At 71.1% G+C, this 57,318-nt stretch carries 51 protein-coding genes and 2 pseudogenes (1 of these 53 only partly in view); 32 read left to right on the forward strand and 21 right to left on the reverse strand.

Annotated features, from left to right (window positions below; all coding sequences use genetic code 11):
• Positions 1-555, forward strand: a pseudogene (locus ACIQM0_RS17430) (xylose isomerase); the annotation flags it as partial.
• A gap of 76 nt (positions 556-631) precedes the next feature.
• Here the strand turns inward: ACIQM0_RS17430 and ACIQM0_RS17435 are convergent.
• The 4 genes from ACIQM0_RS17435 to ACIQM0_RS17450 form a co-directional block, all read right to left on the reverse strand.
• Positions 632-1,879, reverse strand: a complete 1,248-nt coding sequence (locus ACIQM0_RS17435) for an ROK family protein (RefSeq protein ID WP_401287227.1) — start codon at positions 1,877-1,879, stop codon at positions 632-634.
• A 102-nt stretch (positions 1,880-1,981) separates the two neighbouring features.
• Positions 1,982-2,629, reverse strand: a complete 648-nt coding sequence (locus ACIQM0_RS17440) for a DUF305 domain-containing protein (RefSeq protein ID WP_401287230.1) — start codon at positions 2,627-2,629, stop codon at positions 1,982-1,984.
• Positions 2,626-3,276 (reverse strand): DUF3105 domain-containing protein, encoded by a 651-nt coding sequence (locus ACIQM0_RS17445; RefSeq protein WP_401287231.1) that lies wholly within the window; start codon positions 3,274-3,276, stop codon positions 2,626-2,628. The genes ACIQM0_RS17440 and ACIQM0_RS17445 overlap by 4 nt, the downstream gene beginning before the upstream one ends.
• A 91-nt stretch (positions 3,277-3,367) precedes the next feature.
• Positions 3,368-3,793: a hypothetical protein gene (locus ACIQM0_RS17450; RefSeq protein ID WP_401287234.1), complete on the reverse strand. Its 426-nt coding sequence runs from the start codon at positions 3,791-3,793 to the stop codon at positions 3,368-3,370.
• Between the two features lie 113 nt (positions 3,794-3,906).
• On the opposite strand from ACIQM0_RS17450, the gene ACIQM0_RS17455 reads away from it, so the two are divergent.
• Complete coding sequence (locus ACIQM0_RS17455) at positions 3,907-4,755, forward strand: phospholipid scramblase-related protein (RefSeq protein WP_401287236.1); 849 nt, start codon at positions 3,907-3,909, stop codon at positions 4,753-4,755.
• A 73-nt stretch (positions 4,756-4,828) separates the two neighbouring features.
• On the opposite strand, the gene ACIQM0_RS17460 is transcribed toward ACIQM0_RS17455, so the two are convergent.
• Both ACIQM0_RS17460 and ACIQM0_RS17465 read right to left on the reverse strand, forming a co-directional pair.
• Positions 4,829-6,172 carry a uracil-xanthine permease family protein gene (locus ACIQM0_RS17460; protein WP_401287238.1) on the reverse strand — a complete coding sequence of 448 codons (1,344 nt, stop codon included), beginning with the start codon at positions 6,170-6,172 and terminating at the stop codon, positions 4,829-4,831.
• A gap of 8 nt (positions 6,173-6,180) precedes the next feature.
• A complete protein-coding gene (locus ACIQM0_RS17465; protein WP_401287241.1) occupies positions 6,181-7,305 on the reverse strand; it encodes an aryl-sulfate sulfotransferase in 1,125 nt (374 codons plus the stop codon).
• 108 nt (positions 7,306-7,413) lie between these two features.
• Here ACIQM0_RS17465 and ACIQM0_RS17470 point away from each other — a divergent pair, with 108 nt between their 5' ends.
• Positions 7,414-8,001 carry a helix-turn-helix domain-containing protein gene (locus ACIQM0_RS17470; RefSeq protein ID WP_401287243.1) on the forward strand — a complete coding sequence of 196 codons (588 nt, stop codon included), beginning with the start codon at positions 7,414-7,416 and terminating at the stop codon, positions 7,999-8,001.
• Positions 8,002-8,078: 77 nt separating this feature from the next.
• Here the strand turns inward: ACIQM0_RS17470 and ACIQM0_RS17475 are convergent, their stop codons facing one another.
• Complete coding sequence (locus ACIQM0_RS17475; RefSeq protein WP_401287246.1) at positions 8,079-8,837, reverse strand: VOC family protein; 759 nt, start codon at positions 8,835-8,837, stop codon at positions 8,079-8,081.
• Positions 8,838-9,029: 192 nt separating this feature from the next.
• Between ACIQM0_RS17475 and ACIQM0_RS17480 the strand changes: the two genes are divergently transcribed.
• The 8 genes from ACIQM0_RS17480 (at position 9,030) to ACIQM0_RS17515 (ending at position 17,823) form a co-directional block, all read left to right on the forward strand.
• The gene (locus ACIQM0_RS17480) at positions 9,030-10,673 is read left to right on the forward strand and encodes an FUSC family protein (protein ID WP_401288005.1); all 1,644 of its coding nucleotides are present in this window, start codon (positions 9,030-9,032) and stop codon (positions 10,671-10,673) included.
• Positions 10,670-11,176, forward strand: coding sequence for a MarR family winged helix-turn-helix transcriptional regulator (locus ACIQM0_RS17485; protein ID WP_401287249.1), 507 nt, complete (start codon positions 10,670-10,672; stop codon positions 11,174-11,176). The genes ACIQM0_RS17480 and ACIQM0_RS17485 overlap by 4 nt, the downstream gene beginning before the upstream one ends.
• Before the next feature lie 536 nt (positions 11,177-11,712).
• Complete coding sequence (locus tag ACIQM0_RS17490) at positions 11,713-13,326, forward strand: sensor histidine kinase (RefSeq protein WP_401287252.1); 1,614 nt, start codon at positions 11,713-11,715, stop codon at positions 13,324-13,326.
• Positions 13,323-13,730 (forward strand): roadblock/LC7 domain-containing protein, encoded by a 408-nt coding sequence (locus ACIQM0_RS17495; RefSeq protein ID WP_024494673.1) that lies wholly within the window; start codon positions 13,323-13,325, stop codon positions 13,728-13,730. The genes ACIQM0_RS17490 and ACIQM0_RS17495 overlap by 4 nt, the downstream gene beginning before the upstream one ends.
• Positions 13,727-14,098, forward strand: coding sequence for a DUF742 domain-containing protein (locus tag ACIQM0_RS17500; protein WP_401287255.1), 372 nt, complete (start codon positions 13,727-13,729; stop codon positions 14,096-14,098). The genes ACIQM0_RS17495 and ACIQM0_RS17500 overlap by 4 nt, the downstream gene beginning before the upstream one ends.
• Positions 14,079-14,693, forward strand: a complete 615-nt coding sequence (locus ACIQM0_RS17505; protein WP_401287258.1) for a GTP-binding protein — start codon at positions 14,079-14,081, stop codon at positions 14,691-14,693. The genes ACIQM0_RS17500 and ACIQM0_RS17505 overlap by 20 nt, the downstream gene beginning before the upstream one ends.
• A 96-nt stretch (positions 14,694-14,789) precedes the next feature.
• Positions 14,790-16,346 carry a cytochrome P450 gene (locus ACIQM0_RS17510; protein WP_401287261.1) on the forward strand — a complete coding sequence of 519 codons (1,557 nt, stop codon included), beginning with the start codon at positions 14,790-14,792 and terminating at the stop codon, positions 16,344-16,346.
• Positions 16,347-16,482: 136 nt separating this feature from the next.
• Entirely contained in the window at positions 16,483-17,823 is a 1,341-nt protein-coding gene (locus tag ACIQM0_RS17515; protein WP_401287264.1) for a 6-phospho-beta-glucosidase, read from the forward strand.
• 110 nt (positions 17,824-17,933) lie between these two features.
• Here the strand turns inward: ACIQM0_RS17515 and ACIQM0_RS17520 are convergent, their stop codons facing one another.
• The 7 genes from ACIQM0_RS17520 to ACIQM0_RS17550 all read right to left on the reverse strand — a co-directional run bounded on the left by ACIQM0_RS17520 (position 17,934) and on the right by ACIQM0_RS17550 (position 29,752).
• Positions 17,934-20,060: a hypothetical protein gene (locus ACIQM0_RS17520; RefSeq protein WP_401287267.1), complete on the reverse strand. Its 2,127-nt coding sequence runs from the start codon at positions 20,058-20,060 to the stop codon at positions 17,934-17,936.
• Positions 20,057-21,286: a VWA domain-containing protein gene (locus tag ACIQM0_RS17525; RefSeq protein WP_401287270.1), complete on the reverse strand. Its 1,230-nt coding sequence runs from the start codon at positions 21,284-21,286 to the stop codon at positions 20,057-20,059. The genes ACIQM0_RS17520 and ACIQM0_RS17525 overlap by 4 nt, the downstream gene beginning before the upstream one ends.
• Positions 21,283-23,670 carry a DUF5682 family protein gene (locus ACIQM0_RS17530; protein WP_401287273.1) on the reverse strand — a complete coding sequence of 796 codons (2,388 nt, stop codon included), beginning with the start codon at positions 23,668-23,670 and terminating at the stop codon, positions 21,283-21,285. The genes ACIQM0_RS17525 and ACIQM0_RS17530 overlap by 4 nt, the downstream gene beginning before the upstream one ends.
• The gene (locus ACIQM0_RS17535) at positions 23,670-24,824 is read right to left on the reverse strand and encodes an AAA family ATPase (protein WP_401287275.1); all 1,155 of its coding nucleotides are present in this window, start codon (positions 24,822-24,824) and stop codon (positions 23,670-23,672) included. Before ACIQM0_RS17535 ends, ACIQM0_RS17530 begins: the two co-directional genes overlap by 1 nt.
• The gene (locus ACIQM0_RS17540; RefSeq protein ID WP_401287278.1) at positions 24,821-28,450 is read right to left on the reverse strand and encodes a DUF4132 domain-containing protein; all 3,630 of its coding nucleotides are present in this window, start codon (positions 28,448-28,450) and stop codon (positions 24,821-24,823) included. The genes ACIQM0_RS17535 and ACIQM0_RS17540 overlap by 4 nt, the downstream gene beginning before the upstream one ends.
• A gap of 409 nt (positions 28,451-28,859) precedes the next feature.
• Positions 28,860-29,300, reverse strand: a complete 441-nt coding sequence (locus tag ACIQM0_RS17545) for a hypothetical protein (protein ID WP_363029799.1) — start codon at positions 29,298-29,300, stop codon at positions 28,860-28,862.
• The gene (locus ACIQM0_RS17550) at positions 29,294-29,752 is read right to left on the reverse strand and encodes an ATP-binding protein (protein ID WP_401287281.1); all 459 of its coding nucleotides are present in this window, start codon (positions 29,750-29,752) and stop codon (positions 29,294-29,296) included. The genes ACIQM0_RS17545 and ACIQM0_RS17550 overlap by 7 nt, the downstream gene beginning before the upstream one ends.
• Positions 29,753-29,956: 204 nt before the next feature.
• Between ACIQM0_RS17550 and ACIQM0_RS17555 the strand changes: the two genes are divergently transcribed.
• From ACIQM0_RS17555 to ACIQM0_RS17570, 4 genes and pseudogenes are all read left to right on the forward strand, one after another.
• Positions 29,957-30,817 (forward strand): helix-turn-helix domain-containing protein, encoded by an 861-nt coding sequence (locus ACIQM0_RS17555; RefSeq protein ID WP_401287284.1) that lies wholly within the window; start codon positions 29,957-29,959, stop codon positions 30,815-30,817.
• A complete protein-coding gene (locus ACIQM0_RS17560) occupies positions 30,817-31,053 on the forward strand; it encodes a DUF397 domain-containing protein (RefSeq protein ID WP_363029803.1) in 237 nt (78 codons plus the stop codon). Before ACIQM0_RS17555 ends, ACIQM0_RS17560 begins: the two co-directional genes overlap by 1 nt.
• A 233-nt stretch (positions 31,054-31,286) precedes the next feature.
• Positions 31,287-31,427: pseudogene (locus tag ACIQM0_RS17565) on the forward strand (SigE family RNA polymerase sigma factor); the annotation flags it as partial.
• A 648-nt stretch (positions 31,428-32,075) separates the two neighbouring features.
• The gene (locus tag ACIQM0_RS17570; RefSeq protein WP_401287287.1) at positions 32,076-32,531 is read left to right on the forward strand and encodes a YchJ family protein; all 456 of its coding nucleotides are present in this window, start codon (positions 32,076-32,078) and stop codon (positions 32,529-32,531) included.
• Positions 32,532-32,561: 30 nt separating this feature from the next.
• Here ACIQM0_RS17570 and ACIQM0_RS17575 read toward each other — a convergent pair whose 3' ends face one another.
• Together ACIQM0_RS17575 and ACIQM0_RS17580 are read right to left on the reverse strand one after the other, a co-directional pair.
• Positions 32,562-34,634: an MDR family MFS transporter gene (locus ACIQM0_RS17575; protein WP_401287290.1), complete on the reverse strand. Its 2,073-nt coding sequence runs from the start codon at positions 34,632-34,634 to the stop codon at positions 32,562-32,564.
• 55 nt (positions 34,635-34,689) lie between these two features.
• A complete protein-coding gene (locus ACIQM0_RS17580) occupies positions 34,690-35,541 on the reverse strand; it encodes a hypothetical protein (RefSeq protein ID WP_401287293.1) in 852 nt (283 codons plus the stop codon).
• 80 nt (positions 35,542-35,621) lie between these two features.
• On the opposite strand from ACIQM0_RS17580, the gene ACIQM0_RS17585 reads away from it, so the two are divergent.
• On the forward strand, positions 35,622-36,875 hold the full coding sequence (locus tag ACIQM0_RS17585) for a cytochrome P450 (RefSeq protein WP_401287296.1): 1,254 nt from the start codon (positions 35,622-35,624) through the stop codon (positions 36,873-36,875).
• A 48-nt stretch (positions 36,876-36,923) separates the two neighbouring features.
• Here the strand turns inward: ACIQM0_RS17585 and ACIQM0_RS17590 are convergent, their stop codons facing one another.
• The 5 genes from ACIQM0_RS17590 to ACIQM0_RS17610 all read right to left on the reverse strand — a co-directional run bounded on the left by ACIQM0_RS17590 (position 36,924) and on the right by ACIQM0_RS17610 (position 41,096).
• On the reverse strand, positions 36,924-37,451 hold the full coding sequence (locus tag ACIQM0_RS17590; protein ID WP_401287299.1) for a hypothetical protein: 528 nt from the start codon (positions 37,449-37,451) through the stop codon (positions 36,924-36,926).
• 156 nt (positions 37,452-37,607) lie between these two features.
• Positions 37,608-38,822, reverse strand: a complete 1,215-nt coding sequence (locus ACIQM0_RS17595) for an acyl-CoA dehydrogenase family protein (RefSeq protein WP_401287301.1) — start codon at positions 38,820-38,822, stop codon at positions 37,608-37,610.
• A gap of 4 nt (positions 38,823-38,826) precedes the next feature.
• Positions 38,827-39,300: an SCP2 sterol-binding domain-containing protein gene (locus ACIQM0_RS17600; RefSeq protein ID WP_401287304.1), complete on the reverse strand. Its 474-nt coding sequence runs from the start codon at positions 39,298-39,300 to the stop codon at positions 38,827-38,829.
• 98 nt (positions 39,301-39,398) lie between these two features.
• Complete coding sequence (locus ACIQM0_RS17605) at positions 39,399-39,662, reverse strand: hypothetical protein (protein WP_401287306.1); 264 nt, start codon at positions 39,660-39,662, stop codon at positions 39,399-39,401.
• 219 nt (positions 39,663-39,881) lie between these two features.
• Positions 39,882-41,096, reverse strand: coding sequence for a helix-turn-helix domain-containing protein (locus ACIQM0_RS17610; RefSeq protein WP_401287309.1), 1,215 nt, complete (start codon positions 41,094-41,096; stop codon positions 39,882-39,884).
• A gap of 956 nt (positions 41,097-42,052) precedes the next feature.
• On the opposite strand from ACIQM0_RS17610, the gene ACIQM0_RS17615 reads away from it, so the two are divergent.
• From ACIQM0_RS17615 to ACIQM0_RS17690, 16 genes are all read left to right on the forward strand, one after another.
• On the forward strand, positions 42,053-42,670 hold the full coding sequence (locus ACIQM0_RS17615; RefSeq protein WP_385344364.1) for a hypothetical protein: 618 nt from the start codon (positions 42,053-42,055) through the stop codon (positions 42,668-42,670).
• 137 nt (positions 42,671-42,807) lie between these two features.
• On the forward strand, positions 42,808-44,274 hold the full coding sequence (locus ACIQM0_RS17620; protein WP_401287313.1) for a DUF6801 domain-containing protein: 1,467 nt from the start codon (positions 42,808-42,810) through the stop codon (positions 44,272-44,274).
• 76 nt (positions 44,275-44,350) lie between these two features.
• Positions 44,351-45,307, forward strand: a complete 957-nt coding sequence (locus tag ACIQM0_RS17625) for a hypothetical protein (protein WP_401287316.1) — start codon at positions 44,351-44,353, stop codon at positions 45,305-45,307.
• Positions 45,308-45,848: 541 nt separating this feature from the next.
• Positions 45,849-46,844: an ABC transporter ATP-binding protein gene (locus ACIQM0_RS17630; RefSeq protein WP_401287319.1), complete on the forward strand. Its 996-nt coding sequence runs from the start codon at positions 45,849-45,851 to the stop codon at positions 46,842-46,844.
• Positions 46,841-47,689 carry an MlaE family ABC transporter permease gene (locus ACIQM0_RS17635; protein ID WP_401287322.1) on the forward strand — a complete coding sequence of 283 codons (849 nt, stop codon included), beginning with the start codon at positions 46,841-46,843 and terminating at the stop codon, positions 47,687-47,689. Before ACIQM0_RS17630 ends, ACIQM0_RS17635 begins: the two co-directional genes overlap by 4 nt.
• A gap of 3 nt (positions 47,690-47,692) precedes the next feature.
• On the forward strand, positions 47,693-48,496 hold the full coding sequence (locus tag ACIQM0_RS17640) for an ABC transporter permease (protein WP_073734361.1): 804 nt from the start codon (positions 47,693-47,695) through the stop codon (positions 48,494-48,496).
• Entirely contained in the window at positions 48,496-49,809 is a 1,314-nt protein-coding gene (locus tag ACIQM0_RS17645) for an MCE family protein (protein WP_401287327.1), read from the forward strand. The genes ACIQM0_RS17640 and ACIQM0_RS17645 overlap by 1 nt, the downstream gene beginning before the upstream one ends.
• A complete protein-coding gene (locus ACIQM0_RS17650; RefSeq protein WP_401287330.1) occupies positions 49,806-50,837 on the forward strand; it encodes an MCE family protein in 1,032 nt (343 codons plus the stop codon). Before ACIQM0_RS17645 ends, ACIQM0_RS17650 begins: the two co-directional genes overlap by 4 nt.
• Complete coding sequence (locus ACIQM0_RS17655) at positions 50,834-51,853, forward strand: MCE family protein (protein ID WP_401287333.1); 1,020 nt, start codon at positions 50,834-50,836, stop codon at positions 51,851-51,853. Before ACIQM0_RS17650 ends, ACIQM0_RS17655 begins: the two co-directional genes overlap by 4 nt.
• 1 nt (position 51,854) lies before the next feature.
• Positions 51,855-52,970, forward strand: a complete 1,116-nt coding sequence (locus ACIQM0_RS17660) for an MCE family protein (RefSeq protein WP_401287336.1) — start codon at positions 51,855-51,857, stop codon at positions 52,968-52,970.
• Entirely contained in the window at positions 52,967-54,127 is a 1,161-nt protein-coding gene (locus ACIQM0_RS17665) for an MCE family protein (protein WP_401287339.1), read from the forward strand. Before ACIQM0_RS17660 ends, ACIQM0_RS17665 begins: the two co-directional genes overlap by 4 nt.
• Positions 54,124-55,389, forward strand: coding sequence for an MCE family protein (locus tag ACIQM0_RS17670; RefSeq protein ID WP_401287342.1), 1,266 nt, complete (start codon positions 54,124-54,126; stop codon positions 55,387-55,389). The genes ACIQM0_RS17665 and ACIQM0_RS17670 overlap by 4 nt, the downstream gene beginning before the upstream one ends.
• Complete coding sequence (locus ACIQM0_RS17675; protein ID WP_401287345.1) at positions 55,386-55,907, forward strand: hypothetical protein; 522 nt, start codon at positions 55,386-55,388, stop codon at positions 55,905-55,907. Before ACIQM0_RS17670 ends, ACIQM0_RS17675 begins: the two co-directional genes overlap by 4 nt.
• Positions 55,904-56,578, forward strand: a complete 675-nt coding sequence (locus ACIQM0_RS17680) for a hypothetical protein (RefSeq protein ID WP_401287348.1) — start codon at positions 55,904-55,906, stop codon at positions 56,576-56,578. The genes ACIQM0_RS17675 and ACIQM0_RS17680 overlap by 4 nt, the downstream gene beginning before the upstream one ends.
• Positions 56,579-56,644: 66 nt before the next feature.
• A complete protein-coding gene (locus tag ACIQM0_RS17685; protein ID WP_401287351.1) occupies positions 56,645-57,175 on the forward strand; it encodes a nuclear transport factor 2 family protein in 531 nt (176 codons plus the stop codon).
• 40 nt (positions 57,176-57,215) lie between these two features.
• Positions 57,216-57,318 carry the beginning of a hypothetical protein gene (locus ACIQM0_RS17690; protein ID WP_401287353.1) on the forward strand. 653 nt of this gene lie beyond the right edge of the window, so only the first 103 of its 756 coding nucleotides appear in the window; it begins with the start codon at positions 57,216-57,218; its stop codon lies beyond the right edge, outside the window.

Genomic DNA, 57,318 nt, shown 5'->3' on the forward strand with positions numbered 1-57,318 from the left:
GAGCGCCTGGAGCGCCCGGAGATGTACGGCGTGAACCCCGAGGTCGGCCACGAGCAGATGGCCGGGCTGAACTTCGCCCACGGCATCGCACAGGCGATCTGGTCGGGCAAGCTGTTCCACATCGACCTCAACGGCCAGTCGGGCATCAAGTACGACCAGGACCTCCGCTTCGGCGCCGGCGACCTGCGCCAGGCCTTCTGGCTCGTCGACCTGCTGGAGACGGCCGGCTACGAGGGCCCGCGCCACTTCGACTTCAAGCCGCCGCGGACCGAGGACTACGACGGGGTCTGGGCCTCGGCCGCGGGCTGCATGCGTAACTACCTGATCCTCAAGGACCGGGCCGCCGCTTTCCGCGCCGACCCGGTCGTGCAGGACGCGCTGCGCGCCTCCCGGCTGGACGAGCTGGCGCAGCCCACCGCCGCCGACGGCGTGGCCGGGCTGCTCGCCGACCGCTCCGCCTACGAGGACTTCGACGTGACGGCCGCGGCGGAGCGCGGCATGGCGTTCGAGGCCCTGGACCAGCTGGCGATGGACCACCTGCTCGGCGTCCGCTGACCCTGCCGCACGGGGTGAGGCAGTGACGGAGGGGACGGACGCGGCGCACGCGTCCGTCCCCTCCGTCCTCCTCGGCTCAACGCTCCGTGGTCCGGCCCGCGTACGCCACCGGGTCGGCGAGTACGTCCGTCATCACCAGGGCCGCCGCACCCCGTGCCGCGTCACCCGCGACGGACGAGGCACGCAGCCGGCCGCTGCCCGGCGACCACAGCCCGGACACCACCCGGTCCGTCAGCTCCTGGTCGACGGGCGGCGACAGCCACGGCATCAGATTCCGGTAGATCCCGCCGAGCACCACGGCGTCGGGGTCCAGCAGATTCACCGCCCCCGACAGCACCCGGCCCAGCATCCGGCCCGCCCCGGCGACCGCGGCCACCGCCCGTTCGTCACCCGCCCGGGTGTGCCGCTCCAGCTCGGCCACCCCGACGCCGCTGGCGGTCTCCTCGATACCGGCGGCCCGCAGGAGCGCCGCCTGCCCCGCGTACTGCTCCAGACAGCCGCGCGAACCGCACCGGCACTGCGGCCCCTCCGAGTCCACCACCACATGCCCGATCTCCCCGGCGAACCCGTGCGCCCCGCGCAGCAGCTCGCCGTTGATGACCAGGGCGCCGCCGACACCGATCTCGCCGGTCAGGTAGAGGAAGCTCCGGATCCGTTCCAGCCCGCCGAACCACAGCTCGGCCAGTGCCGCCAGATTGGCCTCGTTCTCCGAACTCACGGTCAGCGCCTCGTGGCCGGGGCGCTCGGCGGCCAGTGAGGCCGCGAACAGTTCCTGGGCCGGGACCTGGTTCCAGCCCAGGTTCGGGGCCTGGCGCACCGAGCCGCCCGAGACGAGACCGGGCAGCGCCAACGTGACACCGACCGGGAACAGCTCCTGCTCGCCCGCCGACTCCAGGGTCCGCGCGGCGATCCCGGCCGCCCGTGCCAGTACCTCCGCGGGTGGCGCGCCCCGGTTGTCGAGGTGCTCGGTGAGCCGGACCCGGCCGGTGCCGGCCAGATCGACGACGCACACCGACACATAGTCGATGTTGACCTCGACACCGAGCCCGGCCGGACCGGTCCGGGCCATCTTGAGCGCGGTGCCGGGCCGGCCCGCCTGCCCGCTGAACGTCTTGCCGGACTCGGTGAGGAACCCGCTGTCGAGCAGTTGCTCGACGAGCGAGGACACGGCGGCCCGCGTCAGCCCGACCCGCGCGGCGACCCCGGCCCGGGTCGCCTCGCCCTCGCCCTCGTCACGGACGGCCCGCAGCACGAGGCTGAGGTTGCTGCGCCGGACGGTGTCCTTGTCGGCCTTGGGCCCCAGCGGCGTGAGGTTGCTCTTCATATCGGGCCGAGCCTATGCGATCCCGTACGCCAGTACGGTCGGGATACGACGGACCCCGGCCCGGCCACGCCCTGCTCAAGGGGCGTGGCCGGGCGGGTGCGCTCAGGCCGGGGCCCCGCGCTCCTTGAGCATGTCCGCCATGAGCGTGATCTCCGACCGCTGGCCCAGCACCATGCCGGAGGCCAGGTTCCTGATCTCGTCGGTGCCCGCCGCCGCCGCGGCGGCCTGCGCCATGTCGGCACCGGCCCGGTGGTGCGCGGTCATCAGCCGCAGGAACAGCACCTCGGCGTCCCTGCCCTTCGCCGCCCGCAGCGCGTCGAGTTCGGTGTCGGTCGCCATGCCGGGCATCAGCGCCCCGTCGCCGCGCGGGGCGACGGTGTGACCCATCCACTCCATGGGCGGGCCGGGCGAACTCTTCGCGCGGCCCCACATCTCCAGCCAGCCCAGCATCATGCCGCGCTGGTTGGCCTGGGTGTTGATGATGTCGAACGCGAGCCGGCGCACCGCCGCGTCGGTGGTCCGGTCCCTGACGATGAACGACATCTCGACCGCCTGCTGGTGGTGGACCGCCATGTCCCGCGCGAACCCCACGTCCGCGGAGGCCTCGCCGGGAGCGGACGCCGCCGCCGTCGAGGCCGGGGCCGAGGCGGAGGGGCGCGCCAGCATGAGCGCGACCAAGGCCAGCGCCAGCAGCAACAGAGCGCCGCCGGCCAGCACCAGAGGGCGGGACGCACGTGCCGAGGAGGTCACTTGGAGATCCCTCCGCTGCACGCGGCACCCAGCTCGGGGGTCTGCGGGCCCTGGACGTACTTGGTGAAGAACTGTGCCACCCGGGCGTCGGTGGCGCTCTCCACGGTCAGCTGCTTCCCCCAGGCACTGAGCATCAAGGGGGCGGCCTGGTCCTCGACCGGGCTCATCAGGGAGTACGGGGTGGCCGAGACCCGTTCGCCGAGCTTCTTGACGTCGGCGGGCTTCGCCTCGCCGGTGTACGTGACCCAGACGGCGCCGTGCTCCAGCGAGTGGACCGCGTTCTCCTTCGGTATCGCCTCCGTGTAGACGTCGGCGTCGCAGTTCATCCACACCGGGTTGTGGTCGCCGCCGACCGGCGGGTTCATCGGGTAGTCGACCTTCTTGTCGACGTGCTCCTGCGAGAGCTTGTCCCAGCTCTTCTCACCCTGGACGGGTGAGGACTTGGCGGCCGTCTCGGCCTTGTCCTGCTTGTCGGAGGCGTTCATCAGATAGCCGCCGCCCGCGACGAGACCGGCCACGACGGCGACGGCGGCGGTGATCGTGATGATGCGGCTGCGGCGCTCTCGGGCCCGCTCCTTGCGGCGGGCCCCCTCCAGCTTGGCGCGGCGGGCGGTGGCAGGCGTGGGCTGCTTCTTGGCGGAGGCCATGACGGTTCCTCGGGTTCGTGAGCCGGACGGTTTCAGGCGTGCGGGTGTGTCCCCGGAGACAGGGGGACAGGCGCTGCTGCGGAAACACGGCCTAGATCCGTTGAACCTGGAGGCGCAGGCGGTCGACGTCGCCGACGGCGTCGTTGGAGGGGCCCCGGATGCCTTCGGCGCCGGTGAGGGAGCCCGCCGGGAGGATGGCCGGGGCGGAGGGGAGCGCGGCCGGTGCGGGCGCGGCGGGCAGGACGACCGCCGTCGAGTGCTCGGGCGCGATGTGGCAGGAACTCCCCAGACCCCGGTCCCCCGGGGCGTCGGCCACCACGATCCGCGCCGCGGCCGCGGGTACCGGAGTGAAGGACCGGGGAGCGGAGGCGAAGGCGGAACCGTGCCGTGCCTCGGCGGACCGCGCGGAGGTGAGCGAACAGCACGACACCATGGCGAGGAGGACGAACGCCCAGCCGAGCAGCACCGAGGCGCGGGCGTCGCGCACCCGGTCGGTTCGTTCGCTCGGCCTGTTCATCCGGGACATCGTACCGGTGTGTGAACTTTCAATGAGTGCGGATCGCGGTTCGGGAAGCTGTGGATGTGCGGGGAGGGGGTCCCGCCGGGGACGTGGCGGGATAGTGTGCCCCGGTGACAACGCACTCGAACGTATCTGCGGGCTGGTATCCGGATCCGCACGGCGCGCCCCAGCTGCTGCGCTACTGGGACGGCTCCCAGTGGACCGAGCACACCAACCCGGCGGGCGGGCAGCCGCAGGCGCCGGCCCAGGGTCAGGCCCCCGCTCAGGCGCAGGCGCCGCAGCAGGCGGCCGCGGTGCCGCAGCAGGGGGCTCACCCCCAGCAGGGCGGTCACCCGCAGCAGGGTGGCGCCCCGGGTGCGGGTTCGCTCTTCAACCAGCAGGTCCTGGTGGTGAACCAGAAGGCCAAGCTGATCGAGGTGACGAACGAGTACAGCGTCTTCGACCAGCACGGCAACACCGTCGGCTCGGTCGTCGAGGTGGGGCAGAACGCGCTGCGCAAGGTGCTGCGCTTCCTCACCAGCATCGACCAGTACCTGACCCACCGTCTCGAAATCCGCGACGCCTACGGTCAGCCGCAGCTCCTGCTCACCCGCCCGGCGAAGTTCATCAAGTCCCGGGTCATCGTGCAGCGGCCGGACGGCGCACAGGTCGGCGAGATCGTCCAGCAGAACGCCATCGGCAAGATCAACTTTGCGATCATGGTCGACGGGCAGCAGGTCGGTGCGATCAAGGCGGAGAACTGGCGCGCCTGGAACTTCGCGATCGTGGACCACAACGACGCCGAGATAGCCCGGATCACCAAGACCTGGGAAGGCCTCGCCAAGACGCTGTTCACCACGGCGGACAACTACGTGCTGCAGATCCACTACCAGCTGCCCGAGCCGCTGCTCAGCCTGGTGATCGCGACGGCGCTGACCGTGGACACCGCCCTCAAGCAGGACTCGCGCGGCCTCGGCTGAGTCCGGCCCCTGCGCAGGTAACCGCCGGCGCCCCGCACACCATGGTGTGCGGGGCGCCGGCGGTTACGTGTACTCAGCCCGCCGGGCCGTCCTTGTCGCTCCCGGGCCCACCGTCCGGCGGCCCCAGCCTCGCGAACACCGCCGCGAGGACCACAGCGGCCAGTGCCCCGGCGGCCACGCCGCTGCCGAAGACCGTCCGGGCCCACACCGGCAGCCCCGCGTACATCTCGGGGGCGAAGACCGGCAGCAGCCCGACGCAGAGCGCGAGCGCGACCACGATGCCGTTGGTGCCGTGGGTGAGGTTCTCCCTGCTGAGCATGCCGAACCCCATCGTCGCGATCACCGCGTAGATGATCAGCCCCGCGGCGCCGACCACCGGCTCCGGGATGGCGGCGAGCAGCCGGGTGAGCGGCGTGATGAGACCGCACAGGATCAGCAGCACCCCCGCGCCCGCGGTGACGAACCGGCTGCGCACCCTGGTCAGCTGGACAATGCCGATGTTCTCGGCACTGGTCACCATCAGCGACGTACCGAAGACCCCGGCGCCCAGCGAGGTCACGGCGTCCGCGCGGGAGATCCGCGGAACGTCCCGGGCCGGGTCCGGAGTACGTCCCACCGCCTCACTGTTCAGGACGGTCTGCCCGGTCGCCTCCGCCAGCGAGGCGAGCGCGAACACCAGCAGCGGCACGGCGGCCAGCAGGTCGAAGTGCGGCGTGCCGTACGGGAACGGGTCGGGCAGCGCGAACGTGCTGCCGTGCGCCATGTGGAACGCCGTACCGCTGAGCGCGGCGACGGCCGTGCCTCCCACGAGACCGAAGAGCACCGACATCTGCCGCCAGACACCGCGCATGAACAGGAAGAACAGGGCGATGATGCCGAGCGTGGCGAAGCCGAGCCCCGGCCCAGAGGCGATCATCGGCGCGGTGATCTTGATCATGTTGATCCCGATCAGGACCACCGTCGTGCCCATCACCAGCGGCGGGAAGAACCGCACCAGCCGCCCGTAGAGCGGCAGCACGGCGATCAGGAAGACCGCAGCGATCAGCACGGAGCCGGAGGCCGTGGCCGGCCCGTGCTCCTTGGCGACCTGGAGGAAGATCGCCACCGCCGCGCCGCCCGGCAGCATCAGGAACGGCAGCCGGGCGCCGATGCGCAGCGCCTTCACGCCCAGCGACTGGAGCAGCGCCCCGACCCCGCACAGCACGAGCGTGGCGCTGAGCAGCGACGCCGTCTGGGACGCGGTCAGCGACAGCGTCGTGCCGATCAGGATGACCGAGGAGACGGGGGCGGCGACCCCGGCGAGCAGATGCTGGAAGGCCAGCGGGACCAGCCGGGGGAGCGGGAGCCGCTCGTCGACCGGCGCGACGGACGGGACCGGGCCGGCGGGGACGGCCGTGTCGGGGACGGGGGAGGCCATGGTCCGGCTCAGCCCTTCGGGACGTCGAGCCAGGGGAGTTCCCCGGCCGAGTAGCGGTAGGAGCGGAACACGGCGTTGGGCTCGGACGGGAACAGCTTGCGCACTTCTTCTTCCCTGTAGCCGCCGAAGAACGGCACGATGTACTCCCAGCACAGATAGCCGTCCCGGGTGACCTCGAAGAGGCGTCCGGCCGGGGAGTCCGTCACCAGGGTGTTCCCGTTCGGCAGGCGCTGGGCGCTGCCCATGAACGGAGCGAAGAACGACTCGCGTGCCGGGTCGTGGTACTCCCAGACAATGGTGCCAGTCGACCGTTCGATCTCGATGACCCGGCTGAACGGCACGTCCCAGTGCGGGCGGAAGACGCCGTTGTCGAAGACCAGGAAGTTGCCGTTCTCCAGCTCGGTCGGGCAGTGCTGCTGCGAGACGACGCCGGGCTCGCTGCGCCAGATGATCTCGCCGGTCTCCCGGCTGATGACGATGACGGCGGAGGCGGAGCGCAGACTCGCCAGGATGTTGCCGTCGCTGGTCGGCAGCACGCTGTTGATCAGCGGGTAGTGCTCGCGCGAGTAGTCCGGGTGCAGCGGGAAGTCCTCGCGGTCGAGGTGCTCGGAGACCTTCCACTCCCAGACCGTGGTGCCCTCGGCGTCCACCTCGACGATGGTGTCCGCCCAGACCGTGCCGTCGGGCTCCGAGCCGGGGACCCCGCCCCGGACCGCGGCGGCGGCCTCGCCGGTCAGCGGCTCCAGGGCGGCGTACAGAAGCCGGCCGTCGCCGTAGTGGTACGCGTCGTGGTGCTGGTAGCGGTCGCGGTGCTCGCGCACGACGGTGCCGTCGGGGGTGATCTCCTGCATGATCCCGCCGCGGTACTTGTGCCACATCGGGAAGAGCGCCGGCTCGTCCGGGAGGACGCCGCTGTACGCGAGATTGCCGTTGGGCAGGATCCTGGCGTGCCGTCCCGGCCGGTGCGGGAGGTTCCACCGGTGGACGACCGCACCGCGCATGTCGATGAGATACACCTCGCCACCGCCGGTCAGCGGGGCGAAGAGGGTGTACCCGCCGTAGGAGGCTTCCTCGTCCAGGGCTATGAGCCCGGTGCCACGGCGCCGTCGCTGGTTCTGGTCCACGAGGGGCATGGATCGGTCCTCCCGGTTAACTTTATTAGGTGGGACTTAAAAGATTAACCGGCCCGGTAGGCTGCTCACTGCCCCGCCGGCTGTGGTGTGCGGCACGCGGGACACGGAATGAGTGAGATGAGCGAGGCGGACACCCCACTGGTCGGCCCGGGAATTCGCCGACGGCGCCGCGCCCTCGAACTGACCCTCGCGGAGGTCGCGCGACGGGCCGGTCTCTCCACCCCCTTCCTCAGCCAGATCGAGAACGGCCACTCCCGGCCGAGCATGGGATCGCTCCAGCGCATCGCGGACGCGCTCGACACGACCGCGGTCCAGCTCCTGGCCACGGCGGAGGCGCCCCGCCCCGTCGACGTGGTGCGCGGCACCTCCGCGTCCGTACGGGAGACCGGCCCGGAGGGCGGCGACGGCCTGATGCGTCCGCTGGTACGCGGCCACCAGCGCCTGCACGCCCTGGAGTTCACCGGGGACCACGACTGGGGCCGGGAGTTCAGGCACCGTAACGACGAGATCCTCTACGTCGCCGACGGCGCGGCGGAGGTCGAGGCGGACGGCCACTTCTACCGCCTGGAGCGCGGCGACACCCTCTACTGCGCGGGCGGCCTCCTCCACCGCTGGCGCCCGATCGAACAGGGCACCCGCGTCCTGGTGGTCGGCATCGCGGACCACGTCCAGGCGACGGACGAGCAGAGCGGCTGACCGGGCCGCCCGGCCGGGCGGCCCTCCGAGGTGGCTGCCCCGGTTGGCGCGCACCGGCCACGCGCGGGGAAGCGCCCCTACCCGTCCGTCCGGTGAATACCGAACGCGGCGCCCTGCGGGTCCCGGATCACGGCGATCCGCGGGCCCTGCGGAATGCTCGTGGGCGGCATCAGCAGCTCGCCGCCGGCCCGCTGCGCGGAGCCGGCCGCCGCGTCGACGTCCGTGACCACGAAGTAAGGCAGCCAGTGCGGCCGCATCCGAGGCGGGAACTTCTCGTCCATCGTCAGCACGCCGCCGAAGTCCGCGCCGTCGACACCCCACTGCGGATACGTCTCCGAGGCGCTGACCGTCCAGCCGAGGACGGCGGGGTAGAAGGCGAGCGCCGGTCCGGACTCACGGGTGACGAGCTCGGCCCAGCCCAGCGTGCCCGGGGCGTTGAACAGGTCGGCGCCCGCGAACGCGCGGCCCTGCCACAGCGAGAACACCGCGCCGGACGGGTCCGCGGCCACGGCATACCTGCCCTGGTCGAAGATGTCCATCGGGCCGACCAGCAGCGAACCGCCCGCCGCCGTGACCTTCTCGGCCGAGGCGTCCGCGTCCCCGGTGGCGAACGAGACCGTCCAGGCCGGCGGCTGCCCCGGCTGGTAGACCGGGCTGAGCGCGGCGACGCGGGCATCGCCGAGGTGCGCCATGGTGTAGCCGCCCGCCTCCTCGCGCGGATCGGTCTCGCACCGCCAGCCGAAGAGCGCCGCGTAGAACGATGCGGCTGCCGGGACGTCGGAGGTGCTCAGCTCGATCCAGCAGGGACCACCGGGCACCGGTGCGGTGAGCTTCATTCGCTTTCTCCGTGTCTGTGTCGGTCTGTGTGACTCCTTCGCCAACGTGAACGCTAGGGCCGTACGCGGCGGCGGGCCATCGGTGCGGAGATACCGGTCAAAGTATTTTATGTGTGTAATACCTGCTAACGTATTTGGGTGAGCGATACACCTGTACGGTCCCGTCGGCAGCCCTCCGTCCGCAGACTCCCCATGGCGGCGCCGCTGCGCCTGGTCCAGCCCTCGGACATGTGGCTCAAACCGGCGTCCAGCGTGGTCGTGGCCACGGCGATACCCAACCTGGTGCTGTTCTCCGTCGACCGCCTCGACCTCGTGATGTACACGATGGCCGGCTCGCTCTGTGCGCTCTACGGCCACAGCCTGCCGTACGCGCGACGCGCCCGGACCGTCGTCGGCGTCGTCCTCGGGATGCTCGCCGGCCTGGCGGTATCCCTGGTCACGGCGTCGCTGACCGATTCGACCGCCGTCCTGATCGCCGTCGGCGCCCTCCTGGCGGCCGGGCAGAAGCTCCTCTGCGACGCCACCCGGATCGGGCCCCCCGGACCGCTCATCTTCACCTTCGTCAGCTCCGCCGCCCTGTTCGCCCCGCAGCACCTGGGTCAGGTGCCCGGCCATCTCGCCCTGACCCTCGGCGCGGGCGCGGTCTCCTGGCTGGTCACCGTCGCCGGTCCCGCCCTCATCCGCCGCGAGGGACCCGAGCGCCACGCGACGGCCCGCGCCCTGAACGCCGCCGCGGCTTACGCCGCCGAGCCCGGTCACCGCACCCGGCGCGCCGCGGTCGCCGCCGTGCACGCGGCGTGGCAGACCCTCCTCGCCACCGGCCGCCCCACCCCCGTACGCCGCGCCCTGGAACGCCTCGTCGTCCACGCGGAGGCCGCGCTCTCCGCGGGCGGCGGAACTCCCGGCGCCGACCCGGCCCTGCTGCGCGACTGGGCCGCGCGGACCCGGGCCCGCGGACCGGTGCCCACCCCGCCGGCCGCCCCCGGAACGGCCGCCGAACTCTTCGGTATCGAAGCAGAACGCGCCGTCCTGCGCCCCACCGCCCCCGGAGAGGCGCGCCGCGCACTGCTCCGCCGCCTCGGCCCCGGGTCCCCGCTGCTGCCCATCGCGGCCCGCGCCCTCATCGGCTGCGCCCTGGCCGGCTACGTCTCTTCGGCCGCCGGTGTCGGCCGCCCCTACTGGGCGATCGTCACCGCGGCCTCCCTCTACCAGGCCAACGTCACGCTCTCCTGGAACCGGACGCTCCAGCGCACCCTCGGCAACCTCCTCGGCGTCCTCGTCTTCGCCGCCGTCCTCCCGGTGACGCGGACCGGCCCCCTGGCCCTGATCGGCTTCTGCCTCTTCTTCAGCTTCGCCGCCGAGGCGCTGATCACCCGCAACTACTGGCTCGGCTCCGTCGCCGTGACCCCGATGGCCCTCCTGGTCCTGGAGTACGCCGGCAGCCACCCGGCCGGTGAACTCATCGGCGACCGGGTCCTGGACACCGTCATCGGCGCCGCCGTCGGATTCCTCGCCGCGCTGCTCGTCACCAACCGTCGCGCCGCCGGCCGGGTGGAAACGGCACTGGCGGCCGCCGAACTGGCCCGCGCCCACGCCGTGCGGACCCTCGCGGCCCCCGGCCCCGGACCCGCCGCCCTCGAAGCCGCCCGCCGCAGGCTCACCGGGTCACTGGTCGAACTGCGCGAGGCCGACGACACGGCGGCCGGCGAGTGGTGGCAGCGCGACCTGCCCCAGGAGGAGGTGCTGGCCGCCGAGCAGGCCGGACACCGTACGCTCGCGGCGACAGCGAAACGGCAGGGGCTGATCGCCCCGGCCCCGGAGAACGGAGCGGTGTGACCGACGACATCGTCGCCTCGGTGGTACGGCAGTGGCGGGCAGTGAACCCGGACCTCGACACCGGACCCATGGAGCTCATCGGCCGGATCAACCGCTGTGCCGCCCTGCTCCAGCAGGCGGAGGACGCCCCGCTGCGGGCGGCCGGACTGACCCGTGCCGAGTTCGACCTGCTCGGCGCCGTGCGCCGTACGGACCGGGAACTCACCCCCGGCGAACTGGCGAGGGAGACGTTCTCCTCCGGTGCGGCCGTGACCAAGCGCCTCCGGGTCCTCCAGGAGCGAGGCCTCATCGGTCGCCGCAGCGACGACCGGGACCGCAGGGTCGCGCACGTCCGGCTCACCGACGAGGGGCGGGAGCTCGTCGACGGGCTGCTGCCCCAGCAGCTGGCCTACGAACGCGCGGTGCTCTCCGGCCTCGACGCGGAGTCCCGCGACCGGCTCAGCGCGCAGCTCAGCGAGCTGCTGGTGCAGTTGGAGGGGCGCATCGGAGGCGCCCGCCGCTGACCGTCCCCGGCGCGGCGCCCCGTCAGGCTCGTTGCGCGGCCGCCCGTCAGGCCGGGCCGAGCGGCTCGTTCGTACGGCGGCCGTGTGCTCCATCCGTGTGACAGTCATGAATCTGTTCCTTTTGATCCACTTCGATCACATGTGCCTTTGTCCCGTGGTCCGGTACGGAACGGGTCACTCGGGCGCCGATCTGTTCGCCGACTCCTCCAATTGCCCTACTGGCAAGGTGAGTTGAGGTCGCTCCGTAGGGGCGGGCGGCAGAGAGGGTGTCCCGTGGTGCGGGACATGGGGGAGTGATTCTCCCGAAATCCTCCGGCCCGTCACTCCCCGCACACGCGTGAAAGCGGTGCGTGCAAAACCCGCGAGTGTATTACCGCTGGAGTGCTCGCGCAGGGCGTTGGGTGAATGTGCCGAAGCACTGTTTCGATCTGACTAAGCTCACGCGCAGTGAAGTCGAGTTGATGTGAATTCGAGCGCTTGTTCCCAACTGTTCTGTAAGCGCGTATATCTCCCGAGTCAACCGCCAGAGGTTTTAGATGGTTCGTGTTGAATCACCGCCGATCGACCGAGAAACACCTGTCGTCCGCGCCGTGTTGCTGCCCGTTGTCACGATGGCGGGTGTGACTGCCGCCGCTGTGGCACTGGTTGCCGACGCCGCGCGAATGCCCGTGGTCTGGTGCGGCGCCTTTGCCACCGTCGTGGTCGCCGTGCTCACCGCCGAACTCGCCCGCCGCGCACGTACGATCCGCCGGCAGCGCGCCGCGTACGACCACCGCTGCGCCGGCCTGGAACGGCGTCTCGCCAACCACGACGAAGAGACCGTACGGATCAGCAAGGAGCTCCTGCCCGCCGCGATCCACCGGCTGCGGGTCGGCAACTCCCCCGACGAGGTGCTGCGCGACGTCGTGGACTCCGACCCGGTCTACCGGCATCTCCCCGACGCCCAGCGCTCCCTCGTCTACACGGTGCTGGACATCATCGACAACGAGGAGGCGACGCGTGACTCCGCGCAGCGCGCCTTCGTCAACGTCGCCCGCCGCGTCCAGGCGATCGTCCACCGGCAGGCCAGTGAACTGCGGGAGATGGAGGAGCACCACGGGCGCAACCCCGACGTCTTCGACGACCTGCTCCGCATCGACCACGGCACCGCGCTGATCGGCCGGCTCGCCGACTCCATCGCCGTCCTCGGCGGTGCCCGCCCCAGCCGTCAGTGGCCCAAGCCCGTACCGCTGTTCAGCGTGCTGCGCGGTGCCATGTCGCGGATCCTGGAGTACCCGCGCGTCGATCTGCACTCGATCGCCAAGGTCGCCATCATCGGCACCGCGGTCGAACCGCTCATCCACGCCTGCGCCGAACTCCTCGACAACGCCACCCGGTACTCACCGCCGCAGACCCGTGTGCACGTCACCGCCGTAGAGGTCCAGACCGGCATCGCCATCGAGATCGAGGACGGCGGCGTCAGCCTCAGCGAGGAGGCCCGCGCACGGGCCGAGAACATGCTCGCCAGGGCCCAGGCCGGCTCCAGCATGAACGACCTCGGCGAGTCCCCGCGGCTCGGCATGGCGGTCGTCGGCCGACTGGCGCGGATGTACGACCTCCAGGTCTCACTGCGGCAGTCCGCGTACGGAGGTGTCCGCGCGGTGCTCATCGTGCCCCGCTCCATGATCACCACCGGCCCCGCTCCCGGTATCGCCCACGGCATCGGCGCCACGTCGCGGCCCACCAGCGACATCGACCTCGCTGACCTGAAGCATGTCGTCCCGGCACGCAGCAGCCACCGCAAGCCCAGCCCCCTGGTCGCCCGTCCGGCCACCGGCCCGGTGGCACCCGCCGCCCGCCCGGCAGCCCCCGCCGGCCCGGCCGTCGCCATGGAGGACGAACTCCCCGTGGTGACGGAGTGGACGGCGGGCGGACTTCCGCAACGCCGTAGCCGCGGCCGCGCACCGCTGGGTTCGCACCACCTCCCCGCGCAGCCCGCGGACCCCACCGCGGGCCGGACCAACGGCCACGGAAACGGCCATGAGAACGGCAAGGAACCGCCTCCCGGGATCTGGCTGGAGGCGTTCACCAAGGCCGCCAACGGGGTTCCCCAGGAACCCAGGCCCGACGAAGACTCCGATGACGCGTGGGACAAGGGAGACCTGAAGTGATCCAGCAACGGGGCAACATGGACTGGATGCTCAAAGAGCTGGCCGACGACGTTCCGGACATCCACCAGATCGTGGTCCTCTCCGCCGACGGTCTGCGCATCGCCCGGCACGGCGGCGACCCCGATGTCGCGGACCGGCTCGCGGCGGCCTGTGCCGGACTGCAGAGCCTGGCCGCGGCCGTGGCATCGGAGATCCCGTACAGCGACGGCCGGATGCGGCTCGTCGTCATCGAGGTCACCGGCGGGTTCTTCTACCTGATGGCCGCGGGGGCCGGTGCGTATCTCGCCGTGCTCGCCGGTGAGACGGTGGACGCCGGACTCGTCGGATCGCGGATGCGCGACATGGTCGTACGGATCGGCGCCCATCTGACGAGCCCGCCCCGGCACGACGGGCAGGCCGGATGAGTTCTATCCGACGAGAACGCCGCACGGTCGATCCGGGGCTGAGCGATCCGGAACGGCTCTACGTGATCACCGGCGATCCCGACGGCAGCGATCGGGCAGCACTCGACCTCGTCACGATGGTGGTGTCGAAGTCACAGCCGACACCGACGGCCCAGCCCGAGCAGGCCGTGATCCTGCGGCTCTGCCAGGCACCCCTGTCCGTCGCCGAGATCTCCGCCTACCTCAGCCTGCCGTTCAGCGTGGTGACCTCGCTCCTCACCGATCTCCTCGCGACCGAGCTGATCGAATCGCGAGCGCCGATCATCCGCGCGACCCTCCCGGACAGGTCCCTCCTCGAAGCGGTGATGCATGGACTTCAGAAACTCTGACACGATCACGGGCCCCCGGAGCGAGGACGTCCTTCCCACCACGGCCACCGCCGCGGTGAAGGTCGTGATCGTCGGAGGGTTCGGGGTCGGCAAGACGACCATGGTCGGATCGGTCAGCGAGATCCGGCCGCTGACCACAGAAGAGACCATGACCCAGGCCGGCGTCGGCGTGGACGACAACTCCGGCGTCGAGAGCAAGACCGCCACCACGGTCGCCATGGACTTCGGCCGGATCAGCATCAGTGAGGAGCTGATCCTCTACCTCTTCGGTACCCCCGGACAGGAACGCTTCTGGTTCCTGTGGAACGGCCTGTTCGAAGGGGCACTCGGCGCCGTCGTCCTCATCGACACCCGCCGACTGGAGGTCAGCTTCGACGTCATCGGACGGCTGGAGGAACGCGGCGTGCCGTTCGTCGTCGCCGTCAACACCTTCCCCGGCGCGCCGAAGCACCCCGTCGAGGCCCTGCGCAGCGCCCTGGACCTGCCGGACGAGGTCCCGATGGTCGACTGCGACGCCCGGCTCCGCGCCTCCAGCCGCGACGTGCTGCTGACCCTGATGCGGTATCTGCACAGTACGGCCGTGCCGCTGGGCTGACGTTGACGTTCCCGAACGCGTTCAGCGCACCCGTTCCGCGCGCCCCACCGCGTATCCCATTCGTCCGGCCCTGGCAGCCTGATCCCTGGAGCGATCGTGACAACCCCATTCCACTACGAGCCCGGAGCGGCCACGGGGCCGGTTCCGCCCCCCGAGTGCCCGGCACACGGCCTCGGTATCGGCCCCGGCGGCCTGCGACGGTTCTACGGCCCGGAGGCAGAACAGGACCCGCAGGGTCTGTACGACAAGCTGCGCGCCGAGCACGGCTCGGTGGCACCCGTGCTGCTGCACGGCGACGTCCCGGCCTGGCTGGTCCTCGGGCACAGCGAGAACCTGCACATGACCCGCACCCCCTCGCAGTTCTCCCGCGACTCCCGCCGCTGGCGGGCCCTGCAGGACGGCAGCGTGGCGCCCGACCACCCACTGGCCCCGATCTTCACCTGGCAGCCGATCTGCGTCTTCGCCGACGGCGCCACCCACGAACGCCAGCGCGGCGCCGTCACCGACTCCATGGCCCGGATCGACACCCGCGGCGTCCGCCGCCACGTCAACCGCTACAGCAACCGGCTCGTCAACGACTTCTGCCGGGAGGGCCGCACCGACCTCGTCACCGACTTCGCCGAGCGGCTGCCGATGATGGTGATGTTCGCGATCCTCGGCATGCCCGAGGAGTACAACGACCGGATGGTGCAGGCCGCCCGGGACATGACCCGGGGCACCGCCACCGCCGTCCAGAGCAACGCCTATGTGCTCGCCGCGCTGAGCCGTCTCGTCGAACGGCGCCGCCGCGAACCCGCGGACGACTTCGCCACCTGGCTCGTCGAGCACCCCGCGGACATGAACGACCAGGAGGTCGCGGAGCATCTGCGGCTCATCCTGATCGCCTCCTACGAGGCGACCACCAACCTGATCGCCAGCGTGCTCCGCATGGTGCTCACCGACCCGCGGTTCCGGGCCAGGCTCAGCGGCGGTCACATGACCGTCCCCGAGGCGGTCGAGCAGAGCCTCTGGGACGAGCCGCCCTTCACCGCGGTCTTCGGCCGCTGGGCGGTCGGCGACACCGAACTGGGCGGGCAGCGCATCAAGGCGGGCGACGCCCTGATCGTCGGCATCGCCCCGGCCAACACCGACCCGGTGGTACGGCCCGACCTCAACGCCAACATGGAGGGCAACCGCGCCCACCTCGCGTTCAGCGGCGGACCGCACGAATGCCCCGGGCAGGACATCGGGCGGGCCATCGCCGACGTCGGTGTCGAGGCTTTGCTGATGCGGCTGCCCGACCTCGAACTCGCCGTCGACGACAGCGAGCTCCGGTGGGTCGGCAACATCATGGGCCGTCACCTGGTGACCCTGCCGGCCGAGTTCGCGGCGCGCCCCCCGCAGGACGACAGGGAACCGCCGTCCATGGGCAAGCCGAATCCGGCCCGCCAGGACTGGGAGGTGCAGTCGTCGGTCCGCCACACCGCGCCGATCCCGGACCGCGCCCCCGTACCGCCGGAATCGGCCGACACCGGACCGACCGGACCGACCGCCGCGGCCGACGGTTCGGCGGCAGCACCGGGCGAGGCGTCGGGCCTGATCCCGCAGCAGCGCCGGCCCGCGGCCCCGGCCCGGCTGTGGCGCGTCGTGACCCGCTGGTGGAACGGCACATGACCGGCGGCGGATGACGACGACGGCCCGGCGACAGGGGAGCGGAGCCTCCCTCCGCGCCGGGCCGTCGTCCGCCCGTCCGCGGCACCGGCCCGGCGCGCGGAGTCTCCTCGCGGTACCCCACGTACCATGCGGAAGCGTGAAGCTGACAATTCTGGGTGGCGGCGGGTTCCGGGTTCCTCTGGTGTACGGGGCGCTGCTCGCCGACCACGCCGAGGGGCGGGTCTCCGCGGTCACCCTCTACGACACGGACGCCGACCGGCTGACCGCCGTCGCCCGGGTGCTCACCGAACAGGCCGAGGGCATCCCGGACGCGCCGACCGTCGTCGCGACCACCGAGCTCGACGACGCCTTGCGCGGCGCCGACTTCGTCTTCTCCGCGATCCGGGTCGGCGGGCTCGCGGGCCGGGCCGCCGACGAACGGGTGGCCCTCGACGAAGGCGTGCTCGGCCAGGAGACCGTCGGCGCGGGCGGAATCGCCTACGGTCTGCGCACCGTGCCGGTCGCGGTCGACCTGGCCCGGCGCATCGCCCGGCTCGCACCGCACGCCTGGGTCATCAACTTCACCAACCCCGCCGGCCTGGTCACCGAGGCCATGTCCCGGCACCTCGGCGACCGCGTCATCGGCATCTGCGACTCGCCGGTCGGCCTCGGCCGCCGGATCGCCCGGGTGCTCGGCGCGGACCCCGACCGGGCCCGGGTCGACTACGTCGGCCTCAACCACCTCGGCTGGGTGCGCGGGCTGTACGTCGAGGGCCGGGACGAACTGCCGCGCCTGTTCGCCGACCCGGAACTGCTCGGCTCGTTCGAGGAGGGCAGGCTCTTCGGCGGCGACTGGCTGCGGTCCCTGGGCGCGATCCCCAACGAGTACCTGCACTACTACTACTTCAACCGCGAGGCGGTCCGCGCCTACCAGGAGGCGGAGCAGACCCGGGGCGCCTTCCTCCGCGAACAGCAAGAGGGCTTCTACGGCCGGATGAAGCACCCGGACACCCCCGCGCTGGCCACCTGGGACCGCACCCGCGCAGAGCGCGAGGCGACCTACATGTCGGAGAACCGGGATGTCGCCGGGGCCGGTGAGCGCGACGAGAGCGATCTCGACTCCGGCGGCTACGAGCAGGTCGCACTGGCCCTCATGCGGGCCGTCGCCCGGAACGAGCGGACCTCCCTGATCCTCAACGTCCGTAACCGCACCACCCTTTCGGTGCTCGACGCGGACGCCGTCATCGAGGTGCCGTGCCTCGTGGACGCCAACGGCGCCCATCCCGTCGCCGTCGACCCGCTCCCGTACCACGCCGTCGGCCTGGTCACCTCGGTCAAGGCCGTCGAACGCGCGGTGCTGGACGCCGCGGCGAGCGGTTCGCGCGCCGACGCCGTCCGGGCCTTCGCTCTGCATCCCTTGGTCGACTCGGTCTCGGTCGCCCGTCGCCTGGTCGACGGATACACCCGGGTCCACCCCGCTCTCGCCTATCTGACGTAGCACCCCTTGCGGGACACGCGCCCCGGCCGCCGCCGCGCCGATGCCCTGCCGCCCTTGTGCCGACTCCGTACCGCGGCGGACCGGTTCTCCGGTCCGGGACGCACACCGGCTCAGGGGCCCTCGGCGGCCAGGAGTTCGCTGCTGACCAGAAGATGGAGCTGCGCCTCCAGCCAGGCACCGGTGCGGGGGTCACCGCCCCGCGCGGCGGGTGCGACGTCGCCACCGTGCTCCAGCGCGTGCAGGACCGCGCGCAGCAGGGCCGACGCACGCGTCAGCCCGGTCCGCGACAGGGCGGTCGCCGCCTCGTCGATCCGGGCACGCGAGGGACCGGACGCCTGCCGGAGGCCGCTGTGGGCCAGCGCGGCCAGCGCCGATACCGCCTCCTCCAGCGCGGCCGACAGCGGCTCCGGCGTCCGCCGCACCGCGGCGGCCAGCGCGGTGGCACCGTCGCCCGGCGCCAGGTCGGGCACGGTCACCCCGCCCGCGCCGAGCACCGCGATCGGGTCGATCCGGATCCCGCCGCCCGCGCGGACCACCGCGCCGCTGACATGCGTGGCCCCCCGCGCCAGCGCATCGGCCAGCGCGTCCAGCGCACCCGGGCACTGAGGCCGGTACTCCGACGTCAGCACCGCGGGCGTCCCCGACGCATCCCGCACCGTGACCTCCAGCCGCTGCTCGCCCGCGTCATAGCCCACCTCACCGACCTCGGACAGCGCGACCACCCCGACCGACTCGGCCTCGACGCGCGGCCGGACCAGCCGGGGCGGCCGCCCTTCCCACGCCGCGGTGAGCGCGGACAGATCGCTGATGAGCAAGGGCGCGGGCAGTTCCTTCCAGGCGGCGCCGACCGGAGTGATGCTGGTGGTGCCGAGGCGGCCCCTGCTGATCGTCAGGGCACGGCCGGCGGTGCGCCGGACGCTTTCGCTGACCAGGCTGCCGGTGGCCAGGCCGCCGAGAGTGGTGGACAGCAGCCGGCGCCCGGCCAGCTGGCGCCCGGTGAGCTCCTGGCCCTCTGTGGCCGTCCACGTCTTCCGCAGGACGAGCACGGTCCCGGCACCGGGATGCGCGAAATACACCTCGGCGACCGGGGATCCCGCCGTGCCACGGATACGGCAGCCGAGCGACGTGAGCCGCACCCGGCGCAGCGGGGTGTCGCCGGGCTCGCGGGTGCCGAGGGCGCCGGGGACCGCGGCGGCCAGCCGCCGGGCGTGGACCTCGGCGAGCAGGGCGGCGACCAGCTCGGGGCGGTATCCGGCGCCTCGGTCCGCGTACGCCGTGAGCTGGCCGGTCAGTTCGGCGAGCGCGCCGGCGGGCCAGTGCAGCGAATCGGCGGCGAGCGCCTTGGCGGCCCGCGCCAGTGCGCCGCCCAGCACGGGGCCCGCCTGCGCCACACCCTCCAGCAGCAACGCGTCGGCCAGGGCGGCCGCCTCTTCGAGCCCGGCCCCCGCCCCCGCTCCGGCCCCGCCCGAGGACCCGTCGTCGGAGGCGCGGCCGCCGACCCGGACGGTCACGGAGAGCTCACGCGTCCCCGCCGCGTCGGCCGCGCGGAACGCCCAGACCGCGAGCGTGACGACTTCGCCGCGGAGCGCCGCGGCGGCGTCCGTGGTGGCGTACCCGACCTCGCCGGGGACCGGGAAGCGCACCGTGCAGGCGGGAAGTTCCACCCAGGGATCGGGGCGTTCGGCGGTGGCGCGGTGCACGACGGCGCCGTACCCCTGGTGGAAGGCGCGGCGCGCGGCGGCGACCGGGCGGGCGCCCATGGCCGAGGCCAGTGCGGCGTCCTCGATGCTGCCGGGGGACCAGTCGGCGGGCGGTGCGGGAGCATCACCGGAGCCGTCGCCCGCCCGGCGCTGGTAGGCGAGGACCAGCGCGATGAGGTGGCGGCACACCCCGGGTGCGGCGCAGCTGCACGTGCCGTTGTCCAGGCCGGCCCCGGGTGGCAGAGCGGCGAGGGTGCTGTCGCCGAAGAGCGCGCGCACGGTGGTGTCCGGCTCGGTGGTGAGCTCGGGCGCGGCGCCCGCGTCGAGCTCTTTCGCCGCACGCTTGACGAGCCCCCGGTTGGCCAGCGCGGCCAGCGTGTCGGGCGTCAGGGCCAGCAGATCGGCACGCGCGTCGCACGGCGTGGTGGCGGTGGGTGTCGCGGGGGTGGGTGTGGTGTCTGTGGGTGTTGTGGCGCCGGACGTGGCGGGGGCGGATGTGGTGGGGGAGGGCTGCGGCGGAGGCGTGGGTGGTGTCATCGGCCCAGCCGCTCCGCGACGAACTCGGCCAGCCGGCCCGGTGTCATCGCCCCTATGTGGGCGCCCGCCTCGGCCAGTCGGGCCGCGACCTCCCGGTCGTAATCGGGGTTCGCGTCCTCGTCCAGCGCTGCCAGACCCAGCACGGTCGTGCCCTGCTCCACCAGCGAACGCACGGCACGCCGCAGCCGGTAGGCGTCGCCGCCCTCGTAGAAGTCGGTGATCAGCGCGACGATCGTGCGGCGCGGGTTTTCCACCAGTCCCGCGCCGTACGTCACGGCCCGCGCGATGTCCGTGCCGCCGCCGAGCTGGACCCGCATCAGGAGCTCCACCGGATCGCTCACATCGGCGCTCAGGTCGACCACGTTGCTGTCGAAGGCGACGAGGTGGGTCTTGAGACCGGGCAGCCCCCACAGACAGGCCGCCGTCACCGCGGAGTGGATCACCGATCCGGCCATGGAACCCGACTGGTCGACCAGCAGGATCAACTGCCACCGCGTCACATGGCGCCTTGTGCGGGAGTGGAAGTGGGCGCGCTCGATGAGCAGGCGCCGTTCGGCCGGCTGGTAGTGGGCGAGGTTGGCCCGTACGGTCCGGGCGAAGTCGAAGTCCCTGGCCAGGGCCGTGCGGCTCGGCTTCCGGGAGCGGGTGCCGTGCAGGGCCCGACGGATCTCCGGTCGCAGCCGGGCCAGCATCTGTCCGACGACCTCCTCGACGATGCGCCGGGCCAGCCGAAGCACCTGGGGGTTCATCAGGTGCTTCGTACGGAGCACGGCCCGCAGCAGGGTGGGGCTCGGTTCCACCCGTTCCAGCACCGCCGGGTCGGTCACGATCTCCTGGATGCCGTACCGCTCCACGGCGTCACGCTCCAGGCGCTCGATCGTCTCCCTCGGGAAGAGCCGGTGGATGTCGTCGAGCCAGTCGATCGCGGTCACCGGCGACGGGCCCTCACCGCCCGTGCGGGGCGTGGCGGAACCGGAGCGGCGCACGCCGCGCCTGGCCAGGTCGGGGTCGCGGCCGTACAGCCAGTCGAGCGCGGCGTCCTGGCCCGCCCGGCTCCGGCCCAGCGGTCCGGTGTGCCGTTCGGCGGGAGCGCCCAGGACGAGCCGCCAGCGTTCGAGCCCGGCGTCTGGAGCGCCGCCGGAGGGAACCGGTCCGGGGACGGTGTCGTACGGCGGAACGGGTCCGGGGGTCCGGTCCGGGCCGGTGCCGTGGGCGGGTCCGGTCATGCGGCGGTGCCTCCGAGTCCGTAGCGGTCCAGCAGTTCGGTCACGTGTTGCTCAAGTGCTCCGGCGCGGGCGATCAGCAGGGGGTCGGCAGTGGTCCGCAACAGGGCGCGCGAGGAGCCGTGCACACCGCGCCGCTCCAGCAGCCGACCCGCGATCCGCTCTCTTTCGCGCGGCGGGAAGAACGCGAAGGCCTGCCGCAGCGCGGGCAGTCCGGCCAGGAACGCGTCGTCGGGCAACGCGCACATCAGGTCGTCCAGCACGGCGATCAACGCCTCGGGATCCGGTCCGGAGCCGGCGGCCGTCCGGTGCCCCGAGCCGCCCGACACCTCGTCGCGGGCGAGCACGAACAGCCCGGCCAGCCAGTCGCCCAGGGTGTCCGTGCCCGCCGCGGACATCTCCCGAACCGCCTCCGCCGGACCGCCCGCACCGGGGGAGGACGATTCCAGCAGCCGGTGCAGCCCGAACGCGGCGCCCCGCAGATCGGACGGCGCGGCCGGATCGCGGCTGATCCGCTCCGCGATCGCGGCCGCGGTCTCCCGTGTGACGCCGAGCAGCTCCGGTGCGTACAGCACGGCATCGCGGACGGCGGCCACCGCCCGCAGCCGGGGCAGATCGACTCCGGCGGGGCCGCGCGCGCCCTCCAGCAGCCACAGCAGACGTCGCACCGCGCCGTCGATCACGGCTGCCAGCAGCGGACCGCGGGCCAGGCCGTACACCCGGTCGTGGCGCCACAGGCCGAGTGAGGTCGAGAGCACCTCGCCGAGCGGTCCGGGAGCCGTCAACCCGCCTATCCGCGAAGACAGTTCGGACAGCAACCGTTCGGACAGGCCGCCCACTCCGCACAGCACGGCGTCGAAGAGAACCCCGGCAGGGGCGTCGGCCCCGGGCCCGAGACCGGTCCGCTCGGTCAGTGCGGCCGCCGCGGCCTCCGCCAGACTCGCGCCGAACGCCCCCGCCTCGGCGAGCGCCGCCTCCCGCCCGGCCGGTGACCGCGGCTCCCAGCACTCGGTGAACACCGGGTCGACGCCGTGCTCGGGACCCGCCGTGCGCACCAGGCCGGGAACGCCGAGCACCCGCAGCCGGTGCAGCACCCGGCTGCGCTCCAGATCCACCGGGCCGGTGAGATCCAGGCGGTAGGAGCGGTCGGGGCCGCCGTCGAGCGCCAGCCGGGTCAGCTGCGCGGCCACATCGTGGACCAGCGGCGGAGCCGGAGTCGCGGGATGCAGCCGCCCGGTGCGCTCGCCGCCGCAGGCGGCCAGCATCTCGACGACCGCGGGGTGGGTGCCCGCCCGGAGCGGGCCCCGGTCCGTCCACGGCAGCGGTCCGTCCAGGTCGTCCGTGATCAGGGCACCCGCGAGCCCGTCCAGCACATCGATCCTGGCGGTACGGGGGTGCCCGCGCAGCGCGGTCAGCCCCTCGGTGAGACTGCGGGCCGCGATGAGATCGGCGGTGGACACCGGGACTTTTCGCGCCCGCAGCCGCTCGACCACCGCGCGCAGCAGCCCGTCCGCCGCTGCCTGGGGGCCCTTCTCCCACACCTCCTGGTAGTAGCCGGGCGACGGCATCCCCGACTGGTATCCGGTGAAGGCGTCCAGCTGACGGAACGAGTACGGCACGAGGAAGCTCCCCGCGTCGGCCCCGGCGGGCGGGGACGGCACCAACGGCCAGCCGTCCGCGCCCACATCCCACCACTCGCCGCCCGAGCCGTCGCTTGAGCCGTCGCCCGAGCCGCTGTCCGAGCCGCCCGACGCGGTGAGCGACCGCAGGGCGGGCTGGTGGAAGCCACCGGTCACCACCAGCACCGGCCGGCCGCCGGCCGCGCTGACCGCCGCCCGCGCCCAGGCCGCCATGTACTCCTCGCGGGCCCGGTCGCCCGTATCGGCCCGTGCCTCGCCCCGCACCAGGGCGAAGTAGGCATCGAGCCGTTCGGCGATGCCGTCGTCCGGCTCGACCTCGAAGAGGCGGTCCCACAACGCGTCGGGGGAGTCGACCGCGAAGTGCCCGCAGAGCCGCTCGGTCGCCTCCGCGTACCGGACCTCCGCATCGGCGTACCGGTTGGTGCGCTCCGCGAACGCCGGATGCCAGGCGGGGAGATCGATGAAACGGACCTCCGCCCCCGCCGCCCGGCCCGCGCGGAGCGCGACCCACTCGGGGGAGTAGTCGCACAGCGGCGCCCACGACGTCGCCGCCCGCTGCCCGTCGCGGTAGTGGCTGAACACCGCGACCGGCAGGGTGTGCCCGAGCAGCAGCTCTTCCAGCCGCCCGTTCATCTCGGAGGGCCCCTCCACCAGCACATGGGCCGGCCTCAGCTCCTCGACGGTGCGCTCGACGAGCCGGGCGCAGGCGGGGGAGTGGTGGCGTACCCCCAGGAACACGGCGGACATCAGTCGGCCAGCAGATGGCGCGCGTCGTACAGTGCCTGCCACTGCGGGGAGCGGCGGCGCCGCACCTGCTGCTCCAGGTAGCGGCGCAGCCGGACCAGGTCCTCCGGGCTGTCCTTCGCCGCCGTACCCGCCAGACAGGCCACCACATCGGCCGCGCTGCCCGGCTCGCCGCGCAGGAACCAGCCGCGCACCCCCACGGCGTGGGCGACCGACACCGCCTCCGCCGTGCTCATCACCGCTGTGGGCCGGTCCCCACCCCCGGCGGACCCGTCCTTGGCCCCGGCCCCCGCGCGCAGCTCCCGGAACGTACCGACCAGGACCTCCAGCACGTCCCGGTCGGGCGGCGGCTCCACGCCGGAGCGCCGCAGCAGCGTGGTCACCTCCGCCTCGACCAGTGCCAGTTCGGAGTCCAGATCGGGGATCGGGAACACCGTCTCGAAGTTGAACCGCCGCTTGAGCGCGGCGCTCATCTCATTGACTCCGCGGTCCCGGGTGTTGGCCGTCGCGATGACGTTGAAGCCCTGGCGGGCGAAGACCATGGCGTCGGGTCCGGTCAGCTCGGGGATCGCCACCACCCGCTCGGAGAGCAGCGACAGCAGCGAGTCCTGGACCTCCAGCGGACAGCGGGTGATCTCCTCGAAGCGCACCAGCCGCCCCTCCGTCATGCCGCGCAGCATCGGAGCGGGCACCAGCGAGCGCGTCGAGGGGCCCTCGGCCACGAGCAGCGCGTAGTTCCAGCCGTACTTGATCTGGTCCTCCGTGGTCGCCGCGCCACCCTGCACGGTGAGCGTCGAATCGCCGCTGACCGCGGCCGCGACCAGCTCGGAGAGCAGGGACTTGGCGGTGCCCGGCTCCCCGACCAGCATCAGCCCCCGGCTGGTCGCCAGCGTCACGAGCGCCCGGTCCACCAGCGAGGGATTGCCGACGAACTTCCGGCTGACGCCGGCCTGTGGATCGCCCACGACGAAGCGCCGGGCCGCCCGCAGACTCAGCTCCCAGCCAGGCGGCCGCGGGTCGCGGTCATCGGCCCGCAGCCCGGCCAGCTCGTCCGCGTACCGCACCTCGGCGGGCGGCCGCTGCACGGAGTCCGCCGCCCGGTCACGGCCGGCGGCGTCATCGGCCGGACCGTTCAGCACCTCGTTCCGTACGGTCATGCCGCCACGCCCTCGGTGAGTTCCGCCAGATCGGCGAGCAGTTCGCAGACGGTCACCGCGCCGAGGCCGCCGAAGCGCAGCGGGTGGCCGTGGTTCCTCCGGTAGTCGTCGGGCCGGGTGTCGAGCCATACCGTTTCGAGGGTCTGGTCGGGGAACATGTCGATGACGCCGACGGCGATCCCGTCCCGCAGCGCGATCACCAGGTAGCAGTTGTCACCGAGCCGCTTGGAGATCCAGCGTTCCACGCCGGCGTCCTGCGGCACCCCGCGCTCCCAGCCTCGCCGCAACAGGCCGAGGACCTTGCCCGTCGGCACCCTGAGCTCCTCGAAGCGCTTCAGCCGGTTGCTTCCGGCGTCTTCCTCGCTCAGCGTGAACACGGCACGCCCGAGCTGCGCGAAGGGCTGCAGGATCTCGTAGTCCGCGAACACCTCCGACCAGGCGGTCAGCTCCTCGCCGAGGTGCAGCGGATGAGCCAGTCGCACCGTCGCTGTATCGGGCAGGGCGAAGGCCTCGTCCCCGGCGTCGGCGAACGTACGGTCCTCGGCCACCCGGAACGCGGTGCGCCCCTCGTCCGTCTCGCTCAGCCACACCAGCCGGCGCACCAGGTGCCACATCAGCGGATGGGACACGAACAGTTCCCGGAACTCCTGTGCCGTCCAGGACCGTTCCGCGACCATCGCCGCCTCCAGCCGGCGCACCTGGTCGGACGCGACCGTCCGCACGTCCTTCTTCAACGCCATGTACCGCTTGCGCTCGGCCGGGGCCAGCTCCGCGTCGTCCCGGGCGCCCGGCTTCGGCAGGTCCTTGAGGCGCTTGCCCGTGCCGTCCAGAACGTAGGGCCGCACCTGCTCGTCGAAGCCGACCGTGAACGTACGGCTGCCGTAGTCGACGGCCGTCGAACCCTCCGCGTCCAGACCGAAGTCGGGCACCAGCCGGTCAGAGAGCTGTTCGCCGGTGAGCCCGAGCCCCAAGGCCACTTCGGCGATCTTCTCCGTGGCCCGGACCTTCAGCGCCTTGAACTTCACGCGCTGGGAGATGCCGTGCAGATGCAGGAGTGCGACATCGCTGCCGATCGCCGCCAGCACGTCGAGCCCCTCCACGGCCCGGTGGTGGGCGGCCTCGCCGGGCCAGGCGCGGATCACCGGGGTCAGCCGGCGGACCGTCTCGTCGTCACCGAGGAGCCCCAGGGCGGACAGCACCCACGACTCCTTGGCCGGGAGGGAGTTGAGCCGCCACTGCTCGAAGAGACTCCAGGCGAACCCGGCCAGCGATCTGGCGTCCGCCGTCCGGATGACGTCACCGAGCCCGGGATACGCCTCGCCGGGCCTGGACATCGCCAGCATGGTCAGGACATGGCGCACCGACTCCTGCGGAAGGGCCCCACCGGAGCGGACGGCGATCTGGGGCAGCAGGGCGGGATCCGCCCACGCCGGCAGAACGGGCAGGGTGACGGGCAGCGCCCGCTCCAGCGGATCGGCGGCCAGCAGCTCCGCCACCGCGTCCACTGCCGGGGCCCCGTACCCTTCGGCGGCCCCGCGCACGACCTCGTCGCCGTGCAGCACGGCGATCTGGACGAGGGCCTGTTCGGCGGCGCGCCGTGCGGTTCCGGCCTTGCCCACGGCATCGGGCACCAGCAGCGGAGCGGCCGCGACACCGTGCCGCTCGAACCAGGAACGAGCTGTGGAGGCGGTGGACTTGAGCCGGATCGCCCAGGCGGCCATGTGCCGGGCGATCGCCACATCGAGGAACGGCAGCAGCAACGGGGCGAGATGGCTCGGCTGCCTGGGAACGGCCCGCAGCAGCAGCGGCAGGGCGTCGAGGCCGAAGCGGGCGGCGACCGGCCTCAGCGTGTCCGAGCCGTCCCACAGATCGACCGGGTCCCAGACGGCGAGCGCCGGGGCGACCAGTTCCTCGGGCCCGTGGACGTAGACCCACGCGGGCTGCAGGGTCGGCGCGTCGAGGCCGTGGCGGAGGGCGGCGATCTGCTCCTCCCAGCCGCCGCCGGCCGAGCCGCCGCGCCGGGTGTACCAGCTCGTGGTGGCGGCCCACTGCTCCCGCTCACCGGGCAGCCACCCCACCGAGGGCTCGCAGGCCGCCGTCAGGCCGGTCACGGCCGCGGTGCGCTTCGCCCTGCTCCGCGGCCGGGCCCACGGCGGTTCCGTCAGCACCGCGGGCAGCGTGTCCACGGGCGCGTCGGCGATCCGGTCCACCGGGTTGAGGAGCGGTTCGACGACGGTCGCCAGCTCGCCGTCGAGCGACGGCAGTACGGTCTCCACGAGGACGCGGTGGGCGGCGATGTGCCCCTGCAGCAGCTGGCGCGACATCGTGGGCGAGGTGCCCGTACGGTCGTGCACCTCCGTGGCCAGCATCCTCAGGGCCCGTACCGGATAGCGGCGCATCGCCTCGAAGAGGGCCGCGCGGACCTGCTTGGTGTCCGCCCGGCCGAGCAGCAGACCGAACGCCTCGTCCGTCGGGAACTCCACGAGCGAGTTGGCGACGTGCTTCAGGCCGTCCGCGTAGGCATAGGTGCCGTTCAGCCCCTCGGCGAGTATCGGGACGACGGCGGTGCCGACGCCTTCGGCCGCCGTCGCGGTCAGGGCGGTGCTCAGGCCGATGCCCGGCCGGCACGGGAACGCCGCCACCTGCTCGGCCGAGTTGAGCGTGCAGTACACCAGGGACAGCAGGCCGTGGTCCTGTTCGTCGGTCACTTCGGGATCGGTGGACAGAGCGGCGGCCCAGTCGGTCTCGCTCGGTGCCAGATAGGCGGTGATGATCCTCCGGTGGGCGTCGGTGCGGCACGGGGCGAGCGCCTTCACCGTTGCCCGGTAGGTCTCCTCGTCGGTGGCGGCGAGCAGTGCGCGGACCCGGTCGGCGGCCGGGCGGCGCCCGTTCGACCAGTACATGTCGCGGGTCCGGGAGAGCGCCTCCAGCCAGGGGGCGTGGCGCCTGCGCCCGCTCTGCTCCCAGCGGGCGTCGACCATGAACAGCTCCACCGCCGCGCGGGCCGCGAACGGCAGGCCGTGGTCCCGCACCCAGCTGTCCGCCCACGACGCGGCATTCGGCGAGACGAGTCCGACGACCGCGGCCAGCCCCGCTGCCCCGGCCGGAGAGGGGCTGCCGGCGAGGTGGTGGCGGACCTGGTCGGCGAGCCCGGGGTCGCTGCGGGGCGCGTCCAGGAACTCCTTGATCCAGGCCGCTTCCTCGGCCGTCCGGGCCGCGAGCGTGTCCAGGGACTTCTGCTGCGGCGCGGCGGGCGTGCGCGCCACTCCGCCCCGGCGGGGATGGAGCATCCGCCGCCAGCCGGCCGGCAGCACGAACGTGTCCTCGTCCGGCAGCGTCACGGGCCGCCCGGCGGCCTCACCGGAACCGGAGGCATGCGCATCCGCGGCGGAACCGTCGCCCGAGGGCGCCGCGGCCGACGCCCCGACCTCCCGGTACCCCTTGCGTTCCTTCTCCGCGATCGACTTGACCACCTGCGCGTCCGCGGCCGCCGCGGAGGCGTACTCCTTCGTCTGGGTACGCCCCTCGCTTCCGCAGCGCCCGTGGCGCACCGTCACCGCTGCACCGTCCGCCTCGGTCTCCCAGAACTTCGACGCGCTGCCCTCGACGTACTCCCAGCGACGCACTGGTCCGCCCCCTTCACACCCGTTCGACCCGCACTGACGCGGGCTTCTCGATCAGTGGTTCCACAGTAGAACCGACCACTGACAACGCAGGGTGACCGGGTCCATGCCGCGAGGAAGGGCAGGTCAGTTGCTGTGCGCAAGCTCCTCCCCGCGCACGGCGCGGGCGAACGCGACCCCGGTGACCATGCGTTCCACCTCGTCGGCCGCCGCACTGCCCAGCCGCCGGAGCTCACTGCCGAGCGAGCCCGCCGGATGCGTAGTCAGGAAGGCGCCCGGCAGCTCCAGCGGACGGGAATCCGGAGGGCAGGGCTCCGGATCGGTGACGTCGAGTACGGGCGATCCGGCCGCTCGCCACCTCGTCCGTCACCGCCGCCGTGCCGATCAGGGCGTACGTACGCCCGCGTGCCGGTCAGGGGGCGGAGGGGACGCGCGGACCGCCCGCGGACGTCCACGACGGCGTCACGCCGGTCACCTGGCAGACCATCAGGTACAGCGGGATGGGCGGAGTGTACGGCGTACGGCTGTCGGGCTGGTGGATCAGCCGGGGCCGCACCGCGGGGACGTAGGCCCCACGTGCGTAGGCGGCCTGCGCGGGCCAGTCCAGATCGAGGTCGGAGCCCGACGGGACGATCCACCACCAGCGCTCCCCGTCGTCGAAGACGCAGCCGGTGCGCGGCAGATGAGACATCAGCCGGAAGCCGTACCGCGCCGGCACCCCCACCGCGTCGCAGCCCAGGGTCGCGGAGAGGGCCGAGGGAAGCGGCAGTTGCACGCGGCCGCCGTCACCGGGGCGGCCGGGCTCACGGGGCCGGCGGGTTCCGAGGAGGTGGGACATGGCGTTCTTCAGCATGAGTGCTCCGTGCCGTGCGGCAGTTCTGCCCAGACGATGCGGCCCGAGCCGCCCCCGGTGTCGCGGGACCCCCAGGCACTGCACATCGCGTCGACGAGCAGCAGGCCGCGTCCGTGCTCGTCATCGGCGCCGCGGGACAACTGCGGCCCGCCTGGCTGGTGTCCTTGGTCCTGTACGGCTATGCGCAGCCGGTGATCGAGGCAGCGCAGCTCGCACACGACGCGAGAGCTGGCGGTGTGCACCACCGCGTTGGTGACCAGTTCGGACACGATGAGGATCGCCGCGTCGTGCGCGTCGCCACCCAGCCGCCACTTGTCCAGCCGGGCCCGCGTCAGCCGCCGGGCACCGGCCACCGACTCCGGGTGCGCGGGCAGCGCGAAGCAGTACCGGAGCGCTTCCGTCCCGGGGCTGAGGTCCATGAGCCGGGGGATGAGCGCACTGCCAGGTGCCACGACCGAATCCTCACAGTGGGGGCTGCGTCACGCTTCGCGACCTCTCGAAAGGAGGCGGGCGTGACTAGTGAACTGGTTCACTCACCAACTCTCCCCCTGTCGTGAACACTTGGCAAGGGGCACTCTGAAATTTCCAGAGTGGCTGTGTCTTTGATGCCACGCGCATGGCACACTGCTGGCAAACAGCGCATGGGGAGGTCTGAAGTGAGTGAACCGCGGTCCGCCCCGACCGTGGGTCAGGTCGTTCTCGGCAAGCGCCTGCAGGATCTGCGGGAACGCGTCGGCCTGAGCCGGGACCAGGCTGCCAAGGTGCTGCGTGTCGCGCCCGCGACGATACGCAGGCTGGAGACGGCCGAGGTAGCTCTCAAGATCCCCTATGTACAACTGCTCCTGAAGGCCTACGGGATCTCCGAGGACGAGGCCGACGCCTTCGTCGTCCTCGCCGAGGAGGCCAACAAGCCGGGCTGGTGGCAGCGTTTCCACGACGTACTGCCCGACTGGTTCAGCATGTACGTCAGCCTGGAGGGCGCCGCGAGCCTGCTGCGCATGTACGAGCCGCACTTCGTCCCCGGGCTGCTGCAGACCGAGGAGTACGCGCGCTCGGTGATGCGTACCGGAGCCGTCGGCCAGACCAGGCCGGAGGACATCGAGCGCCATGTGGCACTGCGGATGCAGCGCCAGTCCCTGCTCACCCGGCCGGACGCCCCGCGGCTGTGGGTCGTGATGGACGAGACGGTGCTGCGCCGCCCGGTGGGCAGCCCGGAGGCCATGCGCGCCCAGGTCGACCAGCTGCTCGAAGCGACCGCGCTGCCCAACGTGACCCTCCAGATCGCCGAGTTCTCGACCGGCCATCACCCGGGCACCTACGGGCCCTTCGTGCTTTTCCGGTTCGCCGTCCCGGAGCTCCCCGACATGGTCTACAGCGAGTACCTGACCGGGGCCGTCTACTTCGACGCCCGCCCGGAGGTGGCCTCCTACCTCGAGGTCATGGACCGCATGGCGGCCCAGGCCGCGACTGCACAACGCACGAAGGAAATCCTCCGGGACTTCCGCAAGGAGCTGTGATGACACCCATATACAACGGCATGCCGGCCGCCGATCTGGGATCCGAGGGCTGGTACAAGCCGTGGAGCGGTGGCAACGGCGGCAACTGTGTCGAGGCCATGAAGCTCTCCGACGGAAGAATCGCCATGCGCCAGTCCGCGGACCCGGACGGCCCGGCCCTGATCTACACCCACCGCGAGATCGCCGCGTTCATCCAGGGAGCGAAGGCCGGCCAGGCGGATTTCCTGCTGACCTGACCTGATGGATTGCCCGAGGGAACTCATGGAGTGAGCCCCGCCCGTTGACCGGGCGGGGCTCACTCCGTCTCCGACTGCCGCACACGTGGATTCAGCGCCGGTCACGGGTTCGGCTCTCCCCGTCCGCCGTCGGTGGAGACGAAGGTGCTCCCGCCGCGCGGCATCCCGCCGTCTCGCGTAGTCAAGAGGGGTATGCACGGGGATCACGGAACAAGAGAACAGACGGTGGCCGAGTGAAACCAGCACAGGAGGATCAGTACCTGGAGTCCGTGGCCGCGAGGGCGAAGGCGCTGTACCGCTCGGCGTACGTCCTCGCGGCCGGCGACACACATCTTGCCGAGGACCTGGTCCAGGAGACCCTCAGCCGGGTGTACCCCGGGAGCCGCTTCTACCAGGCGCACGGGCAGAGCAACGACCCCTCGAATCCGTCCAGCGGGTGGGTCGCCAACGACGGTGCGGACGTCAACGACGGGCACGGCGCCGCCAACGTCGGAGTCTCGGCCCTGCGGCTCAAGCTGCCGCTGAGGGACGGCGAAGGGCCGAGCTGCGACCGAACGGCCGGGCGTGCCGGGGCAGGCGACACCTGCGAGCTGAGCGAGCTGCCGAGCGGCGCCGCGCTTCCCGGCGGAGCCCTGGTGATGTCGGAGAAGATCGCGGAGAGGCAGCCGACGGGTCCCGACCCCGTACCCGACTCCGCCATCGCGCACCGCTGGACGACGACGGTCACCCTGAAGCCGACCGGTGCCCAGCTCCAGATGGCGCAGTGGAACACCGCCGGCGACTTCGGTGGCGGAAGCACGCCCGAGCCGACCCGTGACGCTCCGCCGCTCTCCCAGAAGCAGGCGGTGGCCGCACTCACCGGTCCCGTCTGGGCACCGATCCGCGGCGCCGTGGGCTGCCCCGCCGCATTGCCGCAAACAGGGGCAGAACCTCCATGACCTGCTGCGCCGGCCGGTCATGGAGGCCGAGGGTGCGCCGGGCGGCGCGCGGGCACGGTCCTGTCACAGGCCACAATGGACCCCATGTCCCGACGCACCTCACGCCCCAGGCGCCCGTCCGCCGCGAGCGCCCGCACCGTTCCCGTACCGGAGATCACCGCGGCATCGCCCTGCCCGTGCGGGCTGCCCGCCGAGTACGGCGCGTGCTGCGGGCGGCTGCACGCCGGGGCCGCCGCGCCGACCTGCGAGGCGCTGATGCGTTCGCGGTACGCGGCCTTCGCCGTCCGGGACGCCGCGTATCTGCTGCGCACCTGGCACCCCGACACCCGGCCGGAGGTCCTCGACCTCGATCCGGGGGTGCGCTGGGAGCGGCTGGAGATCCTGGGGACGACGCAGGGCAGCGCCTTCCACACCACGGGCACGGTCACCTTCCGGGCGCACTTCGAGGACGACGGCCGCGCCGACTCGCTCCACGAGAAGAGCCGCTTCGTCCGTTGCGAGGGCGCCTGGGTCTACGAGTCGGCGGTCTTCGCCGACTGAGCCGCTCGGCGGGTCCGGTGGTGCACCGCGTCAGACCGGTGCGCCGGCCGGGGCCGCCGGGGACAGCTCCTGCGCGAGGTCCTCCGCCAGCAGCCGCTTGGCGATGACGTCGACCGCGGCGCGCACCCGCGCGTCGTCCGGGCGTTCACCGTCGTGGCCCAGCTGTTCGTTGAGCCACGTCGCCCAGGCGGTCGTGATGGTCGCGGCCTCCCTGCTCCCCGCCTCTGTGTGCGCGAACAGGTGGCCGTCCCCGGTGAGATAGCCCTCCTCGATCATCCGGTCGAAGACGGGCACCAGCACCTCCGGCGGAATCCGGTGCCGGGCCGCGATCAGCCGGAGCCCCGCGTGGCCGACCATCCGGGTGAACAGCTCGACCTGCATCACCGCCCAGGCCCCCGCCATGTCGAGCCGGGTGTCCGATTCGGCGATGATCCGCCGGGCCGTGTCCGGGTCGACCCGCCGCAGGATCTTGGCCACCGAGAACTCGAGCAGCCGCGCCGAGTCGCCGGCGCTCGGTGAGGCGAAGCCCTCGCCCATGTCGGTCGAGCCGGCCCGTACCGTGTCGCGCAGCTTCACCTCCTTCAGGAACAGCGCCACGACGAACCCGAGCACCGCGACCGGCACCGTCCACAGGAACACCGTGTGCAGGGTCTCGGCGTAGGCCTGGGCCAGCGGCGCCGACTGGGCGCCGGGCAGCGAGTGCAGGCCCTCCGGACTCTGCGCCGCCTTCGCCAGCACCGCCGGATCACCGCCGGCCCGCGCCGCCGACGCGACCCCCTCCTTCAGATTGGGGCCGAGCGCGTTGGCGTAGATCGTCCCGAACACCGCCGTACCGAAGGCGCTGCCGAGCGTACGGAAGAACGTCACGCCCGAGGTCGCCGTGCCCAGGTCCGAGTAGTCGACGGTGTTCTGCACCGCGATCGTCAGCACCTGCATGGACAGGCCGATGCCGAGCCCGAGCACCAGCATGTACAGCGACTCCAGCCACACCCCGCTGTCCGGGCCCATCCGGGAGAGCAGGAACAGGCCGACCGCCATGACCAGCGAGCCCACGATGGGGAAGATCCGGTAGCGGCCGGTCTTGCTGACCACGTTGCCGCTGAAGATCGACGCGACCAGCAGACCGACGACCATCGGCAGCGTCCGGACGCCCGAGAGGGTCGCCGAGTCCCCGTCCACATACTGCAGATACGTCGGCAGGAAGATCATCGCGCCGAGCATCGCGAACCCCACGATGAAGCTGAGGATCGAGCAGACCGTGAAGACCGGGTTCCCGAACAGCCGCATCGGCAGCATCGGTTCCCTCGCCCGGAACTCGACGAGGCAGAACAGCGCGAGCGCGGCCAGCCCGAGCACGAACAGGCCGATGATGACGGCCGAGCCCCAGGCGTACTGGTTGCCGCCCCAGCTCGTCGCGAGGATCAGCGAGCTCGCCCCGACCGTGACCAGCGCGATGCCCAGGTAGTCGATGACCGGACGCCCCGCGGCCTTCACGGACGGAATGGTGCGGGCCGCGGCGATGACCACCACGATCGCGATCGGCACATTGACGTAGAACGCCCAGCGCCAGGTCAGATGGTCCGTGAAGAGCCCGCCCAGCAGCGGTCCGACGACGGTGGAGACGCCGAACACCGCACCGATCGCACCCTGGTACTTGCCGCGGTCGCGCAGCGGGATCACATCGGCGATCAGCGCCATCGACGTGACCATCAGACCGCCCGCGCCGATGCCCTGGAGACCGCGCCACACGATCAGCAGCGTCATGTTCGTCGCGAGACCGCAGAGGAACGAACCGGTGATGAAGATGATCGCCGAGAGCTGGAAGACGATCTTCCGGCCGAACAGGTCGCCGAACTTCCCGACCAGGACCGTCGCCACCGTCTCCGCGAGCAGGTACGCGGTGACCACCCACGACATATGGGCGGCGCCCCCCAGGTCCGAGACGATCGTGGGCAGCGCGGTACCCACGATCGTCTGGTCCAGCGCGGCCAGCAGAATGCCCAGCACGATCGTGGCGAAGACGATGTTCCGGCGGCGCGGATCGAGCAGGGGCGGCGCGGCGGCACTCTGCGCGGCGGGGGCGGTCTCGCTGGCAGTGGTCACGTTTGCACCCTCACACCGCGCCCTGTCACCCGCATGCGGGGGACGGCCGGACGTGTCAGGCCAGCAGATCCCGCAGCGACGCCTTCATCCGGGTCACGAACGCCTCCCGCACCGGCTCCGGCACCCGGTCCAGCGAGAGGTACGGATTGAGGTCCTCCAGCTCGACGAGCAGCAGCTCGCCGTCCGCCGTCCGGCACGCGTCGACCCGCTGGATGCCGTGGCCGAGGGTGTTCCACTCGACGAAGGACCGGGCGAACCCCAGATCCGCCGCACTCGCCTCGTACGGCTCCAGCACCCACCGCTGCTCCGGGTGCGGCGCGTACAGCGCGTACTGGAAGTCCTGGTCGACGAAGTAGAAGGACACCTCGTACCGGAAGTCGATCCGCGGCTGGACCAGCTGGGCCCCGTCCGCCTCGGAGGACAGCTCGGGGGAGAGCGCGGGGAGCAGTTCGGGGACCCGTACGAAGCGCAGCCCGGCCGAGTCCGCGCCCAGCTTCGGCTTGATCACGTACTCCTCGGCCCCGGGCAGCAGCCCCAGGTCCGCCGCCCGGTCCACGGTGGGGATCACCGGGTACCCGGCCCGGCTCAGGTCGACGAGGTACTGCTTGCCCGCCATGTCACCCCGCCCGGTCAGCGGGTTGTAGACCCGTGCGTCCAGTTCCCGGGCCCGTGCGCGGAAGGCGTCGTACGCCTCCTGGTAGTGCAGTACCGGGCCGCTGTTGCGTATGACGGCCGCGTCGAAACCGTCCAGCAGCGCGGCGGCGTCGCGCGGATGGCAGAGCGCCGTGTCGAAGTCCTCGCGCAGCCGTGAGGTCAGAAAGACGTCCTCGTCGCAGTAGCGTCGCCCGCGGGCCTCGTAGGCGAGGTCGGTGACGAAGAGGACGGACGGGCGCGGGCCGGCGGCCATGGTGTTTCCCCAAGGGGTGCGTGAGCGGGCGGGTGGTCAATAACCTGGACGGCGTTGCCCGTCAACGACCTTGGAGCGCCATGACGTCTGCCCCGCAAGAGTCGCTCGCCTCGCAAGAGCCGCCCGTGCCCGACATTCTCTCGCCCGGCTTCGCCGCCGATCCCTACGGTGCCTACCGGATCATGCGCGAGAGCGCCCCGCTGATCCGGCACGAGGCGATGAACAGCTACATCGTCTCCCGCTACGAGGACGTCGAACGGGTCTTCAAGGACAAGGCCGGGGAATTCACCACCGACAACTACGACTGGCAGATCGAACCCGTCCACGGCAGGACCATCCTCCAGCTCAGCGGCCGGGAGCACGCCGTGCGCCGGGCCCTGGTCGCCCCGGCCTTCCGGGGCACCGACCTCCAGGAGAAGTTCCTCCCGGTCATCGAGCGCAACGCCCGCGAGCTGATCGACACCTTCCGGCACACCGGCGGGGCCGATCTCGTCGACGCGTTCGCGACCAGGCTCCCCGTCCTGGTCATCGCGGACATGCTCGGTCTGGACAAGGCGGACCACGGCCGCTTCCACGGCTGGTACACCACCGTCATCGCCTTCCTCGGCAACCTCGCGGGCGACCCGGACGTGGCGGCGGCCGGTGAGCGTACCCGGCAGGAATTCGCCGCGTACATGATCCCGGTCATCCAGCAGCGCCGCGCTGCCCCCGGCGACGACCTGCTCTCCGCGCTCTGCGCGGCCGAGGTCGACGGCGTACGCATGAGTGACGAGGACATCAAGGCCTTCTGCAGCCTGCTGCTGGCCGCGGGCGGCGAGACCACCGACAAGGCCATCGCCTCGATCTTCGCCAACCTGCTGACCCACCCCGAGCAGCTCGCGGCCGTACAGGAGGACCGGAGCCTGATCGACCGGGCCTTCGCCGAGACGCTGCGCTTCACCCCGCCGGTGCACATGATCATGCGTCAGGCCGCCACCGATGTGGAGCTCGGCGGCGGCCTGGTGCCCGCCGGGTCGACCGTCACCTGTCTGATCGGCTCGGCCAACCGGGACGCGTCCCGGTACCGCGATCCGGACCGGTTCGACATCTTCCGCACGGACCTGACCAGCACCACGGCGTTCTCCGCGGCGGCCGACCATCTGGCGTTCGCCCTGGGCCGGCACTTCTGCGTGGGCGCGCTGCTGGCCAGGGCCGAGGTGGAGACCGGGGTGAACCAGTTGCTGGACGCGATGCCCGACGTACGGCTCGCGGACGGGTTCACCCCGACCGAGCAGGGTGTCTTCACCCGGGGGCCGCGGTCGCTGCCGGTGCGGTTCACTCCGGTCGCGGGCTGAGTCAGGGGCGGCGGTCCGGATCGCCGGGCCGCCGCCCCCGGTGGGGCGTCAGCCGATGTGGGTACAGATGTTGTCCGTGGACCCGTGGATCATGCGCAGCGTCTTGTATCTGGTGGCGCTGATGTCCAGCGTGTAGATCCCGTCGATCAGTTGCTCGCCGCGCGGCAGGTTGCTGTCGTGCTCGCCGATCCCGGCGAGCACGGGCCCGACCGCGTGCCAGCGCTGCGAACCGTCCGCGTGGTAGTCGACGAGCGCGCTGCCACTGGCGTCGGCGTCGTGGAACGCGCCGGTGTCGGTGTTGGTGACCCGGATGACCAGGGCGCCCTTGTACGCGATTTCCGAGGGCGAGCCGTCGGGGTGTGTGGCCAGCACCTTCTGTACGACCTCGTCCACGACTGGTTCGGCGTGGATCGGGACGTCGCAGCGGGCGCCCGCCGCCGCGTCGAACGGGGCGGTGGGCGCGGGCTCCCAGCCGGCTCCGGTGCCGGAGGCGGCCGGTGTGCCGGCCGAGGCGGGCGCCGCGGTCAGCAGCGCGGCGGTGAGTGCGAGTGCGGAAACAACGGTGGTCCGGTGCATTCGGTCTCCCGGTGGCGGGGGCACCCTGGGTGACACCGCGGCCGGTGTGCCCCCGTACACCGGCCGGCTTCTCACTCGGACGAGCATGCACCCGGCGCGGCGGGTCTGTCCCGGGGGCGCGCACGGACGGCGTCCGGACGGGTGCCCCGCACCGGCTCAGCGGATGTGGCGCCCCGAGATCGCCCGCGCGATGACCAGGCGCTGGATCTCGCTGGTCCCCTCGAAGATCGTGTAGATCTTGGCGTCGCGGTACATCCGTTCGACGGGATGCTCCCGGCTGTACCCGGCGCCGCCGAGGATCTGCACGGCCTTCTCCGTCGCGGACACGGCGAGTTCACCGGCGCGCAGCTTGGACATGGAGCCCTGCCCCGCGTCGAAGGTCCGGTCGTTGCGGGCCATCCAGGCGGCCTGCCAGATCAGCAGCCGCACGGACTCGATCTCGGTACGGATGTCGGCGAGCGCGAAGGCGATCGACTGGTTCTCGATGATGGGGCGGCCGAACGCCTCGCGCTGCCCCGCGTACTCCAGCGCGTACTCGTACGCCGCGCGCGCGATGCCGAGCGCCTGGGCGCCGACCGTGGGGCGGCTGACCTCGAAGGTCGCCATCGCCGCCTGCCCCTTGGCGTTGGTGCCCTCGCGGGCGCGGGCGAGCCGTGCGTCCAGCTTCTCCTTTCCGCCGAGCAGGCAGTGCCCGGGGACCCGGACGTCGTCGAGGAAGACGTCCGCGGTGTGCGAGGCGCGCAGGCCGAGCTTCTTGATGGTGCGGCTCGCCTCCAGGCCCTTCGTGGCCGGCGGCACGATGAACGCGGCCTGCCCGCGGGCGCCGAGCGCCGGGTCGACCGAGGCGACGACCACATGGATCTCGGCGATGCCCCCGTTGGTGATCCAGGCCTTCTGGCCGGAGAGCACCCACTCGTCCCGGGCCTCGTCGTAGCGGGCCTTCGTGGTCATCGCGGAGACGTCGGAGCCGGCCTGTGGTTCGGAGACGCAGAACGCCGCCACCTTCGGGTCGTCCTCGTCGCCGTAGCACTGCGGAACCCACTCGGCGAGCTGGTCCGGAGTGCCGGAGGCGAAGATCCCGGCGACGGCGAGAGAGGTGCCGAAGAGCGCCATGCCGATTCCGGCATCGCCCCAGAACAGCTCCTCGTTGGCTATCTGGAGGGAGAGCCCTGTCGGGTCGCCGTACATGTCGGCCAGCGACTCGAAACCGTACAGCCCGATCCTGGCCGCTTCCTGGATGACCGGCCAGGGGGTCTCCTCGCGGGCGTCCCATTCGGCGGCCGCCGGGCGCACCACCTGGGCGGCGAAGCCGTGCACCCACTTACGGAGGTCCTGCTGCTCCTCGGTGAGGGCGAGGGAGAAGTAGCTCATCGGGTCAGGCCTTCGGGATGTCGAAGTAGCGGGTGAGGCCCGAGGCGAGACCGACGTCGCCGGCCACCTTCAGCTTGCGCATCATGAACATCGTCACCGGATTGCCGTTGCCGGAGACCAGCTTGAGGAACTCGGCGTCCCCCATCACCAGGGTCGTACGCGGTTCGGCGTCGGAGCGGCCCTCGCTGACGGTGCAGGCGCCGTCCGCGATCGAGGTCTCGAAGACCGCGTCGCTGTCCCCGGTGATCTTCCAGCGGATCAGCGCCCTGAGCTGACCCGCGGCGTCCGGGCGGAACTGCTGCCTCATCCGGCCGAAGACCTCGCTGAGCACCCGGGTGCGCAGTTCGCCGTGCATGACCTCGCCGAGTTGCCTGGCGGACAGGCCCTTGACGATCCGTGCGAACTCCGGCGGGGAGACGGCCGCGAAGTCGAGTGCGGCCAGTTCACCGGTGAGGTTGCCGCTGCTGTTGTCGGCCACGCCAGTTCCTTACTCTGAAGTAAACTTACTTTTGAGTAAGGTAAGCGTCGGGCCGCCCCTCCGCAAGGCGGTGCGGGAGCGGTGCGCCGCGGGGGGAGTCACCAGGCCTTGCCGGGGCGCACCGTCAGCAGGGGGTGGTGGGCGGCCAGGAGCTTGTTGGCGCGGGCCAGCTCCGACAGGGCCTGCTCACGGTCGGCCTGGTCCTCGATGCCGAGCCGGGGACCGCGGAACCTGCGGACCTCGCGCGCGGCGCACTCGGCGTCGAACTCCGCCTCCAGGATGTGCGGCGGGATGCAGGAGCCGATCAGTGCGGCGACCCGGTCCGGAATCGGCACGGGGACGAGGAGGTGCGAGGCGGTCATGGGGTGTTCCCTCTCGAATGGTGGCCAGGAGGTCATGCGGTGCGGCCGCCGGGTGGGCGGCCGACTCCTCCATGTGTACGGGACGCGGTTCCGGGTTTCTCGTTGAGAACGTCTCCGTGTGGCAACCGTTTGGGAGTGACCGGGTATTTCGCCTTACCCATAAGTAAGTTGACTCGACGTGAGGTCCGTGATCCGACCTGAGACCGTTCCGCGGGACTATTACAGGACGGATTCCTGACCCCGGGCCTGCAACTGCAGCGCCCGCAGCACCGCCTCGGTGGAGAACCTGCTCTCGGGGTCGATCAGTTGTTCTCCGAAGATGGACTCCAGGTTGCGCATGCGGTAACGGACCGTCTGTGGGTGGACGTCGAGCAGCTCGCCCATGTGGGCCGCGGTGCCGCGGGTGTCGAGCCAGATGCGCAGGGTCTCGACGAGGCGTTCGCGCCGGTTGGCGCTGATTCCGGCGATGGGCGCGAGTTCCCGCTGGGCGAGCTGGTCCAGGAGGACCGGATCGGACAGCAGCCACAGGGTGATGAGGTGGTCCTCGCACAGGACGAACGGCGCGTCGTCGATGACACCGGCATCGACGAGTTCGAGGACCCGCCTGGCCCAGCGGATCGAGTCCGAGGCCAGGGCGGTGGGGACGGTCAGGCCGATCGCCGCGCGGGTGCCCAGGAGCGACTGGTCGAGCATGGATCTTCGCGCGTCGTCGAGCGGTCCCGGGATCAGTAAGTGCGGCTGGGGATCGCTGAGATCGGCCAGGATGTCGCGGTCGGCGCTGACCCGGTCGAGCCTGGCCGGAGCGCGCACGGCGACGAGGGTGACCTCCTCGGGCAGCGTCCACCCGGTCTGTTCGCACAGCTCGGCGATGGCGGTACGGGGTACGGGGCGGCCGGCCAGGATCAGATGGAGCAGGCGCCGGCGCATGGCCTCGCCCTGCTCGCCCGACTGCGACTGCACCTCCAGGAAGCCCTCGCGGGAGAGTGATTCGAGCTCGTCTATGTAGGCGAAGAGGGCGTCCGCGAAGCTGAGCATCAGGGTCGGTGAGAAGTTGTAACTGCGGCCGACCTTCTTCGCCCGCCGCAGCGCGACCCGTGCGCCGAGCCGGTACGCGCCCTGGAGCGTTTCCATGGTGCGGCCCTCGTAGGCCTCGAACCGGCCGAAACGGCGGCACATGTCGTCACGCAGCGAGGTCGATGTGGACGGTTCGGCGACCAGGTCCACGAAGGAGGAGAGGCTCTGTTCCACGCCGACCCGAATGGCCTGGCCGTTGGGTCCGCTGAGCAGGCGCGCGTATTCCGGATAGGCCCGGGTGACCTCGACGCCGATCTCCTTGATGAGGCTCGGCAGTTCGGGCCGCATGATGGCGGCGAACTCCTGGGGAAGCGGTCCCAGCGGATCCCCCGTGTCCAATGGCGAAATGACATCTCGCATGACGTGTCCCCTTGCTCTCCGGCGCCCGGTGGGGGTGAGGCAGTGGGGGAAAGCGCTCCCACGAACCGACAGGTGCGTACCAAGTCCGCGATGAAGATAGACCAAGTCAGCTGCGGTGCCCACCACTTGTGCAAGATCGAAGTGCAGGGGGCACACATCCTGGCCGCATCGTGGTGCTCCGGTGCAGGTAGGGCGGGAGTGCTCACTTCCGGACAATATTTTCAGCCGCCTGCTTCGTCACGGAATAGGGCCGGCGGAGCGGCGGGGTGCCGGACTGTGGTGCCATGAGCGGATTCGGCCCGTGCCGTAAAGCGGAGCCGGGCATTCAGTGACCTGGCTTTCCTGCTCACGGAGTGACAAAGAGACAGTGGAAGCGGTTTCGTCCCGGGTGTACGGAATGCCCCAGCCGGCTTCCGGTGCGCCGGCGCCCGGCAGGAGCGGCGGGGGCAGGAAGGCCCGGCGGGTGGATATGCGCTCCTCCGCCGGGAGAATGCTTCCGCCGCTGTGCGGCCCGGGCCACCGACCGGTGCTCTCCGTGTCCGCACCGGGTGCGGCGGTCCCCGGTCCGGTGGGCGGGTCCGGGCCCTCGTGGCGCATCCCCGGTGCGGCTGCCCCTGCCGGTGAGCCGTGGGTGCCTCCGCGGCCCGTACGACTGCCCGGTGCAAGCTGCCCGACGGAACCGCGAGCGATACTGCGCACTAAATGACAAGTGGTTCGGGAGAGTTAGTAAGCCGGGTACGAGAAAAGAACTCCGTGCGAGCAATTTCGACCAGCAGGATTGTGCTGGAAGTTTCTCGCAAGTAACGTCACGGCCTGTCACAGATTAGATGTGGCCGAGAGTGTACGTCTCCCCCTCGGAGAAGTGGTTCGTAGACGTGCTTCCTGCCCCTTGGGCAGCTGTGAAGCACGTCCCCGCAAGCAGTGCCACCCGCATTGTCGAATCGGAGGAACTAACTGTGCGTAATACCCTCAAGAAGATCGCCGTCACCACCGGCGTGGCTTCTGCGGCTGTCGTACTCGGTGCCGTCCCGTCCATGGCCCTCGCCGCCACCACGTGGACGGTCTCGCCCAACCCGGCTCCCTTCACCGCCGTGTCGACCAACACCGTCCTGTCGGTGAGCGGCATCCCGCTCACGTGTCCGACGGCGAGCGCGGCCGGTTCCGCGTTCAGCGCCACTGGCAACCCCGCCACGGTCGGCAACATCACCTCGGCCTCCTTCGGCACGACGTCCAGCCCGTGCACGAGTGCACTCGGCCCCGTCACGCCGGTCGCCACGACCACACCGGCGTGGCAGCTCGTGGCCCAGGACTACACCTCCGGTGTGACCACCGGCTACATCAAGAACATCCAGGCCAAGCTCACCGTTCTCACCTGCACCTTCAACGTCACCGGTGAGGTCAACGCCAAGTACACGAACAGCACCAAGAAGCTGTCGGTCTCCAACTCGAGCGCCCACCAGCTGACCGTCTCGGGCGCCACCGCCGCCTGTGCCGGGATCGTCGCCAACGGGGCCCACCCGACCTTCACGGGCGACTACAGCGTCACCGGGATCACGAGCATCATCGGCACCTGACGGACTGCCGGGGTGCCGGGCAGTCGAACCTTCAGCAGACCGCACCGCGGGAACCCTGCCGTGCGGTCTGCGCCGTCGATGGAAGGAAATGACGAGGGATGATGATGCGCGGGACAGCAGAGCGGAGCCGTGGGCGTGTGACGGCACGGAGCGGAGCCGTTCTGGCCGCGGTCCTCATGGCCGGAATGATCCCTGGCGCGCAGGCGTCCGCCGGGGGTCGTGACGTCCACATCGACGTGAAGTACGGCTGCGACTTCCCCTCCGGGACCAGACCGGTCACGGTCCGCGTGTCCGCGACGGTTCCGGACGAGGGTGAGGTGGACAAGCCCGTTCAGCTCAGGGACGTGAGCACCGAGCTGGCTCTGCCCGAGGCCGGCCTGCCGGACCTGGCCGGCCTCGGGGAGGGGGGCGCCGAGGTCGAGACCAAGCTGACCATGGGTGTGGCGCAGGGCGATCACACTGCCGAGAGCGTATGGATCGGGACCACCGACGACCCGGTGGCCGTTCCGGACGCGGGGGAGTTCACCGTCACCTCATCCGGTGACGTTCCCTCGGTGACCGCGGGCTCGTCCGGCGGCCTCACCTTCACGGCGGGGAAGCTCACCGCGCTGCTGACCTCACCGAAGACCGCCGACCCGGCAGCCGAGCCCTCGGCCGTGATGCTGAACTGTGTCCCGGAGCCGGACCAGGTCCTGGAGCTCGGCACGGTACGGATCGCCGGAGACCCGGAGTGGCCTTCGCCGCAGTCCTCCGCGACCGGGGACGACACGGCCTCCGGCGACAGCGGCACCAGCCGCGACGAGGCGACACCGAAGCTGGACGACCCGGTGAAGCCGACCCTCCAGGACGGGAAGGCCCCGCCCTGTGTGGGCGACCAGGAAGACCAGTTCAGCCTGAACGCCTACGTCACCGGCTACGCGAACGTGGCCAAGCTCAAGGGTGCCACGCTGTTTCCGGTCGCCTGCTCGCAGATCGAACAGGGCGCGACGGTGATCAAGATCCAGGACGGTCTCGTCCACATCTTCCAGGACTCGTCGGTGCTCCTGGACTACCGGGGCAAGCCGCAACTGCCGCCTGCCACGGGTACGTTCCTGACGTTCGGCTTCATGCCGACGACCGCGACTCTGGAGATGACCCAGATCCCGCCGGCCGACGGCCCGGACGGCAAGCCGTCGGCCAACATCCATTCCGACCTGAAGATCCTCAGCCCGGGAAACAGTGAGGGCACGACCACCATCGATCTCCAGCTCCAGTTGCGGCTGCGCGACGTGAAGGTCAACGGCGTCGCCCTGGACGTCGGCGCCAACTGCCGTACCGAACGGCCCTTCAACCTGCCGCTTCAGGGGAAAATGGTCCTCAAGGACGGCGTCCAGACCGGATACACACTGGTCACGGGCGGTGTCCTCACCGGCCAGGTCACCCTGCCGCCGTTCTCGGGCTGCGGGGTCGGTGAGGACCTGGATGACATCTTCACCGCCTCCATATCGGGTGTACCCGGCTATGTGAAGCAGGTCCAGGCGCCGCCCTGTGCGGCGGCCCAGCACATCCCGACCGTGTGCACGGAGGACGGTCAGCCGGTGCAGGTTCCCAAGCCGCAGCGCTGAACGCTTCCGGTCCGCCGCGGTCCGCGCCGAAACCGCATCACCCCATTCGCTCAGCCCACCATGAATTGAGGGAGTAATGAGAGCTGTCCCGAAGAGATGGCGTACCGGCCTGCTCGCCGCCGGCGCCGCCGCGGTGGTCGCAATCCCGCTGACCCCTCTTTCCGCCTCCGCCGCCACCGCCGCCGCGAACCTCAACGGGCACTGGGCGCCCTTCTCCCGCTGCCCCGTCGACGATCCCGCCATGCTCGCGGCGGACGGCCAGGACCTCGTGGCGTCCTGTGTGTCCTCGTACTCACCCGGCGGTGCCATCAAGCTGGGCAGCACCGAGGCCACCACCGGCGCCAACGACATGCAGTTCGGCGTCATCCAGGACACCGCCGCCGGTACGTTCAAGGTCATTCCCCCGGCCGGCGGCGCGCTCGTGGGAGCGCCGACGACCATCCCCGGCGGGCTGCTCGGGCTCATGTGCCCCAGCGACATCCCGGTCGTCAGTGCCGTCTGCCAGCAGATCACCAACGTCAGTCTGAACAAGGTGAACGCGACGGTGGAGTCCGCCGGTGCGCCCACCGAGTTCAATCTGACGGCCGGGCTCATCACCGGGCAGCCGATCGTCAAACTGCCCGTGCGGATACACCTGGAGAACCCGCTCCTCGGCTCCAACTGCTACATAGGGTCGGCATCGGACCCCGTGATCCTGCGTCCGCAGAACACGACGGCTCCGGCCCTCGCCATCGAGCGCTTCGACGGTGACGGTACGCCCAACGCCACCGAGGGCTCGATGCTGAGGTTCGCGCTCACCGGGAACACCCAGGGCGACGCCACGTTCTCCGTGCCGAAGGCCACCGGCTGCGGTCTGGGCGGAATCCTGAGCTGGGCGGTGAACCTGAAGACGGGCCTGCCGTCCGCCTCGGGGAACAACCACCTCACGCTCAACAACGCCTCGACGTACAGCGGCGCGCTCACCGCACCCGGGCTCGTCCTTCCCAACGCGGGCAAGGTGCTTTCCCGGAACTGGCACTCCGCGGTGAAGTAACACCGCTTCTCAGCGACGTTCGACGATGCCCGCCCCGTCCGGGAAATCCGCCGGAGGGGCGGGCATCGTCATGGGCCGTTCCATACGAAAGTGAGCACTCCGGATGACAACGGAGGCTCCGGGGCTACTCACTTGCCGACAACTCGGCATGCGTCCCTGCTCACCTCCGTACAGAAACAGCACCGTCGTCGAGAACCGCGCAGAAAGTTCAGGAACCGCTATTGCGGAGGCAGGTTACTGAGCCGTAGCGTCCCAGGACCAGGGGCGGTTCCCCCGCTGCCGGGGCCCAGCGGCCCCGACTCGCACGCCGGTGATCTTGCGCAGATTCCGACAAAGCCGCCGTACGACTTTGTCACTTGGTGACAAGTGATCCACAACGAGCACCTCGTTCGTCGATTCCCGCTGTTCAACGGCTTGTCCTGGCGGTTTCAGCGGACATAACGTGCGCCTCCTGGTGCATGTGTGACGAGCCGCCATCGGATTTCTCAGAGCCGGAGCGCTGACAGATGACCACGTTCACCTACACGTCGAGGGAGGGCCGATGGGAATCGAAGTAGTCGTTGAAGGCCTTACGAAATCCTTCGGTAAGCAGAACATCTGGCAGGACGTCAGCCTCACCCTGCCAGCCGGCGAAGTGAGTGTGATGCTCGGTCCTTCCGGTACCGGAAAGACCGTCTTCCTGAAATCGCTCATCGGACTGCTCAAGCCCGAGCAGGGGCGCGTGCTCATCAACGGCGTCGACATGGTGAACAGCCCAGAGCGGAAGATCATGGAGACCCGGAAGCTCTTCGGTCTCATGTTCCAGGACGGTGCGCTCTTCGGGTCGATGTCCCTCTTCGACAACATCGCCTTTCCCCTGCGTGAGCACACGCGAAAGAAGGAATCGGAAATCCGCCGGATCGTCATGGAGCGGATTGACATCGTCGGCCTTCTCGGCGCCGAGGACAAACTGCCCGGTGAGATATCCGGCGGCATGCGCAAGCGCGCCGGGCTGGCCCGTGCCCTCGTCCTGGACCCGCAGATCATTCTCTGCGACGAGCCGGACTCCGGGCTCGACCCGGTCCGCACCGCCTACATCTCGCAGCTGCTCATCGACCTCAACGCGCAGATCGACGCGACGATGCTGATCGTCACTCACAACCTCGACATCGCGGCCACCGTCCCGGACAACATGGGCATGCTGTTCTGCCGCAACCTCGTCACCTTCGGGCCGCGCGAGGTGCTGCTGACCAGCGATCTGCCCGTCGTCTCCCAGTTCCTCTCCGGCCGCCGCGAAGGGCCCATCGGCATGTCGGAGGAGAAGGACGCCGCCACCCTCGCCGCCGAGGAGGTCAACGGCTACGGGCAGGGCATCAGTTCGGCCAACGCCACACGCACCGTGGTCCCCCAGCTGGAGCCCTCACCGGGCCTGCCCGTACGGCAGGGCGCGCTGCGCCGCCGGGAGCGGGTCATGTCGATGATGGGGCAGCTGCCGGAGGCCGCCCGTACGGCGATCCTGAACAGCTACAGCCCCGCCGCCGGCGGTGGACGCCCGTGACCGCCCCCATGCCGGTGCGGCCCCCCGAGCCGCCCGTGGACCGGGTGCCGGAGAAGGCGCCGGAGGAGCACCGCCCGACCCGGCTGTTCGCCCCGCTGCGGGAGACGGGCAGGCTCTTCACCCTCGCCGGGACCGTGTGCCGCGAGACCTTCCGCCGGCCCTTCCAGGTGCGGGAGTTCATCGAACAGTTCTGGTTCGTCGCCAGCGTCACCATCCTGCCCGCCGCCCTCGTGTCCATCCCGTTCGGCGCGGTCATCGCCCTCCAGGTCGGCTCCCTCACCCAGCAGCTCGGCGCCCAGTCGTTCACCGGCGGCGCCAGCGTCCTCGCCGTCATCCAGCAGGCCAGCCCGATCATCGTGGCGCTGCTGGTCTCCGGGGCCGCCGGGTCGGCCATCTGCGCCGACCTCGGATCACGCAAGATCCGCGAGGAGCTCGACGCGATGGAGGTCATGGGTGTCTCGCCCGTCCAGCGCCTCGTCGTCCCGCGGGTGCTGGCGACGATGCTGGTGGCCGTCCTGCTGAACGGACTGGTCTCCGTCGTCGGCACGCTCGGCGGCTACTTCTTCAACGTGATCCTGCAGCACGGCACCCCCGGCGCCTACCTGTCCAGCTTCTCCGCCCTGGCCCAGCTGCCCGACCTGTACATCAGCGAGATCAAGGCCCTGATCTTCGGCTTCATCGCGGGCATCGTCGCCGCCTACCGCGGCCTCAACCCGCGCGGCGGGCCGAAGGGCGTCGGGGACGCGGTCAACCAGTCCGTCGTCATCACCTTCATGCTGCTGTTCTTCGTGAACATGATCCTCACGGCGATCTACCTCCAGATCGTCCCCGCGAAGGGGAGCTGACCGATGTCGATGCTCAGCTGGCTCGACCGATCCGGTGACCAACTCACCTTCTACGTAAGGGCCCTGCTCTGGATCCCCAGGACCCTGCGGCGCTACCTCAAGGAGGTGCAGCGGCTCCTCGCCGAGGTCGCCTTCGGCAGCGGCGGTCTCGGCGTCGTCGGCGGCACCATCGGCGTGATGATCGCGATGACGCTGGCCACCGGCACGGTCGTCGGCCTCCAGGGGTACGCCGCGCTCAACCAGATCGGCACCGCCGCCTTCACCGGCTTCATCTCCGCCTACTTCAACACCCGTGAGATCGCCCCGCTCGTCGCCGGACTCGCGCTCTCCGCGACCGTCGGCGCGGGCTTCACCGCCCAGCTCGGCGCCATGCGGATCAACGAGGAGATCGACGGCCTGGAGGCGATGGGCGTGCGGTCCATGCCCTACCTCGTCACCACCCGCATCATCGCCGGGGTCGTCGCCATCATCCCGCTGTACGCGATCGGGCTGCTCTCCTCGTACGTCTCCTCCCGCTACGTCACCGTCCTGTTCAACGGGCAGTCGGCCGGCACCTACGACCACTACTTCAATCTCTTCCTGTCCCCGCAGGACGTGCTGCTGTCGGTGCTCAAGGTGCTGATCTTCAGCGTGATGGTGATCCTCGCGCACTGCTACTACGGCTTCCACGCCACCGGCGGCCCCGCCGGGGTGGGAGTGGCGGTCGGCCGGTCGGTGCGCAACGCGATCGTGCTGATCAGCGTCACCGACTTCTTCCTCTCGCTCGCCATCTGGGGCGCCACGACGACCGTGAAGGTGGCCGGCTGATGAATACCCGGACCACGCGGACCGCCCGCCGCAGACTCGCCGGAGTAGCCCTCCTGCTCGTGCCCGCCGTACTCATCTGGGTGTCGATAGCCGTGTACAACAAGGACTTCACCGACGACGCGACGGTGACGGTACGGACCGGAAGCGTCGGCAACGAGATGCACGAAAACGCCGACGTGAAGCTGCGCGGAGTCGTCATCGGCCAGGTCCGCGACATCTCGGCCGACGGCGAGGGCGCCCGCCTCACCCTCGCGATCAAGCCCGGCCGGCTCGACCGGATCCCGGCCGACGTCACCGCCCAGATGCTGCCCACCACCCTGTTCGGCGAACGGTTCGTGGCACTCGTGCCGCCCGCCGTACCGTCCGCGCGGACGCTGCGGGCCGGGGCCGTCATCCCGCAGGACCGCTCCAGCAACGCCATCGAGCTGGAAGAGGTCCTCGACAACGTCCTGCCGCTGCTGACCGCGGTACAGCCGGCGAAACTCTCCGCCACCCTCAACGCGGTCTCCCAGGCCCTGCGGGGACGCGGCGAGAAGCTCGGCGACACCCTCGTCAGGCTCGACGCGCACCTCCAGAAGTTCAACCCCCAACTCCCCACGCTCAACGCCGACATCAAGGAACTCGTCAAGGTGAGCAGGGTGTACGGGGACGCCGCACCGGATGTCCTGGACGCACTCACCGACTTCACCACCACCAGCGGCACCCTCGCCGACCAGCAGGCGGAGCTCGCCGACCTCTACGGCTCCACGACCTCCTCCGCACAGGACCTCACCTCGTTCCTCCAGGAGAACAAGGACAACCTCATCCGGCTCTCCGCCACGGGCAGGCCGACGCTGGAACTCCTCGCGAAGTACTCCGACGAATTCCCCTGCACGCTGCGGACCGTGGCCGGATTCGTCCCCGCGATGGACAAGGCGCTCGGCAAGGGCACCGGACAGCCCGGCCTCCACGTCACCGTCAAGTCCGTGAAGTCCAGAGGGAAGTACGTGTCCGGCAAGGACACCCCGGTCTACGACGCGACCGGCGGACCGCACTGCTACTCCGTGCCGTACGTCGGTACGACCGAGCCGACGGCCGCCGGACGCGCGGCCGCCTCCCCGGCCCCCGGCGACAAGACGGCCGCGGACCAGCCGACCGGCACCGGAGCCAGTCCCACGGACACCTCCCTCGGCATGCCCAACTCCCCGCAGGAGAGCCGGCTCGTCAACGAGCTGGTCGCTCCCTCACTGAAAGTCCAGCCGCAGACCCTGCCCGACTGGAGCAGCGTGCTCATCGGTCCGGCCTTCCGCGGCGCGGAGGTGAAGCTCAAGTGAAGCGCCGCTCCCTCGCGGGACCGCTCGCGAAATCGATCGTATTCATCCTGGTGACCGTCCTGGCCACCACCGTCCTGGGGCTGTCCATCGCCAACACCGGGGTCGGTGACACCACCACGTACAAGGCGAGGTTCACCGACGCCACCGGGCTGCTCGTCGGCGACAGCGTACGGATCGCCGGGGTCAAGGTCGGGCAGGTCGAGTCGATCAAGGTCGTGGACAGGCGGCGCGCCGAGGTCGGCTTCGCCGTCCGCAAGGGACGCAGCCTCCCCGCCTCTGTGACCGCGTCGATCAAGTACCTCAACATGGTCGGGCAGCGCTACGTCGACCTCGACCAGGGCGCCGGACCGGTCGGCCGGAGCTTCGCCGCCGGAGCGACCATTCCGCTCTCACGCACCACACCGGCCCTCGACCTGACCCAGCTCTTCAACGGCTTCCAGCCGCTCTTCGAAGGACTGTCCCCGCCCGACGTCAACCAGCTCGCCGGCTCCATCGTCCAAGTGCTCCAGGGCGAGGGCGGCACCGTCGACAGCATCCTCCAGCACGTCGGTTCACTGACCACCACGGTCGCGGCCAAGGACAAGGTGATCGGCGAGGTGATCAAGAACCTCAACACGGTCCTGAAGACCGTGAACGACCGGGAGGCCGGCTTCAACGACCTCGTCGACACGCTCCAGCAGCTCGTCACGGGCTTCTCCGGCGACCGCAAGCCGCTCGGACAGGCGGTCACCGCGATGGGCGCGCTCACCACCGTCACCGCCGACCTGCTCCAGGACGGACGCAAGCCCCTCAAGGACGACATCAAGCAACTCGGCCGACTCTCCGACCAGTTGGGCAAGGGCACTCCGCAGATCGAGAACTTCCTGAAGAAGACCCCCGCCAAGATGGAGGCGATCGGCCGGCTCGCCTCGTACGGTTCCTGGCTCAACCTCTACCTCTGCGAGGCCAAGGTCAGCGGTGTGAGCACCGAGGACGGCAGCGAGCCGCCCACCGGCATCGCGATCACCCAGCCGAGGTGCCTGGCATGAGAATCAAACCCCTGCGGGAACGCAACCCCGTCGCCATCGGCATCGCCGGACTCCTCGTCCTGGCCCTCATCGGCTTCGGCGCCTACCGCGCCGACTCGCTGCCCTTCATCGGCGGCGGCACCACCTACACCGCCGACTTCACCGAGTCCGCCGGGCTCGGCGACGGCGACGAGGTACGGATCGCCGGCGTCAAGGTCGGCGAGGTCACCGGAGTCTCGCTCGACGGCGCCAAGGTCAAGGTCAGCTTCCGGGTCAAGGACGCCTGGATCGGCGACTCCTCCACCGTGGGCATCGCCATCAAGACCCTGCTGGGCGACAAGTACCTCGCCGTCGACCCGCTCGGCGCCGGGCCCCAGGACCCGGACCGGCGCATCACCGCGAGCCGCACCACGTCCCCGTACGACGTCACCCAGGCGTTCAACGGACTCGGCGAGACCATCGGGGAGATCGACACGAAGCAGCTCGCCAAGAGCTTCGAGACGATCTCCGCCACCTTCAAGGACTCGCCGCCCGATGTGAAGAGCGCCGCCGACGGGCTCTCCGCGCTCTCCAGGACCGTCTCCCAACGGGACGCCCAGCTGGCCACGCTCCTCAAGGGCAGCAAGCAGCTGACCCGGACCCTCGCCCACAAGAAGAGCAGCTTCGAGACCCTGCTGGAGGACGGCAACCTGCTCCTCGGCGAGATCCAGGCCCGCCGCGACTCCATCCATCTGCTGCTCACCGGCACCCGGGACCTCGGCACCCAGCTCACCGGCCTGGTCGCGGACAACAACAAGCAGCTGAAGCCCACCCTGGCGTCGCTCGGCCGGGTCACCGCCGTCCTGGTCAAGAACCGCAAGAGCCTCGACAAGGTGCTGTCGCTGGCGGGTTCCTACAACCGGCTCGTCGGCAACACGCTCGGCAACGGCCGCTGGCTCGACAACTACGTCTGCGGGGTCGTCCCGAGGGACTACCTCCCCGCCGGCACGCCCCCGGCCACCGGATGCATGCCACCCAAGCAGCAAGGCGGCCGCTGACATGAGAATCACGCGCATCGTCGGCATCGGCGCCGGACTCGCCGTCGTGGCTGTCGCGGCCACCTCCGGCGTGATGGCCATGGACGACGAGGGGAAGACGACGGTCACCGCCTACTTCGACCAGGCCACCGGCGTGTACGCCGGATCGGACCTGCGGATCCTCGGAGTGAAGGTGGGCACCGTCGAGTCGGTGCGGCCGAAGGGCGAGGAGGTCGAGGTCAGGCTCCGCCTCGACAAGGGCGTCAAGGTGCCCAAGGACGTGCACGCCGTGGTCGTCGCCCCCAGCCTGGTCGCCGACCGGTACGTCCAGCTCGCGCCCGCGTACAAAGGGGGACCGGTGCTGGCGGACGAGGCCGAACTGCCCGCCTCGCACAACGCGACCCCGGTCGAGGTCGATCAGCTGTACGCCTCCATCACGGAACTCTCCACCGCGCTCGGCCCCGACGGGGCCAACTCCGACGGCGCGCTGGCGAAGCTCCTGGACACCGGGGCGAAGAACCTCGACGGCAACGGAAGGGCGATCGGGAACTCCATCGAGCAGTTCGGCAAGGCGACGAAGACCCTCGACAAGAGCAGCGGGAACCTCTTCGACACCCTGTCCTACCTCCAGACCTTCACCACCATGCTGAAGGACAACGACGGCAACGTCCGCGAGGCCGAACAACAGCTCAACTCGGTCACCGGATTCCTGGCCGACGACAAGAAGAACCTCAGCGCGGCCCTGAAGGAACTGGGCACCGCCCTCGGACAGGTCAAGACCTTCATCAAGGACAACCGCGGCGCCCTCAAGGCGAACGTGGACGCCCTGGTGCCGGTCACTCAGGCCCTGGTCGACCAGCGGGCCTCGCTCGCCGAGGCGATGGACACGCTGCCGCTCGCCGCGGACAACGTGATCAAGGCCTACGACCCGTTGAACCGCACCATCAACGGCCGTACCAACCTCAATGAACTCTCCATGGGCGGACCGCTCACGGACGAGCCCATCGCCCTGAGCGGACTGTCGCCCGTGGACGCCGCCCGCCAGGAGGCGCTGCCGTCGCTGCCCCTGCCCGCCGTGGGCACCGTCTACGGCACCCCCGAGAAGACCGCCACGCAGAAGAAGGGGGCGAAGCGATGAAGCGCGTCCTGCGCCGGCCCGGCGCCCGCGCGACCGGTGTCGCCGCCGTGCTGGCGGTGGCCGTCGGCCTGACCCTGATCGTCACCACGGTCGACCTGCCGACGTTCACCGGCATCGACCAGGTGCCGCTGCCGGGCGGCGCGGACCTCGGCGACCACCCGTACGAGATCACCGCCGAGTTCGGGGACGTGCTCAGCCTCGCCCCGCAGTCCTCGGTGAAGGTCAACGACGTGGCCGTCGGCCGGGTCACCAAGATCTCCCTGGCCCCGGGCAGCTGGAACGCCAGGGTCACCATGCGGGTCAACGGCAGGATCAGACTCCCCGCCAACGCCTACGCGCACCTGGAGCAGTCCAGCCTGCTCGGGGAGAAGTACATCCAGCTCTCACCCCCCGCGTCCGGCACCGCCAAGGGCGCCCTCGCCGACGGGGACCGCATCCCGCTCACCCGGACCAACCGGAACCCGGAGGTCGAGGAGGTGTTCGGCGCACTGTCGATGCTCCTCAACGGCGGCGGCATCGACCAGCTGAAGACCATCACCACCGAGCTCAACAAGGCACTGGCCGGACAGGAACCCCAGGTCCGCTCCATGCTCAGCCGGGTCAACACCCTCGTCACCAACCTGGACGACCACAAGGGGGACATCACCGACGCACTCGACGGCGTCAACCGGCTCTCCGCCACCCTCGCCACCCGCAAACAGGACGTCGGCACGGTCCTCACCAAGCTCAGCCCCGGCATGAAGGTCCTGGAGAAACAGCGCGGCTCGCTCATGACCATGCTGCGCTCGCTCGACACGCTCTCCACCGTCGCCGTCGACACGGTGAACAGGAGCAAGGCCGACATGGTCGCCGACCTCAAGGCCCTCACCCCCACCCTGCGGGCCCTCGCCGACTCCGGCCAGGACCTGCCCGACTCGCTCCAGGTCCTGCTGACCTACCCGTTCACCGACGAGGTGCTGAGCGGAGTGAAGGGTGACTACCTCAACGTGTACCTGGACGTGACGGCCATGCCCGGCACCCAGATCATTCCGCCGCTCGACCCGGGCGGCACCACACCCCCGGCCGTCCAGGGCAGCACCGCCCAGAAGTCCGGCGCGGCACTGCCGCTGCCGCTTCCCTCGGTCACGGGACCGGCCACGAAGGGGAGCACCCGATGATCACCCTGGCCATCCGGCTCAAGAACATCGCCTTCCTGATCATCGCGGTGCTCGTCCTCGGCTACCTCGGCGTGCGCTACGCCGACCTCGGCCACTACGTCGGCCTGCGCAGCTACTACACCGTCAAGGTCCAGCTCCCGCAGACCGGCGGCCTCTTCACCCATTCCAACGTCACCTACCGGGGCGTGTCCGTGGGCCGGGTCGGGCCGATCGAGCTCACCGACGACGGCGTGGAGGCCGAACTCCGCATCGAGAAGGACTCCCCGCCCATCCCGGACGCCCTGAAGGCCGTCGTCGCGAACCTCTCGTCGGTCGGGGAGCAGTACGTCGACCTGCGGCCGACCCGCACCGAGGGCCCGTACCTGGCGAACGGCTCCGTCATCGACCAGGCCGACACCACGATCCCGGCCCCCGTCACCGACGTACTCACCAGCGTCGACGATCTCGCCGGCTCCGTCGACCTGGAATCCCTGCGCACGGTCGTCGACGAATTCGGCACCGCCTTCGAGGGGCGCGGCGACGACCTCCAGGTACTGCTGGACACCAGCAGCGACTTCGTCCAGGCGGCCGACGACGCACTCCCCGTCAACACCCGGCTGATGATCGACGGCGAGACCGTGCTGCGCACCCAGGCCGAACAGGGCGACGCGCTCAAGGGCTTCGCGTCCGGCGCCAAGGAACTGGCCGCCGAACTCAAGGGGTCCGACACCGACTTGCGCAAGCTGATCGCGGTCGCCCCCGACGCCACCGGCCAGATCAGCGGACTCCTGCGGGACCTCGACCCGAGCTTCGGAGTCGTCGTCGCCAACCTCCTCACCACCTCGGACGTCGCCGTCACCCGGCAGCGCGGACTGGAGGAACTGCTCGTGAAGGTCCCCCAGGTCGCGGCCGTGGGCTCCAGCGCCGTCGACGAGAACGGTGCCCGGTTCGGCATGTCCGTCACCTTCTTCGAGCCGCTGCCCTGCACCTCGGGCTACGGCGGTACGACCTACCGCAACGGGCTCGACGTCACGGCCGGCCCCGCCCTCAACACCAAGGCCCGCTGCACCTCCTCGCCCGGAACGGGCGTCAACGTCCGGGGCAGCGCGAACGCGCCGAAGGGCGGGGCCCTGCCCCCGCCGGCCAAGCCCGGCTCGATGCTGCTCGGTGACGGCAAGTCGGCGGACCGGCTCCCCGGGGCGCTCGGTGTCACCCCCGACGCAGCCCCGGCCGCCGAGGGCATGGCCGGTCTGCTGGGTCTCGGCCAGGGAGGCGGCTCATGACATCCCGTACGAGGACCTCGATCGGCTGGGCCACGCTGCTCGTAGCCGTACTGGTCTGCGCACTCGGCGGCTGGTCGTACGCCCGGGCGCGCGGCGACGACGACCTGGCGTACGCCAAGAGCAGGGACGCCGCGCTGGCCGACGGGAGAGCGCACCTCGCCCGGCTCAACAGCCTGGACGGCAAGGACGCCAAGAGTGTGGACGCGGGCCTGGGCAGCTGGCTCCGGTCCTCGACCGGACCGCTGCACGAACAGCTGAAGCGCACCCGGACCAAGGACGCGAGCGAGCTGACGAAGTCCGGCTCCACGGCGAAGGGGAAGGTCACCGACGCGGCACTCACCGCGCTCGACGACCGGACCGGCACCGCACAGATGATCGCGACCGTCGATGTCCAGGTCACTCCGCGCACCGGAAAGGGCGGCGCCGAACGCAAGCGTTTCGAGGCCACCCTCGCCCGGACCGCGGACGGCTGGAAGGTCAAGGCACTGACGGCGATACCGGTCGGGAGCGGCACATGAAGCGGCAGGGAGGGGCGACGGTCGTGACCACCGGCACGGATGTGGAGGACGTCGGGGAACTCGGGGCGACCGGGGACGAGGAGCGCCCGCAGGAGCCCGGAACGGAGCCGGCCGCAACGGACGGGTCCGGGAGCAGCGGGGCCGGGCAGGACGGGCCGGCATCCGGCACGGGCCGCCGCCGGCTGCGCTTCGTGGCAGGGGTACTGGTCGTGGCGCTGCTCGCGGCCGGTGGCGGACTCTTCGTCATGGGCCGTCAGCTGCGCGACACCCCCGCCACCTCCAACCTGGCGCTCACCGACAGCGAGGCGACCACCCGGGTCGCGGGAGACGTCACCAACGCGCTCGGCAAGGTCTTCTCCTACAGCCCCTCGGCCACCGCCGTCACCAAGGAGTCCGCGAAGCAACTGCTGGCGGGCAAGGCGCTCCAGCAGTACGCGGCGCTGTTCGGCCAGGTCGAGAAGCAGGCCGCCGATCAGAAGCTCACCCTCACCACCCATGTCGTACGCGCCGGGGTGACCCGGCTGAGCCACGACAGCGCCCATCTGCTCGTCTTCCTCGACCAGGTCTACGAACGTCAGGGAAAGACCGCCAGCACGGCGGCGGCGCAGCTCTCCGTCACCGCCCAACTGCGGGACGGACGCTGGACGATCATCGAGATCACCTCCAGATAGCGCAGTACGGACCCACCGAACACCGCACAGCACGACAGAGCACAGGGCCGGCAGGGAGAGGCAGCAATGGCACGGGTACGGATGACGAGGAATCCGCTGGTGGCGGCGGCGATCGTGCTGACGGTCGCGGCGGCCGGCGCGGCGGGCTGGGGCGGAGTGTCGCGGTACCAGGCGTCGCACGACGACTCGGCGGTGTACGCGCAGACCCGCGACGACGCGCTGGCCGCGGGCGAGCAGGCGGTGCAGAACATGAACACGCTCGACCACCAGAAGCTGGCCAAGGGGCTCGACAGCTGGGAGGACTCCACCACCGGCGACCTGCACCAGCAACTCGTCGACGGGCGCGACGCGTTCGTGAAGCAGATCCAGGAGGCCAGGACCGTCAGCACGGCGAAGGTGCTGTCCGGCGCCGTCACGGAGCTCGACGACCGGGCCGGCCGGGCCGGGGTCATGGTGGCGCTGCGGGTGACCGTGACCGCGCCGAAGGGCAAGCCCGCGGTGAAGGAGAGCCGGATGCTCGGGCAGCTCACCCGTACCTCCGAGGGGTGGAAGCTCAGCGCCCTCGGGCAGGCGCCCGTCGGCAACACGGCCGGCTGACGCCACCGACTCCCACCCCGCACCGAGAGGATCCCCGGACATGTCGACGACCCGTCACCTCGTCAACCGGCAGCGCCGCCTGGCCACCGTCGCCGCGGCGGAACGCACCGTCACGACCGCCACCGCGCCCAGGCCCGCCGAGC

It is taken from the genome of Streptomyces sp. NPDC091387 (genome assembly GCF_044756945.1).
GTDB lineage: Bacteria > Actinomycetota > Actinomycetes > Streptomycetales > Streptomycetaceae > Streptomyces.

Bases quoted from the DNA above. Each gene is read 5' to 3' on its own strand.
- ACIQM0_RS17680 (WP_401287348.1), top strand. From the start codon at position 55,904: ATGAAGCGGCAGGGAGGGGCGACGGTCGTGACCACCGGCACGGATGTG.
- ACIQM0_RS17460 (WP_401287238.1), bottom strand. From the start codon at position 6,172: ATGGCCTCCCCCGTCCCCGACACGGCCGTCCCCGCCGGCCCGGTCCCG.
- ACIQM0_RS17610 (WP_401287309.1), bottom strand. From the start codon at position 41,096: ATGCGAGATGTCATTTCGCCATTGGACACGGGGGATCCGCTGGGACCG.
- ACIQM0_RS17685 (WP_401287351.1), top strand. From the start codon at position 56,645: ATGGCACGGGTACGGATGACGAGGAATCCGCTGGTGGCGGCGGCGATC.
- ACIQM0_RS17665 (WP_401287339.1), top strand. From the start codon at position 52,967: ATGAAGCGCGTCCTGCGCCGGCCCGGCGCCCGCGCGACCGGTGTCGCC.
- ACIQM0_RS17450 (WP_401287234.1), bottom strand. From the start codon at position 3,793: ATGAACAGGCCGAGCGAACGAACCGACCGGGTGCGCGACGCCCGCGCC.
- ACIQM0_RS17645 (WP_401287327.1), top strand. From the start codon at position 48,496: ATGAATACCCGGACCACGCGGACCGCCCGCCGCAGACTCGCCGGAGTA.
- ACIQM0_RS17475 (WP_401287246.1), bottom strand. From the start codon at position 8,837: ATGAAGCTCACCGCACCGGTGCCCGGTGGTCCCTGCTGGATCGAGCTG.
- ACIQM0_RS17445 (WP_401287231.1), bottom strand. From the start codon at position 3,276: ATGGCCTCCGCCAAGAAGCAGCCCACGCCTGCCACCGCCCGCCGCGCC.
- ACIQM0_RS17670 (WP_401287342.1), top strand. From the start codon at position 54,124: ATGATCACCCTGGCCATCCGGCTCAAGAACATCGCCTTCCTGATCATC.
- ACIQM0_RS17630 (WP_401287319.1), top strand. From the start codon at position 45,849: ATGGGAATCGAAGTAGTCGTTGAAGGCCTTACGAAATCCTTCGGTAAG.
- ACIQM0_RS17470 (WP_401287243.1), top strand. From the start codon at position 7,414: ATGAGTGAGATGAGCGAGGCGGACACCCCACTGGTCGGCCCGGGAATT.
- ACIQM0_RS17490 (WP_401287252.1), top strand. From the start codon at position 11,713: ATGGTTCGTGTTGAATCACCGCCGATCGACCGAGAAACACCTGTCGTC.
- ACIQM0_RS17505 (WP_401287258.1), top strand. From the start codon at position 14,079: ATGGACTTCAGAAACTCTGACACGATCACGGGCCCCCGGAGCGAGGAC.
- ACIQM0_RS17535 (WP_401287275.1), bottom strand. From the start codon at position 24,824: ATGACCGTACGGAACGAGGTGCTGAACGGTCCGGCCGATGACGCCGCC.
- ACIQM0_RS17465 (WP_401287241.1), bottom strand. From the start codon at position 7,305: ATGCCCCTCGTGGACCAGAACCAGCGACGGCGCCGTGGCACCGGGCTC.
- ACIQM0_RS17500 (WP_401287255.1), top strand. From the start codon at position 13,727: ATGAGTTCTATCCGACGAGAACGCCGCACGGTCGATCCGGGGCTGAGC.
- ACIQM0_RS17580 (WP_401287293.1), bottom strand. From the start codon at position 35,541: ATGGCCGCCGGCCCGCGCCCGTCCGTCCTCTTCGTCACCGACCTCGCC.
- ACIQM0_RS17520 (WP_401287267.1), bottom strand. From the start codon at position 20,060: ATGACACCACCCACGCCTCCGCCGCAGCCCTCCCCCACCACATCCGCC.
- ACIQM0_RS17560 (WP_363029803.1), top strand. From the start codon at position 30,817: ATGACACCCATATACAACGGCATGCCGGCCGCCGATCTGGGATCCGAG.
- ACIQM0_RS17570 (WP_401287287.1), top strand. From the start codon at position 32,076: ATGTCCCGACGCACCTCACGCCCCAGGCGCCCGTCCGCCGCGAGCGCC.
- ACIQM0_RS17675 (WP_401287345.1), top strand. From the start codon at position 55,386: ATGACATCCCGTACGAGGACCTCGATCGGCTGGGCCACGCTGCTCGTA.
- ACIQM0_RS17605 (WP_401287306.1), bottom strand. From the start codon at position 39,662: ATGACCGCCTCGCACCTCCTCGTCCCCGTGCCGATTCCGGACCGGGTC.
- ACIQM0_RS17585 (WP_401287296.1), top strand. From the start codon at position 35,622: ATGACGTCTGCCCCGCAAGAGTCGCTCGCCTCGCAAGAGCCGCCCGTG.
- ACIQM0_RS17640 (WP_073734361.1), top strand. From the start codon at position 47,693: ATGTCGATGCTCAGCTGGCTCGACCGATCCGGTGACCAACTCACCTTC.
- ACIQM0_RS17625 (WP_401287316.1), top strand. From the start codon at position 44,351: ATGAGAGCTGTCCCGAAGAGATGGCGTACCGGCCTGCTCGCCGCCGGC.
- ACIQM0_RS17545 (WP_363029799.1), bottom strand. From the start codon at position 29,300: ATGCTGAAGAACGCCATGTCCCACCTCCTCGGAACCCGCCGGCCCCGT.
- ACIQM0_RS17530 (WP_401287273.1), bottom strand. From the start codon at position 23,670: ATGTCCGCCGTGTTCCTGGGGGTACGCCACCACTCCCCCGCCTGCGCC.
- ACIQM0_RS17590 (WP_401287299.1), bottom strand. From the start codon at position 37,451: ATGCACCGGACCACCGTTGTTTCCGCACTCGCACTCACCGCCGCGCTG.
- ACIQM0_RS17480 (WP_401288005.1), top strand. From the start codon at position 9,030: ATGGCGGCGCCGCTGCGCCTGGTCCAGCCCTCGGACATGTGGCTCAAA.
- ACIQM0_RS17525 (WP_401287270.1), bottom strand. From the start codon at position 21,286: ATGACCGGACCCGCCCACGGCACCGGCCCGGACCGGACCCCCGGACCC.
- ACIQM0_RS17660 (WP_401287336.1), top strand. From the start codon at position 51,855: ATGAGAATCACGCGCATCGTCGGCATCGGCGCCGGACTCGCCGTCGTG.
- ACIQM0_RS17435 (WP_401287227.1), bottom strand. From the start codon at position 1,879: ATGAAGAGCAACCTCACGCCGCTGGGGCCCAAGGCCGACAAGGACACC.
- ACIQM0_RS17655 (WP_401287333.1), top strand. From the start codon at position 50,834: ATGAGAATCAAACCCCTGCGGGAACGCAACCCCGTCGCCATCGGCATC.
- ACIQM0_RS17595 (WP_401287301.1), bottom strand. From the start codon at position 38,822: ATGAGCTACTTCTCCCTCGCCCTCACCGAGGAGCAGCAGGACCTCCGT.